The organism is Paenibacillus wenxiniae (assembly GCF_039822605.1).
Classification (GTDB): Bacteria; Bacillota; Bacilli; order Paenibacillales; family Paenibacillaceae; genus Saccharibacillus; species Saccharibacillus wenxiniae.
The window spans coordinates 1-51,638 of record NZ_JBCGUH010000024.1; the positions used below are offsets into that span (position 1 = coordinate 1).

The 51,638-nt window shown below is 46.0% G+C and carries 33 protein-coding genes, 1 tRNA gene, 1 other RNA gene, 1 pseudogene and 1 riboswitch; of the genes and pseudogenes, 7 read left to right on the forward strand and 29 right to left on the reverse strand.

Annotated elements, in window-relative coordinates; genetic code table 11:
• Positions 1–933 precede the first annotated feature (933 nt).
• The 13 genes from recR to speE form a co-directional block, all read right to left on the reverse strand.
• Positions 934–1,530, reverse strand: coding sequence for a recombination mediator RecR (gene recR, locus AAHF22_RS22700; protein WP_347327274.1), 597 nt, complete (start codon positions 1,528–1,530; stop codon positions 934–936).
• A 51-nt stretch (positions 1,531–1,581) separates the two neighbouring features.
• Positions 1,582–1,893 (reverse strand): YbaB/EbfC family nucleoid-associated protein, encoded by a 312-nt coding sequence (locus tag AAHF22_RS22705; RefSeq protein ID WP_347327275.1) that lies wholly within the window; start codon positions 1,891–1,893, stop codon positions 1,582–1,584.
• A gap of 34 nt (positions 1,894–1,927) precedes the next feature.
• Positions 1,928–3,664: a DNA polymerase III subunit gamma/tau gene (dnaX, locus tag AAHF22_RS22710; protein ID WP_347327276.1), complete on the reverse strand. Its 1,737-nt coding sequence runs from the start codon at positions 3,662–3,664 to the stop codon at positions 1,928–1,930.
• Positions 3,665–3,955: 291 nt separating this feature from the next.
• An RNA gene (ffs, locus tag AAHF22_RS22715) (signal recognition particle sRNA large type) lies at positions 3,956–4,222 on the reverse strand.
• 467 nt (positions 4,223–4,689) lie between these two features.
• Positions 4,690–6,060 carry a transcription termination factor Rho gene (rho, locus tag AAHF22_RS22720; RefSeq protein WP_347327277.1) on the reverse strand — a complete coding sequence of 457 codons (1,371 nt, stop codon included), beginning with the start codon at positions 6,058–6,060 and terminating at the stop codon, positions 4,690–4,692.
• 229 nt (positions 6,061–6,289) lie between these two features.
• Positions 6,290–7,549 carry a UDP-N-acetylglucosamine 1-carboxyvinyltransferase gene (gene murA / locus AAHF22_RS22725; RefSeq protein WP_347327278.1) on the reverse strand — a complete coding sequence of 420 codons (1,260 nt, stop codon included), beginning with the start codon at positions 7,547–7,549 and terminating at the stop codon, positions 6,290–6,292.
• Between the two features lie 220 nt (positions 7,550–7,769).
• On the reverse strand, positions 7,770–8,624 hold the full coding sequence (fba, locus tag AAHF22_RS22730; protein ID WP_347327279.1) for a class II fructose-1,6-bisphosphate aldolase: 855 nt from the start codon (positions 8,622–8,624) through the stop codon (positions 7,770–7,772).
• 274 nt (positions 8,625–8,898) lie between these two features.
• On the reverse strand, positions 8,899–9,279 hold the full coding sequence (locus AAHF22_RS22735; RefSeq protein ID WP_347327280.1) for a response regulator: 381 nt from the start codon (positions 9,277–9,279) through the stop codon (positions 8,899–8,901).
• Positions 9,280–9,628: 349 nt separating this feature from the next.
• A complete protein-coding gene (pyrG, locus tag AAHF22_RS22740; RefSeq protein ID WP_347327281.1) occupies positions 9,629–11,230 on the reverse strand; it encodes a CTP synthase in 1,602 nt (533 codons plus the stop codon).
• Positions 11,231–11,680: 450 nt separating this feature from the next.
• On the reverse strand, positions 11,681–12,235 hold the full coding sequence (rpoE, locus tag AAHF22_RS22745) for a DNA-directed RNA polymerase subunit delta (RefSeq protein WP_347327282.1): 555 nt from the start codon (positions 12,233–12,235) through the stop codon (positions 11,681–11,683).
• Positions 12,236–12,489: 254 nt separating this feature from the next.
• Entirely contained in the window at positions 12,490–14,169 is a 1,680-nt protein-coding gene (gene argS, locus AAHF22_RS22750) for an arginine--tRNA ligase (RefSeq protein ID WP_347327283.1), read from the reverse strand.
• 91 nt (positions 14,170–14,260) lie between these two features.
• Entirely contained in the window at positions 14,261–14,704 is a 444-nt protein-coding gene (locus tag AAHF22_RS22755; protein WP_347327284.1) for a YwiB family protein, read from the reverse strand.
• Positions 14,705–14,973: 269 nt separating this feature from the next.
• Positions 14,974–15,807: a polyamine aminopropyltransferase gene (gene speE / locus AAHF22_RS22760; RefSeq protein WP_347327285.1), complete on the reverse strand. Its 834-nt coding sequence runs from the start codon at positions 15,805–15,807 to the stop codon at positions 14,974–14,976.
• A 138-nt stretch (positions 15,808–15,945) separates the two neighbouring features.
• On the opposite strand from speE, the gene AAHF22_RS22765 reads away from it, so the two are divergent.
• Positions 15,946–16,590 (forward strand): DNA-3-methyladenine glycosylase, encoded by a 645-nt coding sequence (locus AAHF22_RS22765; RefSeq protein WP_347327286.1) that lies wholly within the window; start codon positions 15,946–15,948, stop codon positions 16,588–16,590.
• Between the two features lie 131 nt (positions 16,591–16,721).
• On the opposite strand, the gene AAHF22_RS22770 is transcribed toward AAHF22_RS22765, so the two are convergent.
• The 6 genes from AAHF22_RS22770 to AAHF22_RS22795 form a co-directional block, all read right to left on the reverse strand.
• Positions 16,722–18,773: a bifunctional diguanylate cyclase/phosphodiesterase gene (locus AAHF22_RS22770; protein ID WP_347327287.1), complete on the reverse strand. Its 2,052-nt coding sequence runs from the start codon at positions 18,771–18,773 to the stop codon at positions 16,722–16,724.
• Between the two features lie 321 nt (positions 18,774–19,094).
• Positions 19,095–28,823, reverse strand: a complete 9,729-nt coding sequence (locus AAHF22_RS22775; protein WP_347327288.1) for an S-layer homology domain-containing protein — start codon at positions 28,821–28,823, stop codon at positions 19,095–19,097.
• Positions 28,824–29,179: 356 nt separating this feature from the next.
• A complete protein-coding gene (locus AAHF22_RS22780; RefSeq protein WP_347327289.1) occupies positions 29,180–31,405 on the reverse strand; it encodes a LuxR C-terminal-related transcriptional regulator in 2,226 nt (741 codons plus the stop codon).
• Positions 31,392–31,643: a hypothetical protein gene (locus tag AAHF22_RS22785; protein ID WP_347327290.1), complete on the reverse strand. Its 252-nt coding sequence runs from the start codon at positions 31,641–31,643 to the stop codon at positions 31,392–31,394. Before AAHF22_RS22785 ends, AAHF22_RS22780 begins: the two co-directional genes overlap by 14 nt.
• 17 nt (positions 31,644–31,660) lie before the next feature.
• The gene (locus AAHF22_RS22790; protein ID WP_347327291.1) at positions 31,661–33,106 is read right to left on the reverse strand and encodes an ATPase domain-containing protein; all 1,446 of its coding nucleotides are present in this window, start codon (positions 33,104–33,106) and stop codon (positions 31,661–31,663) included.
• 435 nt (positions 33,107–33,541) lie between these two features.
• Positions 33,542–34,063 carry a YwhD family protein gene (locus AAHF22_RS22795; RefSeq protein ID WP_347327306.1) on the reverse strand — a complete coding sequence of 174 codons (522 nt, stop codon included), beginning with the start codon at positions 34,061–34,063 and terminating at the stop codon, positions 33,542–33,544.
• 761 nt (positions 34,064–34,824) lie between these two features.
• A riboswitch (cyclic di-AMP (ydaO/yuaA leader) is annotated at positions 34,825–34,963 on the forward strand.
• A gap of 9 nt (positions 34,964–34,972) precedes the next feature.
• Here AAHF22_RS22795 and AAHF22_RS22800 point away from each other — a divergent pair.
• Positions 34,973–35,446 (forward strand): C40 family peptidase, encoded by a 474-nt coding sequence (locus AAHF22_RS22800; RefSeq protein WP_347327292.1) that lies wholly within the window; start codon positions 34,973–34,975, stop codon positions 35,444–35,446.
• Between the two features lie 300 nt (positions 35,447–35,746).
• Positions 35,747–36,253, forward strand: coding sequence for a GNAT family N-acetyltransferase (locus tag AAHF22_RS22805; RefSeq protein ID WP_347327293.1), 507 nt, complete (start codon positions 35,747–35,749; stop codon positions 36,251–36,253).
• Positions 36,254–36,394: 141 nt separating this feature from the next.
• Here the strand turns inward: AAHF22_RS22805 and AAHF22_RS22810 are convergent, their stop codons facing one another.
• The gene (locus AAHF22_RS22810; protein ID WP_347327294.1) at positions 36,395–36,688 is read right to left on the reverse strand and encodes a hypothetical protein; all 294 of its coding nucleotides are present in this window, start codon (positions 36,686–36,688) and stop codon (positions 36,395–36,397) included.
• A 201-nt stretch (positions 36,689–36,889) separates the two neighbouring features.
• Between AAHF22_RS22810 and motA the strand changes: the two genes are divergently transcribed.
• The 4 genes from motA to AAHF22_RS22830 all read left to right on the forward strand — a co-directional run bounded on the left by motA (position 36,890) and on the right by AAHF22_RS22830 (position 40,068).
• The gene (gene motA / locus AAHF22_RS22815; RefSeq protein WP_347327295.1) at positions 36,890–37,699 is read left to right on the forward strand and encodes a flagellar motor stator protein MotA; all 810 of its coding nucleotides are present in this window, start codon (positions 36,890–36,892) and stop codon (positions 37,697–37,699) included.
• Positions 37,683–38,534, forward strand: coding sequence for a flagellar motor protein MotB (motB, locus tag AAHF22_RS22820; RefSeq protein ID WP_347327296.1), 852 nt, complete (start codon positions 37,683–37,685; stop codon positions 38,532–38,534). Before motA ends, motB begins: the two co-directional genes overlap by 17 nt.
• Before the next feature lie 420 nt (positions 38,535–38,954).
• The gene (tadA, locus tag AAHF22_RS22825; protein WP_347327297.1) at positions 38,955–39,494 is read left to right on the forward strand and encodes a tRNA adenosine(34) deaminase TadA; all 540 of its coding nucleotides are present in this window, start codon (positions 38,955–38,957) and stop codon (positions 39,492–39,494) included.
• 4 nt (positions 39,495–39,498) lie between these two features.
• Positions 39,499–40,068, forward strand: coding sequence for a GNAT family N-acetyltransferase (locus tag AAHF22_RS22830; protein WP_347327298.1), 570 nt, complete (start codon positions 39,499–39,501; stop codon positions 40,066–40,068).
• On the opposite strand, the pseudogene AAHF22_RS23935 reads toward AAHF22_RS22830, so the two are convergent.
• From AAHF22_RS23935 to guaB, 9 genes and pseudogenes are all read right to left on the reverse strand, one after another.
• Positions 39,998–40,153 (reverse strand): annotated as a pseudogene (locus AAHF22_RS23935) (hypothetical protein); the annotation flags it as partial. The gene AAHF22_RS22830 and the pseudogene AAHF22_RS23935 overlap by 71 nt on opposite strands.
• Before the next feature lie 492 nt (positions 40,154–40,645).
• Complete coding sequence (locus tag AAHF22_RS22840) at positions 40,646–41,719, reverse strand: hypothetical protein (RefSeq protein WP_347327300.1); 1,074 nt, start codon at positions 41,717–41,719, stop codon at positions 40,646–40,648.
• 290 nt (positions 41,720–42,009) lie between these two features.
• Positions 42,010–42,912 (reverse strand): YitT family protein, encoded by a 903-nt coding sequence (locus AAHF22_RS22845; protein WP_347327301.1) that lies wholly within the window; start codon positions 42,910–42,912, stop codon positions 42,010–42,012.
• Positions 42,913–43,100: 188 nt separating this feature from the next.
• A tRNA-Ser gene (locus tag AAHF22_RS22850) sits at positions 43,101–43,189 on the reverse strand.
• 89 nt (positions 43,190–43,278) lie between these two features.
• Positions 43,279–44,565, reverse strand: a complete 1,287-nt coding sequence (gene serS / locus AAHF22_RS22855) for a serine--tRNA ligase (protein WP_347327302.1) — start codon at positions 44,563–44,565, stop codon at positions 43,279–43,281.
• 372 nt (positions 44,566–44,937) lie between these two features.
• Entirely contained in the window at positions 44,938–45,522 is a 585-nt protein-coding gene (gene pdxT / locus AAHF22_RS22860) for a pyridoxal 5'-phosphate synthase glutaminase subunit PdxT (RefSeq protein WP_347327303.1), read from the reverse strand.
• A gap of 17 nt (positions 45,523–45,539) precedes the next feature.
• Positions 45,540–46,421 (reverse strand): pyridoxal 5'-phosphate synthase lyase subunit PdxS, encoded by an 882-nt coding sequence (gene pdxS / locus AAHF22_RS22865; protein WP_347327304.1) that lies wholly within the window; start codon positions 46,419–46,421, stop codon positions 45,540–45,542.
• A 511-nt stretch (positions 46,422–46,932) separates the two neighbouring features.
• Positions 46,933–48,345 carry a D-alanyl-D-alanine carboxypeptidase family protein gene (locus AAHF22_RS22870; RefSeq protein WP_371834103.1) on the reverse strand — a complete coding sequence of 471 codons (1,413 nt, stop codon included), beginning with the start codon at positions 48,343–48,345 and terminating at the stop codon, positions 46,933–46,935.
• A gap of 998 nt (positions 48,346–49,343) precedes the next feature.
• Entirely contained in the window at positions 49,344–50,801 is a 1,458-nt protein-coding gene (gene guaB, locus AAHF22_RS22875; protein WP_347327305.1) for an IMP dehydrogenase, read from the reverse strand.
• Positions 50,802–51,638 lie beyond the last annotated feature (837 nt).

Genomic DNA, 51,638 nt, shown 5'->3' on the forward strand with positions numbered 1-51,638 from the left:
CTACTAACTACTAACTACTAACTACTAACTACTAACTACTAACTACTAACTACTAACTACTAACTACTAACTACTAAACTATAGTGTTTGGTGTTTGATCTTTCATCAACTCTTTTGCCGCACAACTTTATTACTTCTATTGATCTTCTTTACTTCCACGCTCTCATTGGAATCAGTCAAAGCTAGTCACAGTTGTTTTATGCCTATCCATTTACACTATAAGAGCTATCCAGTCTTTCGATATTTTGCGTAGTACAATCATGGATCGTAGCACAAAACTCACATGATACATGTAGACACCGAGATAAAGATAGATATAGATATAGATATACAGACCAAGACTATGACCAAGACAAAAACAGAGACAGAGACAGAGACAGAGACAGAGACAGAGACAGAGACAGAGACAGAGACAGAGACAGAGACAGAGACAGAGACAGAGACAGAGACAGAGACAGAGCTATTTTGTCTATGCCCCAGCTATTTGTCTATATGTTTTCATAAGAACTCGTGATTTTTATGCTCTCGCTGTCCCCCTCATCTCCAATCCCTTACTTTTAAACATAAAAAAAAAGAGAATACGCATTAACGCATCCTCTTCAGTCTGGAAACCAGTAACATATTTTGCTTTGCAAAAATGCCTTTTTATTAAACCTCGTATTAGAAGTTCACTACCACTATATTCACCAACACTAGAAATGGATAGAACATCATACATTCCATCCCTATTTGGCACTACGGTTATCATATTCACTTTAGCGCTTCATCCTATATGCTTGATCACAGCTAAGTGTGTATACGCTAACGAATCCTCAATATCTACGCACACTATAGTATAGGAGCTACTTAGCCCTTCCATACATATGAATCGTTTGCACCTACGTATAACGTATGATCTATAATTGCAATTTATAGGTGCAATCTACAGCTCTATTACAACTCTCGTCTTCCTTCAAGCGCCTTGGACAATGTAACTTCATCAGCATACTCCAGATCGCCGCCGACCGGCAGACCATGTGCGATACGAGTTACTCGCAGGTTAAATGGCTTTACAAGTCTGGAAATGTACATCGCTGTGGCTTCTCCCTCAATATTCGGGTTGGTCGCCAAAATCAACTCCTGTACCCGCTCATCGCTAAGACGATTGAGCAGCTCCTTGAGTTTGATTTCCTCCGGTCCAATCCCTTCAATCGGCGAAATTGCACCATGCAGTACATGATAGTAGCCGTTGAATTCTCTTGTACGCTCCATTGCTACCAAATCTTTAGGTTCCTGCACTACGCAAATAATGGAAGCGTCGCGCGTTTTGTCCTGACAAATCTGGCAAGGGTCTGCATCGGTAATGTTGCCGCAGATCGAACAGTAATGAAGATTGCGCTTCACATTGACCAGAGCTTTGGCAAAATCAATCACGTCATCTTCTTGCATACGCAGTACATGAAACGCCAGTCGCCCTGCTGTTTTCGGTCCAACCCCTGGTAGGTGCGTAAAAGCATCGATCAACTTGGCAATCGGTTCGGGATAGTACAATACAGCGATCTCCTTTGAGACCGGTCATTGCATGAATGCCGATCTATAATTTTAGAACAAGCCTGGAATGTTCATTCCGCCTGTGAATTTGCCCATATCTTTGTTGGCTAGCTCTTCAGCTTTAGTCATTGCATCGTTAACAGCTGCCATTACTAAATCTTGCAGCATTTCAACATCGTCTGGATCTACAGCTTCCGGTTTGATGTTAATAGCGAGCACTTTTTTGTGTCCGTTTACTTCAACAGAAACGACGCCGCCACCGGATGTACCTTCAACCGTTTTGCCACCTAGTTCTTCCTGTGCTTTCAGCATTTGCTCCTGCATTTTCTTTACCTGTTTCATCATCTGGTTCATGTTACCCATTACGATCATCTCCTCTGGTCAAATGATTATACTATTATTCTTTAATGACAATGAGTTCTTCGCCAAACAGCTGAATCGCTTCATCCACTAACGCTTCGCCCTTGTCTTCTTGCTCATGTTCTAACTTTAATTCTTCGCCTGGCTGTTCGCTTGTACCTTCGATCGCTTCCAGCCAGTCCTTTTGCATCATCGTAATGAGTCGGTACGGACTCCCCAGCACTTCTTCCAGTACAGATTCCACAATCTGGCGGTTCGCTGCCTTCTCAATCGTTTCCCGGTGCATATCATGCTTGAACGCTACTAGAATAGCATCCTCATGGATCGATACCGGATCGCAGTTCACAAACCAGGCATGAATCGTCACTTTCACTTCCTTCACTCGCTGTAGCACTTTGCTCCAGGAGCTGGAGACGCGAGTAAAGTCTTCATGCGTTCGATTAGCCACATATTGATTCATTTGAGACGGGATTTTCGCAGTTGATGAAATGCGCGGTGCTGGAGCACGTCTGCCCGCCGGAGCGCTATTGCCAGCTCCATCGCCGCCGACCCCACCGGATTTGATCGCTTTTTCCAGCTTTTGTTCCAGCGCTGCCAGCTGTTGCTTAAGCTGACGAACTTCGTCGGCAGCAGCCGGTTGTGTCGTCGTACTCATACCAGCACTATCATTAGTTTCACCACTCTGACCACCTGACAAACCGCTCAATTTGAGCAGTGCAACTTCAAACAGCATCTGTGGTTGTGTCGCATACTTCATTTCGGTCTGGTAATGATTGAGCGTATCGATAATAGCGAATAGCTGCTCTCTACTGAATGCAGACGCCGTATCACGGAAGTTGTCCGGATTGAGCATCCGCTCTGTTAGATCACCTGCATTCGGAATCATCTTGATCATGAGCACATCACGGAAATAATAAAGCAGATTTTCCATACATTTCTCTGCGCTCTTACCTTCCTGCATAAATGACTCGACGATTTGCAACACCCGTCCCACATCGCTTTGCAGCAATGCGGTAGCCAGTTCAGCAAATTGCTCGGAAGCGATACCTCCGGTCATTTGTAGCACCTGCGGGTAGGTGATCTTGCCCTCTGTGAACGCAGACACCTGATCCAGAATGCTCAGTGCATCCCGCATTCCGCCATCAGACAGACGGGCGATATACTCCAGCGCATCTGGATCAGCGCTCATGCCTTCCTGCGAAGCGATCAACTCCAGACGCTGTGCCTGTTCCTGCAATGATACTCTGCGGAAATCAAAGCGCTGACAGCGCGAAATAATTGTCGCCGGCAAGCGGTGAGGTTCGGTTGTTGCCAGAATAAAGACCACATGCCCCGGCGGCTCTTCCAGCGTCTTCAGCAGCGCATTAAACGCCTCCGTCGTCAACATGTGAACCTCATCGATAATATATACTTTGCGCCGAACTTCGGTAGGCGCATATTTTACCTTTTCTCGCAGGTCCCGAATTTCTTCCACACCACGGTTGGATGCGGCGTCAATCTCCAGCACGTCCATAATATTGCCCGAAGTGATCCTTTTGCAAGTTTCACATTCGTTACATGGCTCGACGGAAGGGCCTTTTTCACAGTTAATTGCCTTTGCCAGTATTTTGGCTGCTGACGTTTTCCCTGTTCCTCTGGGACCATTAAACAGGTACGCATGTGAAATACGCTCTTCCCGAATGGCATTTTGCAGTGTCTGAATGATATGCTGCTGTCCTACCATGTCCTGAAACGACTGCGGCCGCCAAGCACGATAAAGTGCGATGTGTTCCACTTGCTTACCTTCCTTCTGCATATAGAGGTATGGTCTTTTGCTATGCAAAAACCTTTTTCATAATACCCCGTGTTTGAAAATCACAAACACTATAGATTGTTAGCTATGCCTTGCAATTAGCTCCTGAATTAAGCTAACGTGTGCCCCTTTATCAGGCGATGACAAAGCGCTATATCCTACTCTTTATTATACTATAAATCGACCTTTAACAAAACCAGAATAGCCCTTTTAACAAGCAAAAAAACACCTCTGCAAAGCGCAAAAGGTGTTTTGAATATGCTGTATTATATACCGTGCACCTGTCTTCGATAATTGCGATCCGAACGGTTCTTCTGAGCAACAGCTCAGGGTAGGCACTCCCTCGGCACAAGAACGAAACTGCTTATGGCTGCTTCCTTCCGGACCTGACCAGGTTCACAGGAGTTCCTTGCGAAGGACCCACCCGTCAACACTGTGCTCAGATACCTGCCTCACATCGACAATACCTAGGACAGGAATTCAATCTCGCTATAGCGGATTGCGAGTTACAGGGCACCGCTACCTCCCCATCTAGCACGGCATTACATAATTATACTGGGATTAGAACGCATTTGCAACCGTTATATATAATGGCGCCGTACAAGCCACCAAGCAGATGACAAATAGCTTCACTTCAACTGGAACATAGAGCATCTTGTACTATTCAGATACGTGCGTCCAGATGCTAAACTGCTTTGTTGTGCATTGTTCATCACGATCGATACGTTACACGTATGCGATAGGATCTGTTTTACTGCGCACTCCGATTATGCTGACTATCTCAACTACTCGTTTTCGTTTCCAAACTTGTTACTCCAGCGAGCAATAAAAAGCCACTTCAACCCTAAAATTCAACCTGATTCAAGCACCAGTACGTTGACTATATTTAAATTTTAATTTCCCTTGCGTGTTCACATGTCTATATCAAGCACTTAAAGTCAATCAAAAATTAAAATGAAGCTCGGTCAACATACTAGCTTGTTCACTTTACGTATAGCTATGCAGGCTTAGTTCGTCGTTGCCGAAGTAGCGGTGGAACGGGTCGTGCGTCGTCCAGTGCTGGATGTGCTGCCTGAAGAAGCTGGTTTTTTGGCATTGGAGCCATGCGCAGAACCCGAAGGTTTTTTGCCTTCTTCACTAATGTCAAACGATGCCAGGAATTCCTGATTCGTTTTGGAGTTACGCAGCTTTTTGAGGAAGCCTTCGACGAAGTCTGGCGTTTCGTTCATATTTTTGCGGATATGCCAGATCGTATCCAGTTCTTCCTTCGCTAGCAAATCTTCCTCGCGACGTGTGCCGGAGCGACGAATATCGATCGCCGGGAAAATACGGCGCTCGGACAGCTTACGATCCAGATGCAGCTCCATATTACCTGTACCTTTGAATTCCTCATAAATGATATCATCCATACGCGAGCCTGTATCGATCAATGCGGTTGCCAAAATCGTCAGGCTGCCGCCTTCCTCCACATTACGCGCCGCACCGAAAAAGCGCTTCGGACGATGGAATGCCGCAGGGTCAATACCACCACTCAATGTACGTCCCGATGGCGGAATGACGAGGTTATACGCACGCGCAAGGCGAGTGATGCTGTCCATCAAGATCACAACGTCCTTTTTGTGTTCAACGAGACGAAGGGCACGTTCTAATACAAGCTCAGCTACCTTGATGTGATTTTCCGGCAATTCGTCAAATGTAGAAGCAACCACTTCACCTTTAACGGAGCGCTGCATATCGGTTACTTCCTCCGGACGCTCATCGATCAGCAATACAAATAACTCAATCTCCGGGTTGTTTTCAGAAATGCTATTGGCAATTTCTTTAAGCAATAGCGTTTTACCTGCTTTAGGAGGTGCAACGATCAGACCACGCTGTCCAAGACCTACAGGAGCGAGAACATCCATAATGCGAGTGGATAATTTATTAGGAGCTGTTTCAAGCACGAGTTTCTTTTGTGGGTAGAGAGGGGTAAGCGCCGGGAAATGCAGACGTTCTGCCGCCTGTTCCGGGCTGGTGCCATTTACCGCATTGACTTGCAGCAGGCCGAAATACCGTTCATTTTCTTTAGGTGCCCGACATTTACCGGATACGAGATCACCTGTACGCAGATCGAATTTACGAATCTGAGAGGCAGAGATATAAATATCTTCAGCGCTTGGCAAGTAGTTGATCGGTCTTAAAAAGCCATAACCTTCAGGCAAAATCTCCAGTACGCCCTGCATAAACATCAAGCCGCTACGCTCTGCCTGCGCACGCAAAATAGCAAAAATCAATTCTTTTTTCTTAAGCTGTCCGTAATACGGAATCTGATACTGCTTGGCAAGCTTGTACAGATCGGTCAGCTTCATTTCTTCCAGATCGGAAATTTGTAAATCCATACCATAACCACCTATTCAATTTTAGTCGAGAGTGTGAAAACAAGGGATAGAAGATGTTGGGAATTAATCAGAAGGTTGAATCGTCAGGAGTGGATACGTTCTGAATCCATTCATAGGATAGCATTACCCATTGTTGAGAGGAGATATTCAAGAGGTATGTATTTTGCAAAATACAGATGAATTCTCCTCCCGGGTAAGAGGAACAATCATAAAGGAAAGATGCTGAATGTTACAGCATCTCTCTCCAAACATTAGCACCAAGATGGCGCAGGTTCGTAACCAGATGGTCATAACCCCGATCAATAAATTCAACACCAGATACTTCTGTCACGCCTTCCGGTACCGTCAAACCAGCAATAACGAGTGCAGCGCCTGCGCGCAGGTCAGTCGCTTTGACTTTGGCTGCATTAAGTGGGCCACCTTCAATAATCGCCGAACGTCCCTCTACTTTAATCTTGGCACCCATACGTGCTAACTCAGGCACATGCTTAAACCGGCTGCTGTACACAAAATCGCTCAGTACGCTAACCCCTTTTGCTTGTGTAAGTAAGCTCGTCATCGGTGATTGAAGATCTGTAGCAAAGCCCGGATACGTTAGTGCTTTTACATCGACATGCGTGTATTCCGATTTACCAATAACACGAATTCCTTCATCCAGTTCATCCACATGAACGCCCATCTCCAGCAGCTTGGCTGTTAAGGCCTCGAGATGCTTTGGAATCACATTGTCGATCAGAACATCGCCACGCGTTGCCGCTGCTGCGATCATATACGTACCTGCCTGAATACGGTCAGGAATAATGGAATGTTTACAGCCATGCATTTCAGAAACGCCTTCAATACGAATCGTCTCGGTTCCGGCACCTTTAATAACGGCACCCATGGCGTTCAGTAATGTTGCAACATCTATAATCTCAGGCTCTTTAGCCGCGTTTTCAATAATCGTATGGCCTTTGGCTCTTGCAGCCGCCAGCATAATGTTAATGGTCGCGCCTACACTGGCTACGTCCAGATAAATCTTCGCACCGCGAAGTTCTTTTGCATATAAATGAATCGAACCGTGCTCATTCGTTACCGTCGCGCCAAGCGCTTCAAAGCCTTTAATATGTTGATCGATAGGTCGAGGTTCAAAGTTACAGCCACCAGGCAAGCCAATGGTTGCTTCTCCAAAACGACCAAGCAGTGCTCCCATCATGTAATAGGATGCTCTGAGTTTTTTGACAGGCCCGTTAGGCATTGGAATAGAACGTACATCGCTTGGATCGATACGCATCTGGTTGTCCAGTTCATTCCAGCTCACGGTTGCACCGAGATTCTCCAATATTTCTGCGTAAACCGCTACATCGCTCAGAAGTGGCAAATTATCCAGCACAACTTCCGATTCGGCGAGCAATGCCGCAGGAATAAGCGCAATGGCGCTGTTTTTCGCACCACTGATGGTGATAGTTCCCTGCAACGGACTTCCGCCGCTGATCATCAATTTTTCCATAAAGCTTAGTATCCCCCTACGTATTTTGCAGCCGATAAAACGATATATTTGGCATTTTTGGCGGTTAAAATGGAAAGACACCGTCTGAGCGGTGTACTTCCCATGTTCAACCTATTTAATTCAACGCATCGAGTGCATAAAAGTTACGTTTATTGCGATAAATCGTCTTGTTTTAACTTCTGCATACTGTAATATACACCAAGCTAACTCAAAAAGCGAATTACGCTTTGTTGCTTGTACCGAACTCGCGGATTTTGCCGATTACGGTTTGTTTGATCGCATCGCGACCTGGAACAATGAAAGTACGTGGATCGTAAGCTTCCGGTTTGTCAGCCAGTACTTTGCGAACCGCTTTTGCGAATTCAATCTGGTTTTCGGTGTTTACGTTGATTTTGGACGTACCCAGAGAGATCGCTTTGTCGATATCGTGTTTAGGGATACCTGTACCACCGTGCAGTACGAGTGGCAGTTTAACCGCGTCACGAATCTCTTCCATTTCTTTGAAGCCCAGGTTAGGCTCGCCGTGGTAAGGACCGTGTACGGAACCCAGTGCAGGTGCCAGTGTATCGATACCTGTTTCTTTAACGAGGCGTGCGCACTCTTCCAAGTCAGCGTACATGATGCCGCCGATTACGTCGTCTTCCTGTCCGCCTACTGTACCTACTTCAGCTTCAACAGAAACGCCTTTGGAATGAGCATATTCAACAACTTTTTTCGTCATTTCGATGTTTTCTTCGATCGGGTGGTGGGAACCATCGATCATAACGGAAGTAAAGCCAGCATCGATTGCTTCTTTACATTTGTCAAAGCTAGAACCGTGGTCCAGGTGGATTGCAACTGGAACGGTAATTTTCATGTCATGCAGAAGACCTTCTACCATTTTTACAACAGTAGTGAAGCCGCCCATGTGACGAGCTGCGCCTTCAGATACACCAAGAATAACTGGGGATTTTTCTTCTTCCGCTGCGCCCAGGATCGCTTGTGTCCACTCCAGGTTGTTAATGTTGTATTGACCCACTGCGTATTTTCCTTCAAGTGCTTTGTTCAGCATGTCTGTCATGGATACTAATGGCATAATGACATCCTCCTCAAATATGTTGGGCACATCCTATCCAGTATGTCCCATATTGTGTAAGCCGCTACTGCATACGTGCCTATTATAACACAACCCGCTTTAAATACTAAACAAACAATTTAGGCATATTTACGCCATTTTATCGTGATTTATGTGACTTTTCGCCTTACGGAAGCCTTATTATTTATGCAAATGGCAACCACTTCATCGGGCGATCCTACATTGTGCATCACGTATATTAAAAATGGACGGTCTCATATGACCGTCCATCGGTTCAGTGATCGACACTGCTGCCGCGCAGACAGCGATCTACCGCTTCTCTCATTTCATCAATATCAAAAGGCTTCGTAAAATGACTCATGGCGCCCAGATCTTTTGCCTGTTGGATAATATCGAGTTCTCCGTAAGCTGTCATCATAATGACGTGGATACGTGGATGCGTCTGCTTAATATGGCGCAAAATTTCCAGTCCATCCATGCCGGGAATTTTCATATCCAGTAGGACGAGATCCGGTACATGTTGCTCCACAATCTGTAGTGCTTCCTTGCCATTCGCCGCTTGAAACATCTCATAGCCCTCATTGGAAAATAACTCAACAAGCAGTAGACGAATTCCATTTTGATCATCAACGATTAGTATTTTTTTCTGTTCCATCTGTCACCTTTCCCTTCTTCCATGCTGATCGATTTCATTTGTGTTGGTGTTGATACGCAGAAGTGATGACGGGCTGCTATTGTCACTTGGTCTAAAGCGTGTACAGACATGGTTGATTACATTCGCCATACAAGCCCCGAATCCTTCCTTAGTATGAAAAATTAGACATTGTATGTAGGGTGCTTTCCTTAATATATACGCGATCGATAGGATTTGGTTTGAATTTTGGCTTAAAGGAGTTGACATCGGTTCTATGGGCATAAATAAAAACCACCCGTATATGCGTTTCACATACGGGTGGTTGCGTAAAATGCAATTTAACCTTATAATCGTAAACCCGGCGCTTCTTTTAGCCCTGGTGTTCGATGGAAGCTTTCACGAACTCACGGAACAGCGGTTGTGGCCGGTTCGGGCGAGAAATAAATTCCGGATGGAATTGTACAGCCAGGAACCACGGATGATCTGGAACTTCCACAATCTCAACTAGACGACCATCTGGTGATGTACCGGAGATTTTCATGCCTACACTTTCAATCTGTTCACGGTACTGGTTGTTAAACTCATACCGATGACGATGACGCTCGTATACAAGCTCTTCGCCATAGCATTCCATAGCAAGTGAACCTGGTTGCAGCTTGCACGGATACAGTCCAAGACGCATCGTTCCACCCAGATCTTCGATATCTTTTTGCTCTGGCAGCAGATCGATAACTGGATAAGGTGTAGCTGGATTGATCTCGGAGCTGTTCGCACCGGCCATACCTGCAAATGCACGTGCATATTCGATAACGGATACTTGCATACCGAGACAAATACCAAAGTACGGTACTTTATGCTCGCGTGCATAACGAATCGCACTTATTTTACCTTCAATACCACGATCGCCGAATCCGCCTGGAACGAGAATACCACCGAGACCGCCCAGCTTTTCAGCGACGTTCTCATCGGTCAGTTCTTCGGCATCCACCCAGCGCAGCTTTACATCCGCATTCGCGTGATAACCGGCATGGGAAAGGGATTCGACTACACTTAAATAGGCGTCATGCAGCGCTACATATTTACCAACGATTGCGATCTCGACCGTTTTCTCAAGATGCTGAATACGGTTCAGCAATGCTTCCCACTCGCTCATATCCGGTGCAGGAGCATTCAGCTTGAGGTGATTCACCACGATATCATCCAGACCTTCGTTACGCAGGTTCAATGGAACTTCGTACAGGGAAGAGGCATCGCGGCATTCTACAACGGCATTCGCATCGATATCGCAGAACAATGCGATTTTGGCTTTCATATCTTCAGACAGCTCGTATTCGGTACGACAAACGATAACGTTTGGCTGAATACCGATACTACGCAGTTCTTTTACACTGTGCTGGGTTGGCTTTGTTTTTACTTCGCCAGCCGCTTTAATATAAGGAATCAAAGTAACGTGGATGTACATCACATTGTCACGGCCTACATCGCTCTTGATCTGACGGATCGCTTCCAGGAATGGCAGACTCTCGATATCACCGACCGTACCACCGATCTCGGTAATAACGACATCTGAGTTTGCTTCGCGACCTGCGCGGAATACGCGTTCTTTGATCTCATTCGTAATATGTGGGATAACTTGTACTGTACCGCCCAGATATTCACCGCGACGCTCTTTGCTAATAACGGAAGAATAGACTTTACCGGTCGTTACGTTATTGTTTTTGGACAGGTTAATATCGATAAAACGCTCATAGTGACCCAAATCCAGATCGGTCTCCGCACCATCGTCTGTTACGAATACTTCACCGTGTTGATACGGACTCATTGTCCCTGGATCGACGTTGATGTAAGGATCGAATTTCTGGATCGTTACTTTTAAGCCTCTGTTTTTGAGCAGTCGGCCCAGAGAAGCTGCTGTAATCCCTTTACCGAGTGACGATACAACGCCACCTGTTACGAAAATGTACTTTGTCACAATATGACCTCCTAATTGGGTTTTCCAGAAATTCAAAGCAGCATGATGTATAAAGGAAGCCGCTACTGCACGCACGAAAACACAGGACGAATCTGCTGATCCGACCACGGTCTCTACGCGGCTGCAAGCTTTTTTATACAACATGCATAGGGGGATATCGCTCTAAAAAAACAAAAAAAGTGACACCCGTAGTGACGGGGCACTTTTGTTATTTCAGCTCTTAAACGCTGGATATCTATATGTTTAAAGGTTTAATTCATAAGCCCATGCAATAGTTTACTCTGTCCGCTTATTATGTGTCAAGACATATCAGCAGAAAGATTCACGTATTATAAAATGATAGCGTTATCACAATAATAAGTACACGCAAGCGACTGTTTCATGTCGCCTTCACCACTTTGCTACATATAAAAAATCCCGCCTGCCTGCGCAAGCGGGAGCAGAAAGAGATTACTTCTCTTCCTCATGATCTTCTTCGGAGTACTCTGTATCTTCCTCTTCTTCTTCTTCCTCGTCCTCATCTTCAATGACGAGTTCTTCACTTTCTTCATCGTTGTAGATATCATCGTCGTCGTCATTGTTATCTACATCATCATAGTTATCTTCTTCGATCTCATCATCTTCATCCAAATCTTCCGGTGTATCATCATTGTTGAATTCATCATCTTCGATGTCATCGTCATCGTTGTCATCATTAATGATACGTGGACGTTTCGCATTCGCGATCGGATCTTCTGCGCGCTCCAGCGGATACCAGCGCTTCAAGCCCCACAGGTTGGTACCTACACAGGCAAAGCGTCCATCGATGTTCAATTCAGTATAGAGCTGAGCGATATAGTCATTAATCTGCTCTTCCGTATAGCCACGGATCTCAGCTACTTCTTTCATCAGGTCACGGTAGTACAGCGGGGTATTCATTTTTTTCAAAACGGCAAAGGCTAGATCGACCATAGGGATCTCATGCACCTTATCCGGATTAATCTTCAGTTCTTGCGGTGTGCTCACGTACAGACACTTCCTCTCAGATCCAGTTTCAAGCTGTTTATTTCATTCCGATCGATGCTAGCAAAGCATGGCCGGAGACGGGCATTGTCAAACTATACGATACATTATACAAAATGCTGAGATAAGTTAAACCTATTTGCTTGCAAAAATCAAGTTTTTTACAAAAAATAGACCACTTATCTGGCATCATCGCCGGCGAACGCCAATTTACGGCAACTTTCTGCAAAATCGGCGTACACTGACGAATGATGTTATTACATACGATCTGGTGCCGATACGCCAACGAGACGCAGCACGTTCGCAATAACCGTGCGCACGCTACCGAGCAGAGCCAGGCGAGCAACCGTCTTCGGACGATCTTCCGTAAGTGTACGTTCAGCCTTGTAATAGCTGTGCATCAAAGATGCCAGCTCATATACATAACGGATCAGGCGATGCGGAGCAAAATTGTCGGCAGCGACAGCGATTTCGTTAGGCAGCTCACCGATTTTTTGCAGCAGATCATATTCGTGTTCCGTCGTCAGCTGACTGAAGTCGATTTCCGACAGTGCAGGCAGTTCGATCCCCTGTTCTTCTGCCTGACGGAAAATGCTGCAAATACGCGCATGTGCATATTGTACGTAGAACACCGGGTTTTCATTGGACGTGGACACAGCAAGGTCCATATCAAAGTCCAGATGAGAATCGATACTGCGCATAGCGAAGAAGTAACGAACCGCATCGACGCCAACTTCGCTCATCAGATCTTCCATCGTCACGGCTTTACCAGTACGCTTGGACATTTTCACCTTTTCGCCGTCCTGGAATAGACTTACCATCTGCGCAATTAGCACAGTCAGTTTATCCGGGTCATTCCCCAGTGCCTGCATTGCCGCTTTCATACGTGGAATATAACCGTGGTGATCCGCACCCCAGATGTTGATCATGCGATCATAGCCGCGGCTGTATTTGTCTTTATGGTAGGCGATATCCGGCGTTAGGTACGTGTACGTACCGTCATTTTTGATCAGCACACGGTTTTTGTCATCACCGTAGTCGGTCGTGCGCAGCCATGTTGCGCCGTCTTCCTCGAAAATCTGACCGCGCTCGCGTAGCTCGTCCAGCGCATCCAGCACCTGACCGTTTTCGTACAATGAGGTTTCGCTGAACCAGATGTCAAAACTAACGCGGAATGCTTCCAGATCACGCTTGATCTTTTCCAGTTCTTTGCTCAGACCATAGTCACGGAAAAAGGTTGCGCGATCGCTGGAGGACATGGACAGCAGGCTGTCGCCTTTTTCCGCTACCAGTTCACGTGCAAAGCCTTTGATGTCTTCGCCATGATAGCCATCCTCTGGCATCGGTGCATCCTGACCCAGTTCTTGTAAATAACGAGCTTCGATGGATAGACTCAGGTTAGACACCTGATTCCCTGCATCGTTAATATAGTATTCACGTGTCATTTCATAGCCGGCAAAATCGAGCAGATTGCAAAGCGAGTCGCCAAAAGCAGCGCCGCGTGCATGTCCAAGATGCAGACTACCTGTCGGATTCGCACTGACAAATTCCACTTCGATGCGCTGACCTGCTCCTTTGTCGATGCGACCGTAGTTGTCGCCATGCTCGTATACGGATTCGATAACCGGATACAAATAGCTTTTGTTCAGCTTGAAATTGATAAAGCCTGGGCCAGCAATCTCGGCATGCTCGATACCGCTTTTGCCTGTATCCAGGTTCGCGATGATACTTTCTGCAATCTGGCGCGGATTTTTCTTCGCAATACGCGTCAGCTGCATAGCGATGTTGGTCGCCAGATCACCGTGGGTTTTATCTTTCGGTACTTCCAGCGCAACTTCCGGCAAGTCTTCTACGCTCACGATCTCTGCTGCAAGTACAGCAGCACGAACGGCTTCCTTTACGGAATTGCGGCTTTGTTCCAATGGATTAGCTGTCATTGTTTCACTTTCCTCCTGTATCGGCAGCTTCACTATAAAGTGTTCAGAGCTGCCTCCTGTCTGCCAAACGGCAGTTGGTACGTTGGTGCGTTTATGATGCAGAGTCATGATCCGGAGATTCGTCGTTCGCTTGAATATGCAGGCTAACCTTAAAGCGGCCGCTCAGCTGTTCATGCACATACAGATCATATTCCCATGCGATATGCCCGGTTATGCCATTCAGTCCATGATGAAGAGACCGTGTATGGGTTTCCATCTCGAAACGGGTAAATGGCGACTGGTAAAAGCCGAGCAATTGCTCCCCAGGGCGAAAGGTCTGTTCCGACTCAACACCGCCATGACGCATAATCTTGATCTCGTCACTGCTAATTTTCATTGTGGTACGAATCTCTTGCTGAGGTGGCTGTGGTGGTTCGGCATAACGGATATACAGGCTACTGCCTTTAGCAAATACCTGACCGACCATATGGGTCGTTCCAACCTCTCCATCCTGCTCACTTCTCAACGTTAGCCGCACCTCATTCGTTTCCGCCATACATCCAGCTCCATTTCGGATATTCCTTCGGCTTGGCTTGGCCAATACAGAACATTTTCACGATAAATTAAATAAGCGCACTCCTTCTTATTGTACCATCATATGAAGCGGAAAGCCGCAATTTCCGTGAAAAAGTTCATAGTTGCTGCAATCTACGATGTGGCTACCCGAGCGGTTGATTCAGCGCTTCGCTGACATCAAAAACCAGCAGCACTGCACAGAACGGCAGAACTGCTGGTCATTCATCCGTATAGCGGGCAAATACCAATTTAGGACTTGCACAGATCCTCAACAAATTTGGGCAGTACGAATGCAGCTTTGTGCAATCGCGGGGTATAATATTTATTACTATCCATTTCTGGAATGGACGCTTCATCCACTTCCAGCGGATCATGCACTTTGCTGCCCATCGTAAACGTCCACAGTCCGCTTGGATAGGTTGGAATATTCGCTGCATACACACGCACGATTGGGAATATTTCTTTGATATCACGATGAACCTGGCGAATTAGATCTGCTTTGAACCACGGATTGTCCGTCTGTGCGACAAAGATACCGTCTTCTTTGAGCGTCTCGTAAATGCCCTGATAAAAACCTTTTTCAAATAGCGGCGCTGCCGGACCTACCGGCTCGGTCGAATCGACCATGATCACATCATATGCATTTTTGTGCTCGATAATATGCATATAACCATCGGCCACCTGTACCTCGACACGTGGGTTATCCAGCTCGCCTGCGATTTCAGGCAAATACTTTTTGGAGTATTCAATCACCTTACCGTCAATTTCGACCAGTACGGCTTTCTCGACTTCGGGATGCTTGAGCACTTCGCGAATAACGCCACCATCGCCGCCGCCTACCACAAGTACATGCTTCGGATTTGGGTGCGTATTCAGCGCTGGATGAGCAACCATTTCGTGATAGACGAATTCATCTTTGACTGTCGTCATGACCATGCCATCGAGTACGAGCATGCGTCCAAATTCCTCGGTATCGATCATCGCCAGATCTTGAAATTCCGTTTGCTCGGTAACGAGTGTCTCGCGAATTTTGGCTGTAATTCCGAATACAGGGGTCTGCTTTTCCGTATACCACAATTCCATCTGCATGACCTTCTTTCTTAATAGATTGATAAAGATCCGAATCCCATTGATAGCCATCCTAACTCACTCGAATTATACGCGATATTACAGGGGACTGCAAAAGCAAACACCTTTAATTACGCAAAAGGAGAACCTGTTATGACTATTCAAGAAATCGTACAATTATCCGCATTGGAAGCAGCTCCACGCCTGCTTGGACAGATCATGAGCCGGATCACACCTGCGGGCGAAATTCGCTGTCGTATCGTCGAAACCGAAAGCTATGGCGGTGCCGAAGATAAAGGCAGCCATGCTTACGGTAATCGCCGTACTGCGCGCACGGAAATGATGTTCCGGCAAGGCGGTATCGCTTATGTATATCTGATCTATGGCATGTACCATTGTGTGAATGTGGTCACTGGCACCGAGAATGACCCGCAGGCGGTATTGATTCGTGCAGTAGAACCGCTCGGTAGGGTAGATGAGCAGCGTATGCTAGCATTGCGTCATGTTCCTCCAAACCGGCGACGTACGCTGTGCAATGGTCCAGGCAAGCTTTGCCTTGCACTGGATATCGACAAATCGCTAAATGGTGTGCAGCTATTAGCAAGTGGCGGAACGTTACGACTGGAAGAAGCAAAGGAGCCGCTCGACTTCGCTATTGAATGCGGTCCTCGAATCAATATCGACTATGCTGAAGAATATGCTGCCAAGCCGTGGCGATTTTACATTAAAGATCATCCCTATGTTTCGGCTAAAAATAGCAGTCCACTCGCTTATGTTCCACCATTGGATACGCTATAAAATAGATCGTATTCGGCACAACGCTAAACATGCCTGCTGTAATCGTATGCACCTCGCATAGGTCACAGATGCTCTAACGCCTGCTCTTGCCCATCATAGAGCAAAAGCCAAAAGCCGCAGACAAAGTAAGGTTACTTTGCCAGCGGCATGTGGAGCACTTTTTCTTTTAGCCATTCATTCATTTGCTCGACGGTCATCGGCTTACCGTAATAGTAGCCCTGCATAAGATAACAGCCTCTCGACTGTAAAAATGTTTCTTGCTCTGCCGTCTCTACACCTTCTGCTACAAGCTCCAGCTCCAGGTTACGGGCAATCGCAATGATCGTACTGACGATCGCTTGCTTGGATGGTTGATCGCTTTTACGGACGAAAATCTGATCCATTTTAATAATATCAACAGGCATTTCATCAAGTTGGCCGAGTGAGGAGTAGCCTGTCCCAAAATCGTCCAGTGAAACGCGCATACCCAGCGATTGAATATGCTTGAGTTGCTCTACCGTGCCTTCCATGCTGTTCATAGCGATCGATTCGGTAATTTCCAGTTCCAAATATTTTGCTGCCAAGCCGCTCTGCCGTACAATATGCTCTACACGTCCGGCAAATAGCGGATTTTCAAACATACGTGCTGACATATTAACAGATACGGGCACGGAAACATGTAATTCTTGCTGCCAGTTTAAATTTTGCTGGCATACTTCACCGATCATCCAGTAGGTGATCGGTATGATTAGCCCGGTTTCTTCGGCGATTGGAATGAACTCCCCTGGTGATACTAGACCAAGCTCTGGATGCCGCCAGCGTAGCAGTGCTTCCATCCCGACCAGACGATCATGCTGTGAGTCCCATTTAGGCTGATAGACGATAAATAGTTGATTCGCATCCATCGCTTGCCGCAAATCATTTTCCAAGCTCATACGTCTCAATTGACGAATGTTCATTTCTTCATTAAAAATGCTATAGCGATTTTTGCCAGCATTTTTCGATACATACATCGCCGTATCTGCGGCTCGCATCAGCGACATTCGATCATAGCCATGCTGTGGTGCTAATGCAATCCCGATACTGCCACCTGTCACAAATACCTGATTGCCGGATAAGTGATACGGCTGCTTGATCGATTGCAAAATGCGCTCAGCGAGCGAAATCGCATGATTCGGCTGAATATCACTCGCCGCGATCAGAAATTCATCACCGCCCAGACGAAACACCTGATTGTCGCCAGGTAGCTGCTCTGCCTGCATACATTCACGCAGTCGACGCGCCACTTCAATTAGCAGCTCATCTCCCATATCATGCCCTAACGTATCATTAATCGACTTGAAACGATCCAGATCAAGGAATAGCACCGCACCCTGCATCTTCTCATAAAACGCCTTCTCAAAATAACGCTGCAAGCCATAGCGATTCGGTAATGCGGTCAACGGATCGCTATACGCCATACGTTCCAATAAATGCCGCTCCATAAATACCGCTGCCCACGATATCGCCAAAATGCTCAAGCTGACAAGCGATACCGCTGTAATGAGCAGCACCTGACTAGCGGAAAAGGAAAATGTAGTTGTTTCCATTGAGCCGGGCATATGATGAAAATGAGTTGCTGCCATACCGGTATAATGCATCCCCGAAATGGCAAAGCCCATAATGATTGCACTACTCAGCTTCCACAGGCTAAAATCCGGCTGATTGCGGAAACGGTAGAACAGAAATAAAGCGCCATACGAAGCAACCAGCGCAATTACAATCGATAGCCATACATACTGCATGCTATACACAATCATCGCATCCATACGCATCGCCTGCATACCGGTATAGTGCATGACCGAAATGCCTAAGCCCATCATCAAACCGGCAATGACATTTTCCCATAGCTTCGGCTTCGGTTTAACGACAAACGCAAAAGCAATAAAAGAAGCGACAATGGCTGCTACCGCAGACAATAAAGTCAGCACAATATCATAATGAACATCCATTTGCAGATGGAAGGCAAGCATACCTACAAAATGCATCGACCATACGCCACTACCCATCACAAACGAACTCAGACACAACCAAATAATCTTACTTTTGCCCCGGCTATGCGATACTTTACTCGCCAGATTCAGGGCAATATAGGCAGCAACGATTGCAATGATAACGGATAAGCCAATAATCCATCCGTTATAATATAAAGTTAATTGCTCCATAGCATCCTCCTTGAACCAGCTTTGATCATTGCTCCTTCATCACTTGGACTATAAAAGAGCCATACTATTCGTATGCAGCGTCCTGTCACTTCGCGCTACTTTTCAGCAATATCGGGCATTCCGATGGATGGAATAGATGGAAAGTTTATCTTACCAGGCATTTTTGTCTGCTAAGCCACTAAATCATCTCTTATATTACAACGGTTAATGGTGGGCATTTCATAATAGATGAACAGGGATTAGAAAGAAAAAGCTGACCGAATCATAAGCATCCGGTCAGCAATGTTACTACATATCATTTAATCTACATTTTTTTCTGTATTAATCGATTTTAAAGTTTTCACTTAGTTGATCGATCAGACGGGAGAGCGTTACCGCTGCTTCCGCGCGAGTTGTGTTTGCTTTTGGAGCAAGTTGGCCAGTTGCTCTACCTTTGATCAGTTGTTCTGCAATAGCCGACGCCAGATCATCGCGTGCCCAGTTGCCGACTTGAGACCGATCTGTAAATGTGCTCAGCACTTGATTCGTATCGGTACCAAACGAACCGTCTGAGTCTACATAGCGCATCGTATTCAACAAAATATGCGTCATCTCTTCACGGCTGATTTTACGATTCGGCTTATACGTACCGTCAGTATAACCATTGCTTACACCGGCAGCCGTTACCGCTTGAATCGAATTGTTATACCATGCAGAGCTACGAATATCCGAGTACCCTGCTTTGCTTCCATCCGAGCTAAGCTGCAACAGATTGTTAATCATCTGGGCGAACTGTGCTCTGGTCAGCGTTGCATTCGGATCATATTTGTTGCCGCCCACACCATTCAGAATACCTAAACGATGCAAACGAGCAATATCCGCTTGTGCCCAGTGACCAACCGTATCGTCAAAGTCAGCAACATTTGTCGATTTCAACGTAATCAGTCGATCGGTATTTCCAGTTTCTCCGGCTGCGGTACCTTCGCCCGCAGCGGCGCCAACATTATTATCGGTTGGCTCAGCTGGTGTGGTTGGGCCTGGTGTGTCGGTCTCTCCAGCAGGCTCAGGTGTGCCGGTTCCTGCTGCTCCACCGTTTGTAAATTCTGGACCAAGACCAAGCTGACCTGGGACACGTCCGGCTGGTACATTGTCATCATCATTGCCAGTTCCACCGTTATCTTGCGTACTGTAATTAAGGGTTGCAACTGTACTCGATTCACCGTTACGGTTCAGGATAACGACAATCTGTCCTGACGTTTCTGGGAATTGTACAGGTACATCCACAAAACCATCCGCAGTTACGGTTACATTACCTAATTGAACGGTGCCTTGATTGTAAACATCACTTTGTACCGTTACCGTATCACCTGTCAGTACGCCATTCACTCGAACGGTTCCCTGATTTCCTTGCGTGTTCACCAGAGCGGCTTCAGGGCTATCCGGGTTGCCCGGAGTCGTTGGAGCGTCAGCGCCACTATATGGCAAGGTGGCAATTTCTGTCTCGGTTCCATTGCTTACTGTGCGCACTGAAAGTGTTCCACTTGCGGTTTGGAACGTAAACGTTAATTGCAGCGTACCATTCGCATCTGCTGTGCCTTCTTGTAAAAGTGTATTGTTCGCATCATATACACGTACAATCTCATTGGCAGCAACATTGCTAACGGCTACACTGCCTTGCGCACCATTGATCGTGCCCAATTGAGCTGTTGGTGTTGGTTCTGGAGTCGTTGGAATATCTACACCACTATAGGGCAGCGTAGTGATCGTTGTTTCCGTTCCTCCACGTGTATACGTTACAGTCAAGTCGCCATCAGCTGTAGTGAAGGTAAATGTTACGGTTGCTTCACCATTTGCGTTAGCGTTTTGAGTGCCCAGTAACTCATTGTTTGGTCCGTATACATTAATTACATCACCTGGCTGTGCATCGCTTACTGTTACTGTACCTTGTGCTCCATTAATGTCTGTCAGATCAGCGGCTGGCGTTGGTGTTGGAATCACGATGCCACTATACGGCAGAGTCGCAATTTCCGTTTCCGTTCCATTCGCTACCGTTCTAACCGACAGTTGACCATTCGCGTTCGGGAAGGTAAAGCTCAAGACCGCCGTTCCGTTTGCACCCGCTGTTTCTTCTGCAAGCTGTACATTTGTATCACTGTACACACGTACGATTTGTCCTGCGGCTACATTCGTCACCGTCACCGTTCCTTCATCACCATTAACATCGGTCACTTCTGCGGCTGGCGTTGGTGTTGGGATCACGATGCCACTATACGGCAGAGTCGCAATTTCTGTCTCTGTTCCATTCGCTACGGTTCTAACCGACAGTTCACCATTCGCATTCGGGAAGGTGAAGTTCAAGACCGCAGTTCCGTTTGCGCCCGCTGTTTCTTCCGCAAGCTGTACGTTCGCATCGCTGTACACACGTACCGTTTGTCCTGCGGCTACGTTCGTAACGGTTACTGTTCCGTCTGCGCCATCAATATTACTAATCGTTGCTGTTGGTTGTGGAGTCGTTGGAATATCTACACCGCTATACGGCAGGGTTACGATATTCGTTTCGGTTCCTCCACGAGTGTACGTTACGGTCAAATCGCCATCGGCCGTTGTAAATGTAAACACAACTGTGGCTTCACCGTTCGTACCTACGGACTGCGTGCCCAGCAATTCGTTATTAGGGCCGTAGACTTTGATCACATCGCCAGATTGCGCATTGCTCACTGTCACGGTTCCCTGTGCTCCATTGATATCAGTCAGATCAGCGGTTGGTGTTGGACTTGGGATCACAATGCCGCTATATGGCAATGTACCGATCTCCGTCTCGGTTCCATTCGCTACCGTTCTAACCGACAACTCACCATTGGCAGTTGGGAACGTAAAGCTCAGCACTGCTGTTCCACTTGCATTCGCTACCTCTTCTGCAAGCTGTACATTTGCATCGCTGTACACACGTACTGTTTGTCCTGCGGCTACATTCGTCACCGTTACGGTTCCGTCTGCGCCATCGATATCGCTAATGATCGCTGTTGGTTGTGGAGTTGTCGGAATATCCACACCGCTGTATGGCAGCGTGACAATATTCGTCTCGGTTCCTCCACGAGTGTACGTTACCGTTAGATCGCCATCGGCGGTCGTAAAGGTAAAGACGACTGTGGCTTCACCGTTCGCACCTACAGACTGCGTACCCAGCAATTCATTGTTTGGCCCGTAGACTTTGATCACATCGCCAGATTGCGCGTTGCTCACTGTCACCGTACCCTGTGCTCCATTAATATCTGTCAGGTCAGCGGTTGGCGTCGGTGTTGGGATCACAATGCCGCTATATGGCAATGTACCGATCTCCGTCTCGGTTCCATTCGCTACCGTTCTAACCGACAACTCACCATTGGCAGTTGGGAACGTAAAGCTCAGCACTGCTGTTCCACTTGCATTCGCTACCTCTTCTGCAAGCTGTACGTTCGCATCGCTGTACACACGTACCGTTTGTCCTGCGGCTACATTCGTCACCGTCACGGTTCCGTCTGCGCCATCGATATCGCTAATGATTGCTGCTGGTTGTGGCGTCGTTGGTATATCTACACCGCTATACGGCAGCGTTACGATATTGGTCTCCGTTCCTCCACGAGTGTACGTTACGGTTAAATCGCCATCGGCAGTCGTAAAGGTAAACACGACCGTTGCTTCACCGTTCGCACCTACAGACTGCGTACCCAGCAGTTCATTGTTTGGTCCATAGACTTTGATCACATCGCCAGATTGCGCGTTGCTCACTGTCACGGTTCCTTGCGCTCCGTTAATGTCAGTCAGATCAGCAGTTGGTGTCGGACTTGGAATCACAATGCCGCTATATGGCAGTGTGCCAATTTCCGTTTCAACTCCATTGGCTACCGTTCTGACAGACAGTTCACCGTTTGCATTCGGGAACGTAAAGCTCAGAAGTGCGACTCCACTTCCATTCGCTGTTTGTTCTGCAAGTTGTACATTTGTATCACTGTACACACGTACCGTTTGACCTACAATTACATTGCTCACGGTCACTGTACCTTGTGCTCCATTGATATCACTAATAATGGCTGTCGGTTGTGGAGTCGTCGGAATATCTACACCGCTGTACGGCAGTGTGACGATATTCGTTTCCGTTCCTCCACGAGTGTACGTTACGGTCAGATCGCCATCGGCAGTTGTAAACGTAAAGACGACTGTGGCTTCACCGCTACTACCTACCGATTGTGTTCCAAGCAGTTCATTGTTTGGTCCATAGACTTTAATCAAATCACCGGATTGTGCATTGCTTACTGTTACGGTTCCTTGTGCTCCGTTGATATCCGTCAGATCAGCGGTTGGCGTTGGACTTGGAATCACGATACCGCTATATGGCAGTGTACCGATCTCCGTCTCTGTTCCATTCGCTACCGTTCTAACCGACAACTCGCCATTGGCAGTTGGGAACGTAAAGCTCAGCACTGCTGTTCCACTTGCATTCGCTACCTCTTCTGCAAGCTGTACGTTCGCATCGCTGTACACACGTACCGTTTGTCCTGCGGCTACATTCGTCACCGTCACGGTTCCGTCTGCGCCATCGATATCGCTAATGATTGCTGCTGGTTGTGGCGTCGTTGGTATATCTACACCGCTATACGGCAGCGTTACGATATTGGTCTCCGTTCCTCCACGAGTGTACGTTACGGTTAAATCGCCATCGGCAGTCGTAAAGGTAAACACGACCGTTGCTTCACCGTTCGCACCTACAGACTGCGTACCCAGCAGTTCATTGTTTGGTCCATAGACTTTGATCACATCGCCAGATTGCGCGTTGCTCACTGTCACGGTTCCTTGTGCTCCATTAATATCAGTTAGATCAGCGGTTGGTGTTGGACTTGGAATCACGATACCGCTATATGGCAATGTACCGATCTCCGTCTCTGTTCCATTCGCTACTGTTCTGACGGACAGTTCACCTGTTGTATTCGGGAACGTGATATTCAGTATAGCTGCTCCGCTACCGTTTGCTGTAACTTCAGCAAGCTGTGCATTCGCATCACTATATACACGTACCGTTTGTCCTGGTGTTACACCCGTTACCGTTACTACACCTTCATCTCCATTTACACTACTAATAGAAGCTACCGGTGTAGGGGTCGTCGGAATAACGATGCCGCTATAAGGAAGCGCAGCAACTTCGGTTTCCACACCATTTACATTGGCTACAACTGTGAGCGTACCGTCAGCAGTCGGGAAGGTAAACGTAATAACCGCTTCTCCATTCGCTCCAGCTACTCCTGTACCTAATACGGCGTTATTGTCGTCATAGACCGTCACCGTCTCACCCGGATCAATGCCTGTAGCTGTGATCGTACCCTGATTGCTATTAATGTTCGTAATGACAGCTACTGGCTGTGGTGTAGCAGGAATATCTACACCGCTATAGGGTAGTGTCACAACCGCTGTCTCGGTTCCGTTACGAGTATACGTTACGTTCAGATCACCAGCTGCTGTCGTAAACGTAAACACGACCGTTGCCTGTCCACTGCTATTTGCTACCGCAGTACCCAGTACCGTATTGTTCGGACCGTAGACTTTGATCACATCTCCTTGCTGCGCATCATTCACTTCTACCGTTCCCTGTGCCCCGGTAATGTCTGTCAATGCCGCAGTTGGAGTAGCAACTGGAAGCGTAATATTGCTGTATGGCAGAACTGCAATTTCAGTTTCTGTTCCATTACTTACCGTTCTGACAGACAATTCACCATCTGTCGTTGGGAATGTAAATGGCAACACTGCTGCACCATTACCATCCGCTGTAATTTCAGCCAATTGTACATTCGCATCACTATAGACGCGCACCGTTTGACCTACAGCTACACCTGTCACAGTCACTACCCCTTGAGCGCCATTAATACCACTCAAAGCGGCAACTGGAGTCGGTGTCGTTGGAAGGGTAACGCCCGAATATGGAAGAACAACAATGCTACTCTCTGTTCCATTACGAGTAGAAGTAACCGTCAACACTCCATCTTCTGTAGGGAATGAGAACGTAATAACCGCCTGTCCATTACTTCCTACAGTCGATGTTCCCAGAACAACATTGTTCGGACCATAAACGGTCACCAGATCACCTTGCTGCAAACCTGTTGCCGTCACTGTACCTTGATCATTGTTAATATTGCTCAAAGCAGCACCTGGTACAGGGGTAGCTGGAATATCTATACCGCTGTATGGCAAGTTAATCAAATCGGTTTCTGTACCATTGGTCGTGGTAGTGACTCTCAGATCACCATCGCTGTTCGGGAAAGTGAATACGATCAGAGCTTGTCCGTTCGTATCTGCTGTTCCTGTGCCCAATACTACATTGTTAGGACCGTATACTTTTAAAATATCGCCAGCTTGTGCTCCAGTAACCGTCACTGTACCCTGACTACCACTAATGCTAGTCAGTGCAGCAGTTACTATACCTGGAGTTGCATCCACTTCAATATCCTGATAATCAAATGACAATACGGTAGTCTCTACCCCATTCGCCAGTGTACGCACAAACAACTTGCCCTGTGCTTTCAGGAATTTGAAGCTAATCGTTGCTTTGCCTGCGCCATCGGCAGGTGCGGTACCGAGCAGTGTAGTGTCATCATCGTATACATTGGCAACTGTACCTGGCTGTAGATTCGTCACCGTTACCGTTCCGATATCCGCATTAATGGAATCAACAACCGCCACTGGTGGATTTACCGGTGCAGCAGGCTCGGCGGTGTAGTTAACCTGAACTGGATCACTTTCCAGTTGAGCACGTGTCAGCACAAAAGTTAAATTTCCACCTTCAGGCAACAACGTAACCTGGAACATCACTGTACCGCTGGCATTCGCGATACCTGTACCAATGACGTTATCATTCGCATCCAGTACACGGATCGTATCACCAAGCTCAAGACCGGTTACCTGAATCATATCATTACTACCGGTCGCATTCGTTATGGCAATGCTGCCTGGATCAAGTACAGGACCTGGTTCCGAGTTGTACGGAATCGAGATTGCCGCACTTTCGATACCATTATGCTGTCTCGTTACAGAAATCGTGCCACCTTGCGGCGACAGTGTCGCATTAATAACGACTGCGCCCGCAGCAGAGACGGTACCTGTTCCTAGCACACTACCATCTTTGTAAACGGTAATTAGATCACCGGCAACCAGCGATACAAAGCTTACTGTATCCGAGCCACCCGCATTGTTAGCTACCGTTACTAGTGCTGCATCAATCGGCGGTACAACTTCCGGTCCATAATTTACAGCAACCGGATCGCTTTCAATACCGAGATATTTGGCTGTAGCATAAATGGTTCCGCCTGTTGGCGTCAGAGTCACGTCAATCGTAACTGTACCTGAAGCAGGAGCGGTTGCACTGCCAAGCACCTGATTATCTTCATAAATCGTTACCGTCAGTCCTTCGTTCACTCCGGTAACGGTTACGGTATCGCTATCACCGTAATTGTTTTGTGGAGTGACATTGGCAGCTGTAATATTCGGAATCAGAACGGCTCCATAATTCACCAGAACCGGTAAACTTAATACCCCATTACGCTCGACCACAAGGCTAACTGCGCCACCTGTCGGAGATAATGTAGCGTTGAGCTGCACAACGCCCTGTCCGTTCGCTGTTTCTGTACCTAAAAGGGTGCCGTCCGCATAAACATTCACTATATCATTTGGCTGAAGTGAAGTTACGTTAATTAGCGAGGAAACGTTAATTTCGTTTGTAATCGTCACATTGGCTGGGTTAATTGCCTGAACAACCTCTGCCACATAAGTTACGACCGTTGGCACGCTCTCTACACCGTTGCGTGTCAGTGTCACATTGACATTGCCACCAAGCGGAGTGAGCGTAACCGGAATATTCACGCTCGTATTGCCTGTAGCGACAGTGCCTGTGCCAAGCAAACTAACATTTCCATACACTTTAATGATGTCGCCAACCTGTAGACCACTCACGATGACTGTGTCTGCATTACCTGAATTATTGCCGACATTCACGCTTGCCGCAGCGACGGGTGGAACAACTTCGGCAACATAGGCAACAGGAAGAACAACGCTTTCCACGCCTTGATTCGTTACACTGATGCCAGCCGTACCGCCAAGTGGATTGAGCGTTACATTAATTGTCGCTTCTCCACTACTATTTACGGTACCGCTGCCCAGCAAACTACCATTGCCATACACCATGATCGTATTACCGGCAGTCTGTCCGGTGACGCGAACGATATCGTTATTACCCGAATTGTTCGTAATCGTGACATTCGCTGCATTGACAGCAGGAACGGTAATCGCCCCATAATTTGCAGACACGGTAGCACTTTCAATACCGTTTTGCGTAACACTCAGGCTCAGACTTCCGCCCTGTGCATTCGCAGCGACGGGTATGGTCACAATCCCGGTAGCCGTTGCCGTAGCTGTACCGAGTACCGTTCCATTCCCATATACTTTTACAATATTGCCAGAGGTCAGTCCGTTGACGGTTACATTCAACGAACCGTTTACGATACTGGATAATGACACCTGAGATAGATTCAGTGGTGGAATAATCTCAGCCACATAAGCAACGGCTGTTGCCGGGCTGACCACACCTTGATGCGTTACACTCACATTAACTGAACCGCCTAGAGGTGTTAACGTTACCGGAACGGTTACATTGCCCTGAGCACTTACGGTACCTGTACCCAGTACACCTGTACTATCGTATACAGTGACCGTATCGCCTTGCACTTGGCCGCTAACCGTTACGCTATCCGAGTCACCTGCATTATTCGTAGCGGTAATATTCGTTGCCAGAATAGCAGGAACAGTAATAGAAGGATAGTTTACTGTCGTTGTTGCACTCTGTAACAATCCTTCTTTTACACTCACGCTCAAGCTTCCGCCTGTCGGAGTTAAGACAACCGGCAGTGTTAACGAAGTCGTAAGCGCTGGGCCTGTAGCCAGAATAGTGCTACCCGAAGATATCGTTACGATCGAACCAACTTTCAAATTATTAACAGTGACGGTAGACGATCCGCCATACGCATTGTTGATGGAAACGTTAGCAGCAGCGATAGGAGGTACAACTTCTGCACTATACGTCACTGCATTAAATGCACTTTCCACTCCGCTGCGTGTACGGCTCACATTGATCGTACCGCCTTCGGCATTCAGTGTAGTGGAGACAACGGCTGTGCCACTCGCATTCGCTGTAGCTGTACCAATCGAGCTACTGCCAGAATATACAGTGACCAGATCGCCCGCACTAATATTGTTCACGGTTACAGTATCCTGTGAACCATAGTTATTGGCGACGGTAATACTGGAGGAAGGGATGGCGCTTAATACAGCAGCACCATAAGTGACATTTGTCCGGGAGCTTTCAGCAGTGCCGCGTTTGGCACTGACGCTAATTGTGCCCCCTGCCGGAACCAGCGTGGCCGTTACAGTGGCTGTGCCAGAGGCATTCACTGTACCTGTACCAAGCACCTGATTGCTGGAGTTGTACACAGTGATAATATCACCCGGATTTTGCCCGGTCACTGTGACAGTAGAGGAACCTGAGATTTGGTTGGATACACTCACCTGACCTGTTGTAGGCGCTGGAGTTGATGCCAGAATCGTGAAATTATTTTGCTGCGTGGACTCACCAATCGTAACGTTTAACACACTACGCGTATAAGCGGTAAACGTATAACTCCCTACAGCAGGAAGCACTTTATTGTTGAGTGTGAATGTATTGGAAGCACCTAGATTCAGCGTTAATAAACTGCTGAGCGTAACGGTTCTTCCGTCGGAGCTGATACTGTTGGAGGGAATATTCACTCCATTAAACTGATCCGCTGTCGTTGCCGTGAATCCTGCTGGCAGTGAAATGATCACACTACCAATCAGATTAATCGCGATTCCCGGCTCGTAAGTAAGAGTGACTGTGGCTGTTTGCCCTGCGACATTTTGACCATTAGCAGACGAAATACCTAATCCGCCTGCGGCATTCGCCTGCTTAGGTATACTAGGCCAAATTAGGCTAATAACCAGCAGCAGAATCAAAAACGAATACCCCTTTTTCCTCATCTCTTTCGCCCCTTTTGAAAGTTTGTAGTAGATGTCGACTAGGCTAGCAAATGAAGCTGGTAAGACTATTGTGCTGTAAACAAAGCAATTAGCAGTCTTATATTCCTAATTTAGGAATATATACAAATATACCCTCCTTTTCCTCTAATTTCGACTATTAATTAAAAAAAGATCACTATTTTTTAAAAAATAAGTATATTTTCTTATTTTTCCCTTAAATGTTTATAATATAAAAACGTAAAAACATCACTTTCTTGCCGATGATTACGAATCTACGATAAACAAAAAAGCCAGCGTATGGTACGCTGGCTTGACCGAATACGATTCGGTTACGATTTGCTTTTATGTCATCATCATTAGCCAATACTTTTATTGAATACAGCCGCAATCGCTTGCGCACGATCACTGACTCCCATTTTGTTAAAAATATTAGTTAAGTGATTTTTCACCGTATGCTCACTAATAAAGAGCGTAGCGGCAATTTCTTTATTGCTGGATGCCTTCACTACTAGCTCCAGCACTTCTTTTTCACGAGGCGATAGGCCAAACTGCTTTACGATCGCTTCCAGGCCGCGACCCTCTGCACCTTCCGACGAGACAGGGCGAGTAGCCACGGCAGGCTTTTCTTCAACCAGACTGATTTCCGTTTCCAGTGTATGACGGCTCAGTACAAACAAACGGAACTGGCTAATCAATCCTTGATCAATACCGCCAATCGGCAGATCATTAACGACACGCATATCATCATCAGCAGATGCCGCGATGGCGAAAGCAAGCGCCATAATCTGACCTCCACGGCAATACGACTTGCCTGCCGGCACTGACTGATTATCCTGTATAAGCCTATAATCCTCAATCATCTCGGCTTCCTGCTGGAACAGATGTGGGAAGCTACGCAGCATATTCGGATCGGAATAAGACATCAGACAGGCGCGACCGATCATATCAGCCTCATCCTTCGTAATACCGCCCCATGTCGCAAACTCCTGCACAATTCGCTGTGCATCGGCAGTCAATTGATACAGCGCTACATTCCACTCGCGGATCGATTCGTGCAAAATCTGCGCAAAGCGATTGCTATTGGACATGTACTGCTGGCGATCATATACCGATTTCATCACCACACTGCCCATCATAGCCAGTGCCGACAAAATCTCGCGACATTCTTCGCCTTCCTGCTCACTGCTCACTGCCACTGCCAGCACCGCACGTGTACGATTTGCATACACGATTGGATACTCCAGCATAATCGCAAATGGTGTACTGTGGTTAATATAGTAATTGGCTGCTGGCTGCTCACTATTTTCCAGATAGCGACGCGCAATATCTTTCGCATACGTCTCGCCATTTGGACTTTGCATGCCGCGTGCAACCATCTGAATTTTGCCATCTTCGGATGTACGGTGGACGACGATCGATGCAGACGGATTCCACACCAGATTAAGACTCATATCGACCAGCATAAACATCACGCGCTGTGCATCCTGTACCGACACGATCATCCGTGACAGCTCAATCAGCGGCTTAAATCGTTGCAGTTGTTTTTCCATCTTCTCATACGTGAGGTGGTTAGCGATATACCAGCCCATGAGCGAGATCATCGTCTCTTCAAATTGGAAATGTAGCCCTGGAATCGAACGCTCCTTATAGCTCACGCCAAACAGCAATCCGTACACTTCATCATCGTAACGAATCGGGAAGCACTGCACTTCATGAACTTGAGGCACCCCTTTTTGCAAAAAGAAATTGCTGCGTGGATCGCGTTCTACATTCGTCCAGCGCGATGGCTGCGCGCTCAGCACGGCCTGTCCAAGAAAGCCTTCTCCGTCATGGAACACCGCACCGTTCAGCTCTGGTGCAGCTGTACCCATGCTATTAATGACCGTATACTTGCCAGTTCCGGTGCGTAGCGCAAAGCCGAAAATATCCGCCAGATCACTGGATGACAGCACAATTCGCGTAATTTCTTCAATCGGGTTTACAGCCGACTGCTCCGTAACGAGTGTATCACTCAGAGCGACCAGTCGATCTGTTAAGCGCTTCTCCTTATAACTCGATTTCAAAATTAACGACATCGCTCGTGCCAGTCGCGTAATTTTCTCACGTTTAAACAGTTCTTGCTCAGGCGTTATCTCTCGGGTCTCATGCACCCAGCGCTGCATCGCCTCAAAAAAGCCAGTCGACACATCCGCATCTTGCTGTACAAAATTCGGATGAGACAATACCGATTCGCGCGTACCGGTCTGAATCAAAATTCCTGCCCAAATATAAAAGCTGGGCGAGAGCGGTTCCAGATTCACCGGTGCAATCAGCCAGCGAATACCCGGCACCCATTGATCCGATAGTAACGTTTGCTTGATCCCCTGTAACTTGCCAATCTCCTGCTGCATCAAGCGCTGCATTTCATCGGCATGCTGTTCAAATATAGCAGCATGGCTCAAATGTGAAGGTGCGGTCATCAAACGTCCTTCATGATCGGTCACTATAATGAATAGATCGGTTAACTGAGCATACGTATCCTGCAACTCCTGACAAACGTCTCTTATATCACTAACGATCCCTGTTGTATCAATCATAGGCATTCAGATCCACTTCTGTCTGCACATATGGCGCCCTGTAGCGGTAAATAGCGCGAACACCATCACCATTCTTTTCAAGGATCGACATATCTGCCAGACGATTTAGGGCGCGCTCGGTGATCTCTTGACTGCGGCCCAGCCTCTTCGATAGGCCACTACATGTTTCGATCGCATACGGATTATTTTCAAAAAATAAAGTGCATTCCATTTGTAACGTAATTACATCGCTTTCTGCTACCATAAGGTCCCCATCCCTCCTTAGATCAGTTGCACAAATGGTTCATTGGGTGCGTTCGCAATAATGTGCGGCGTAGACACACGACCGCTAGGGGATTTGGTAACCTGAAGATACTGGTAATTGCCATCTACCCACGTACGAATAACCCCATTACATGTACGCTCCAGGAATGAAGCTGTCTCTGTTCCAATCTCCGCAAAGTTGCAATGCACAACAATCGTAATACCAAGCGAACGCCAGGTAGACATTTCTTCGGCAAAATAACGCAACAGGAAGTCGCGGCCACGCTCGGAAATGATGGTGTTCAGGTCGTAATAGATAAACCAGCGTCGATCACACGTATCCTCGCATTCAAAAATGGGTCCCAGCTTATCATTTAATACCTGTGCGTAATCTTCATTCGCCACCTTATCTACGCGAATCATCGCTTTTTCAAGATCGGAATCGACGGCTCTGCGATAGTGCTCAATAAAAAATGCTTTTCCTTGACGTGCCGATTCCCGCAACGATACACCAAACAGCTCAATCGTATCGGCAAATGTATCCAGTGGAGTATTACCCGACATTAACGCCACCGTGCAATCATCATCTCGTAGGCGCTGGGCATAGATCGAAGACATCAGATAGCGATAGTTCGCTTTACTATTCGTATCGATCATGAATACGCTACCGCGAGGAATACCGCCGCCAAGCAATTCATCCAGTGTGTCGATACCTGTAGAAAATACTTCCTTTTCTCGCGTTAACGTTTTATCCTCAGCCATCGACAGAGATGGAACGATGTAGACACCTTCATTCATAAACTTGTAGGTGTGCTCGCCTTCCATAATGCGCGTGCCACGCATTTTCAGCACCTCAATGGTACGCTTACGGTATTTTTCCATCAGCGGCTTGAGGGAGAGCCTGACAATCCCATCGCATATATAATTTTCAAAAGGGATATTCATTTCGCTAAGCTCCGCATATTCGCGGATAAAGAAAGACGTTAGATTGTGCTTACGCATAATATTGCGAATCGTATATACATTATTGCGAACGTGTTCACTCGCGCTCACCATACGGAATAAGCTGATACTATCGATCACTACACGCTTACAGCCAATCTCGTTCACTACCGCTTCAAATATACCGTTAGGCTGTAGCATCTGATCCAGTAAAATATCTGGCTCCATGCAAATAACGCGCAGCTTATTTTCCCGTTCTAGCTGACGCAAATCCCATCCAAATCCGCTCATATCTTCGTAAATTTGCTCCGGTAATTCTTCAAATGTGATGTACATTCCTGGCTCGTTGAAGTTGATCGCACCTTCTACAAGGAACTGCATCCCGATCGTTGTTTTACCGGTTCCAGGCTCGCCCTCGAGAATAACTACAGCTCCCGGTGGGATACCGCCATGCAAAATCTCGTCGAGTCCAGGGATACCTGTACGAATAGCACGTGTCTTAATAGCGTTTGTGTTAGGCATATATTGCTCCCTCCATCTGTAGAATAATTTTAGTCACGCAAGGGTTAGCTTTCTTACGAAGACGACTGTACAGCAATTATAACAATGGATAGCACATTAACAAAAGCTATTTTCCAATTTAAAAACGAGACTAAAGGTTTAATAATTTATACCCTATTTTTCCAGAAGATGATAATATTTTCTGGTGTTTATCATAATATTTTAATGAAATTGCTAAATTATATCCCAAACCCGTGAATATAACATGCATAATCATGCATCGGCACTGGAAATTGCGCTGGAAAAGTCTCTCTCGGATAGATTACATACTCGATAAACTGAATCGTAACGATCCATTCGTATTTCTCCATAAAAATAGCCGACTGCTAGCTTCATGCATGAATGGCAAAAGCTATAGTCGGCCTATGATCTAATTCATAATTGTAACACGCCAGCTCAGTTGTCCAGAGCCTGCTTCAGCTCATCGGAAGAACGATCCCACCATTCTTCATTATGGCTAACGAGCAATGTTTTCAGGGCGGCCTTCTCGTCTGGACCAAGCTCACTCAGCATAATGCGACGCTTGATCGCATAATCCAGCTTATTCACATGGTCAGCGAGAATTTTCCAGCCTCGTTTATTCTCCTCATCGATGATCATCTCGCACGCCGTCGCTCCAGCGTAGCTTCCGCCTTCAGGCTGCTTGTCTACCGCAACCCAGACTAGCCATACCTGACGTCCGCCCTCCAGCTCATCACGATTTGTGAGGAACTTGATGCCACGCTCGACTTTACTTTTGGCATGCATCGCCCCGATATCGATTTTAGCCTCGCCATGATCGATAATAATAGGAGAAACGTTATTCAAGTTAATGGCACCTGCACCAAAACCTTTATGTTTACTGCTCTTTTTGCTACTGCTAATAATGTTCAAGGACATCGATTTTTTAGCCGGTTGAGCCGATTGATTTTGATCCATATTTTGATCCATGTTGAAAAATACTCCTTTTCTGTTCATAATTTATATTTGCTGCCGATATAAAAAAAGCAGCGTTTCATAGTTGTAACCCTTTGTACCGATAGCTGCTGCATGTCTGTCTACGGCTTCTATCCAGCGTGATGGATGGGCAAGCTTCAAATGCTCACTCTACGCTATATAAATGATTTCTATATAGAGAACATTCCTTATATAGAGGTAAGCAGCATCGATAGTAAGCTAGCTGTAGCTTTTAGCTGCGATATGAAGACAGATGTCATGCCTTGCAGCATCCATGCCATAAACAATGAATTTCAATATTAATTGTAACATTATTGTAGCGGATCAGGCGTGAAAAACCAATGAAACTCCTGGCTGTCCTAGTGTTATACTATAGTAGTCACGATTTGATATCGCTGACAGCCCTATCAAAGATGACAAAGTAAACGGATAGCCGAGTAACTTTTATAGGTCTAATTGCATGCTCCAATCGCAATATACGGGATTTTTCGACTAAAGATTAATTTTTTTAATAATTATAATCCCTTTAACGGCGCGGTTTTCACGATGTTGCTCACAAAGATGACAAGATTTTTCACGCAAAAAGTGCACAACAGACATTGCCAAAGTAAAAAACCTTTGTTAGAATAAACCCAGCAAGTTTTTAGTAACAACTTTGTAAACTTTAAAAGTAAGCTTGTAACTATTGTTAGAGAAGCCGAAAATTGTCGTAAAAGTTGGATATCGTCTTACGGTGCATTAATCAAAGTGTGAAGCCAAATTTCGTGGCACCGGAAAGCGGGGGAACCGTTTTGGGTGAATTGATCTTGCAAGAGAGGGATCATAGGGGAGACCTTCTACCGAATCCTTAAGCTAACCTCGTAGGCATTGGAAGGGGACAAACGATTTAACATGAAAAAGAAACTAACCGCCGCACTCATGGGATTCGCAATTGCATTTACTGTTATGGGGAACAGCAGTGCACATGCAGATTCCAGAATGGACCAGATCATTGAACCAGCAATGGGAACACCGTACCGCATCGGGGGAACAACGTTCAACGGTTTCGATTGCTCCGGATTCACTCAATATGTATTCAGTAAAATGAACATTGATCTGCCGCGTCAATCCACGTCGCAATATCAGGTAGGCGAAGCGGTAAGCAAAGACGATCTGCAAGCTGGTGACCTCGTATTCTTCAACACGACTGGAGCAGGAGTTTCACATGTAGGCGTTATGGTAAGCAGCACTCAATTCGCACACGCTTCTACATCGAAAGGTGTACGAATTGATAATCTTAGCATGGACTATTACGCTGACCGTTTTGTCGGTGCTAAACGTGTAATGAGCAACTATGCTTTTGACACTTTCGCTACAGATAACTAATTTGACTATTATGCAACTTTGACAACAACGTATCGACTACTATATCGACCGCGAAGGATTCCCGCCAGAATCTTTTGCGGTTTTTTATTTTGCGTGGCGCTTTGTATCTGTATACTATATAAACGAAACGAACTTGAGTTAAGTTACACGTTAGGCAAAAAAAGTTAAAATAAAAATAAGGTAACCCTATAATTATGTCTACTTATAATTACCCGCGTATAAATTATGGTAAACACATTTTCCAATATTTATTTTGTAATTTTATTGTATCTATTGGATAAAGCCGAAAGGAGATTTATGATGCAGCCTGCATGTGTACTGCCCTTTTCCGTCGTATCGATGAGTACCGAGCATGCTGCTCTTATTTGTAACTGGCATTACGATCCGCCCTATAATATTTATGGCTGGTTGCCGTGGGAGCAGATGCAGCAGCTAGGAATCGAATTTGGTGATCCGCAGCTTCGTGAGCAACAGTATGTTTCCATTCTCGATGCTACAGGTGAGCTATACGGCTTTGCTCAATTTTTCCCGCTGACCGGCACGATCCGACTTGGAGTGGGTATGCGACCTGATTTATGCGGATACGGTTATGGTGAATCGTTTATGCGTGCGATTACTGAAGCCGCTATCGCTCGCAATCCGGCGGCAGAGATTGATCTGGAAGTACTCACCTGGAATCAGCGTGCGATTCGCACCTATCAGAAAGCGGGCTTTCATATTACCGATACGTACAGTCGCCGTACACCCGACGGAATGAAGCCTTTCTACTGTATGGTGTACGATACAACCCTTACCGAGCAATCCTAATATCACTGCATCAATCCAACATCATCATATGAAATGAACAAAGATCATATGAAATCAACAAAGGCCTACCCGAGTGAGCGTATGTTCATACGTTCTTGCTCTGGCAGGCCTTATCTATACGAACAACCGCGGGTGCTCGCTTTAAATTAACGATACAAACGTCATTTCAGTCTCGCCGATCAAAATATCGATTCGATGCGTATCCGCAGCATAGATCACGATACCGCTTCCCACCTGAATCGTCGGCTCGGAGCCAAGTGCATAAAACAAATCTTCTGCCAGCGCCTCCTGTACTTCGCGCTGTTCGTCTGGATTTAGCGCTTGCCATTCTTCCGATGACATCTGAAAAAACAGATAACTATCCGGTATCATATTTAGTGCTGTCGTTAAATCGGTTAGAATCCCTTCATAATCACGTCCATGCTTAACACCCATACTCTGCCTCCCCTCAATCTGTCGATATTGTTACATTTACCAACTTCTTTCCATTATAACTCAAAAAAACTCTTAACATTGCATCATATTCTGTCGATAAAAAAGTATCAGCGATTTAAGCAATCCCATCATGCAACTCCATCATTCCATGGAAGAGAGTGGTGTACGCACTACAATATATACTCACGGACGAGGTGTATTATGCAAATTTCAACAATTATTGGCTTAATTGGAGGGATCTTATCCCTGGTAGTCGGGATGATCCTCAAAGGAGCCCCACTGGTCAGTCTGGTTAACAACCCGGCGGCTTATGTTATTATTTTGGTCGGTACGGCAGCTACAATCTTTATGGCATTTCCGATGAACGAAGTAAAACGTGTTCCCAAGTTGTTCGGTATCATTTTCAAAAACCAGACTTTGCTTGATAAAAAGGAACTGGTGCGGATGTTTATGGAATGGGCTTCGATCACACGCCGCGAAGGTTTGCTGGCGCTGGAGTCCAAAGTCGAAGAAATCGACAATTCTTTTCTCCGTAATGGGATGCGGATGATTATTGATGGTAATGATCAGGAGTTCGTTCAGGACGTACTGATGGAAGATATCAATGCTACAGAAGAGCGTCACCGTTCCGGCGCGCTTATCTTTTCTCAAGCAGGTATGTATGCGCCAACGCTCGGCGTACTTGGGGCGGTTGTTGGTCTGATCGCCGCGCTGGCTGACCTTAGTGATATGGAGAAGCTGTCTCACGCGATTGCAGGTGCATTTATCGCGACGGTTCTCGGTATCTTTACCGGTTATGTACTGTGGCATCCGATGGCAAACAAGCTGAAACGTATGTCCAAAGCAGAGGTAGAGATCAAGCTCATGATGGTTGAAGGTCTCCTATCTATTCAATCCGGCGTATCTACGATGGCGATTAGCCAGAAATTAGCTGTATTCCTGACGCCAGCCGAAAGCGCAGAACTTGATGCTGATCAAGGAGGAGGTGGCGCCGGTGAGCAAGAAGGGTAAACGACACGAGCCTCATGAGGAGCACGCGGACGAAAGCTGGCTGCTTCCTTATTCTGACCTGATGACCCTACTGCTGGCACTGTTTATTACTCTATTTTCCATGAGTTCACTGGACGCTTCCAAGTTTAAAGGAATGGCTGAAGCGCTTAATGCTGCTTTTACCGGCGGTACTGGCGTAATGGATCAAACTTCACTAGCACCGACCCAGGGCAAAGTGACAGGTAAAGGCGAACCGGATAATACAGCAGAAGCGGCTACACCGACCGATAGCAAATCCAAAACGTCGGCGCAAAAGCTACGCGAGCAATTGCAAAAACAAGAACAGCAAGATCTGGAAAGTCTCAAACGCAAGCTGGATCAATATATTAAAGAAAACGGGCTAAGTTCTCAATTGACGACAAAGCTGAATCAGTCCGAACTGAAAGTAACGATCAGTGATAACACACTGTTTGCTTCCGGTATGGCTACCGTTAAACCGGAATCACGCCAGCTCGCCAAGTCACTTTCTACCATTTTGCAAGAAATTCCGGGTTATGATGTGATCGTATCCGGTCATACGGACAATATCCCGATCTCCAATTCGCGGTATACGTCCAACTGGAACCTCAGCTCTGATCGCGCACTTAACTTTATGCAGATCATGCTGCTTAACAAAAACCTGGACCCACGCAAATTCAGTGCGATTGGATATGGCGAATATCGTCCTATCGCGGATAATAGCAATAATGTAGGTCGCGCTCAAAACCGTCGTGTCGAAGTTGCTATCGTACGTAAATACGCGGACAACGACAACGATACTTCACTACAATCGATCGTGAATAACAAAAATAATTGATTTTGCATATCCTCTTATCATAGGATGCTGGCTATTGTGCCAGACATAACAAGAACGGATACCAGGCGGTATCCGTTTTTTGTGTTTATTTTGCTTCTTTATTTTACTTTTTATAATGCACAAATTTTTATAATATCCAAAACCTCTTATACTGTGATTTGTGATTATAGATTGAAATGATAATCGCGATTGCCTACAATAAAATACAGATATGCTCTACCTATTATGCTTTACCTGTGGATAATTATTTTCGATTTGCAGATGAAAATTTAGACGTAGTCAAGCGAGACATTCAGCATACCGTGCGGCTTAAGCCCCATTTTTTATACTACTATGCTTCATTCCATTATTCATCTTTCACAAAAAATAAAAGTTATCCACAATTTTGTCCACAAGCTGTTAACAACGAATATTTGTTCGATGCACAAGTATAAAACGTATCCACAGCAGAAAGAAGGTTTTGTCATTTTGATCGTACAACATCAGCAGTGGATGAAGGAAGCTATTGCCGAAGCGCGCAAAGCTGAACAGCTTGGCGAGGTTCCCATTGGCGCCGTCATCGTTAAAAATAATGAGATTGTAGGACGCGGCTATAATTTGCGCGAAACGACCCATGATGCTACAGCACACGCCGAAATTCTAGCCATTCGCGAAGCAAGTGAGCGGCTTGGCTCATGGCGTTTACTGGACTGTACATTATATGTCACACTAGAACCGTGTCCAATGTGCGCTGGAGCCATTGTGCAAAGCCGTATCCCGACTGTCGTGTATGGTACGACCGATTTAAAAGCAGGCTGTGCAGGCACATTGATGAATTTGCTGCAAGAGCCTCGCTTCAATCATCGAACCGAAGTTGTAGATGGCATTATGCAGGAACAATGCGCAGCGCTACTGACTGACTTTTTCCGTGAACTGCGTGTTCGTCTCAAGCAAAACAAGCAGCAGCGCAAGGAGGAATAAGGGGATGCCTATTCATTTGCAAGATGTGAACAAGCAAATCTATGTGCGTTTATTGAAACCGGAAGATGCGGAGGCGCTATTACATATGCGTTTGCAAAGTCGACACGATAACCAGCGCTATGAGCCGCAGTATCCGGATGAATTTTTTACCAGAGCAAGCCAGCTCGATCTGCTATATCGTCGCCATCAGGAAGCAGCAGAAGACCGTGGTTATCTGTTCGGTATTTTCCTCCAACAGGATGACACATTGATCGGTACGATCTCGATTAGCCATATTGTGCGAGGTGTCGGACAATTCGCAGAGCTAGGCTATTCACTCAGCTCTGCCTATCAGGGACATGGCTATATGACAGCCGGTGTACGGCTTGTACTCGCGTATTGCTTTCGCTCGCTTGGTCTGCATCGCATTCAGGCAGGAATTATCCCGGATAATACCTCGTCCAGACGCGTATTAGAAAAATGCGGCTTCCAGCCAGAAGGCATCGCACGTAAACTTGTGAAAATTAATGGATGCTGGGAAGATCATCAGATCTATGCGCTACTGGCAGAGGATACGGATTACACATCGGTTTAGTAACACAACGATCGGCAACACAACGATCGGCAACACAACGATCGGCAACACAACGATCGGCAACACAACGATCGGCAACACAACGATCGGCAACACAACGATCGGCAACACAACGATCGGCAACACAACGATCGGCAACACAAAAACACCGCTACGCAGCTGGATGCTGCTAGCGGTGTTTTTTCTTTTAACCGTATACTGTTATTCTATCATTGAATGTATGGCTGCGTGTTAAAATGATATCCCTTATCTTATAAAAAGCTTCGCCTGACTCATGTACTTCTTTTTGTTCGTACTACTGTTCATGACATTGTTCTAACTAATCTTGATCATTCTGTTCCTACACTCATTCATTCGTTACACTACAATCTACCTGAGATAAAACGGCTATATTGTATTCGGAGTAGCAGATTCATCCGGCAGACGATCAGCCTTTACTGATCAACGGATACTTTGTTTTGCCCTACTTTGCTTTAATTATGATATGCACGCGCTTTTCCATTCGCTTCAGACATAACAGCCTGGCGGTCTAACCATTACGTTTATCATCTGAATGGCTTCTGGCTTAGTTTAGCGATTAATAGCCAAGTTCCTTTTGCAGTTCTTGCATCGTGATCACATCGCCATCGGCAGGGATACCGATCGCAAAGTTTTGTTTTTCATTGATTTTGGAATACTGCGCGCTACCGTCCAGTGCCAGTTTTACATTTTGTTTTGTGTCTGGATCAGAGAATACAGCATCCATAACCATTTGTTGATACACTGGGAAGTTTTTATCGTTGATTGCTGTGTTGATATGGAATTGGTTCAGTGTCAGGTATTTATCCAGATCTGCAACAGCTTTGGAGAATTCGCTCTGGGAATCTTGAGAGTTGATTTCTTTTTTCATATCATCGATTTCCTGTTGAGACAGGTTCAATGCGGAACGATATTCTTCTTTCGATACAACATCCAGTGCCGCTGGCAGTGCTTGTTTTACGAAAATTTCTACAGCTTGTTTGGCATTTTCGTTTGTTACCGCAAATTGTACAACTTGTTTGGCATCTACACCTTCTGGCAGACTTGCATCAGCAGGCTTGATATCTTTGAAGTACGTCGCTTGATCGTATTTGTCCAAAATTGCACTGGACAGCTCTTGTGCTAGCTTTTGGCTCGTTGCCGGGCTAAGTGGCTTGTATTCTTGTCCTTGTTGCTGAGCCAGTTCCTTCAGATCCAGCTTCAGGAATTTACCTACTGTTGTTTGCGGCAGTGGCAGCATTGGGATTTGTGGAATTTTCACATACATTGTATCCTGTGTCATCACGATCGGCACTTCAAAGTTCATTGTGCCTCCACCCAGTTTCAGGTTCAACGTCATTTCTGTTTGCATTGGGTCCGATTGGTACACACCGTTTGCAGTGATTTCTGCATTTTTCAATGCGTTAATGATCTGTGCATTGGTGGAATCTGTAGCTGCTGTACCGTCTGCCGAGCTAATCGCCAGGTCGGTAACTTTAAATTGGGTACTCATCGTATACGAAGTCATTTGTGCAGCAGCTGTTGTTGCTGCTTTTACCGCTTCTTTCGGCTCTTCTTTTTTCGTACAGCCAACCAGTGCGATAGTAAATACTAGCAGCAATGCTAGCAAACTACCTGTCATTTTCTTGTTCATTATGATGCCCCTCTCTGTGTCTGAACCTAAATCTCTACTTAAGTATCCTAAAGTGAAAAAAATAAACTCCGCATCCATGATAACCCATTTTGGTATGATTTTAAATGTCAAAGCCAAAATTAGTTATATTTTCTTAACATGACAGGTCAACTTACCGTCAAATCCGGGACTCGTTTATAGGCAAAATAGGCTTCATCTGTCGTATTTATGCGTATTTACGCAAATTGTTGTACAATATTTTCCAGTCAATACATACAGTGATTCGGTGTCTATCATGTACACGGGTCCGTTTAGTGAATATCCCGCTTTCGGAAGCGACCGCCTTTGACATCGTGAATATTACCGACTGCCATAAAGGCATTTTCGTCAAAATGATTAACGATTTCCTTTAGTTTGGCTTCCTCAAGGCGAGTAATGACGCAAAAGATCACCTTTTTGTCTTCACCAGAGAAGCCGCCTTCACCGGATAAATAAGTAACCGTTCGTCCTAACCGACTAATGATTGCATTTCCAATATCATAGGTACGATCGCTAATCACCCAGACCGACTTGGATTGATCCAGACCGTCGATGGTAATATCGATCACCTTGGTCGCGATATAGTACGCAATGATCGAATACATCGCTCGATCCCAGCCAAATACAAAACCCGCTCCGGTCAAAATGAACACGTTGATGATCATCACAATCTCGCCTACCGAAAAGATCGTCCGCCGCGATAGCAAAATCGCGATAATCTCCGTTCCATCCAGTGATCCGCCAGAGCGTAACACCAATCCCGTACCCAGTCCCAGAAACATACCGCCAAATACGACGGCCAGTACGGTTTCATTCACAAACGCAGCGACAGGATGCAGCAGCAATGTGCCTACCGACATCACTGAAATGCCCAGCAGTGTCGATAACGCAAACGTTTTGCCAATCTGTTTGTAGCCGATAACTAGAAACGGAATATTGATCAGAAAGAGAAATATCCCCAGCTTCCAGCCTGTTAAAAAGGACATAATAATCGATATGCCTGTAATGCCGCCATCGGTAACATTGTTTGGTACGAGAAACAATTCAAGTGAAACAGCAACCAGGACTGCTCCCAATACGATCAGCATCGTGCGTACCAGCGTGCTGCGCAGGGAACGTTTACCGTGTTCTACCGGTGTGAACGCGGCCAAATCTGGAGGTTGGTTCAATGCCATGGCCTAGCCTCCTGTTCTTATGTACGTATTGGCATCACGAAAGGTGACAACTTTTTGTCCAATTCATGATCTACTCTTCTTATTATTACATAAAATATCGGCTGCTCCTATAAAAAACCGGATAATCTAGCGGATAAACATAACAAAAAAGCCGTTCCCAGTAGGAACGACTCGTTATAATCGATGTATGGCGGAGAGGGTGGGATTCGAACCCACGTGGAGTTGCCCCCTAACGGTTTTCAAGACCGCCCCGTTATGACCGCTTCGGTACCTCTCCATCTTTAAATGATATACAATATTCCGTATTAGCGAACGAATATTGCACAACACAAATAGCATATCATACATCTTTGAAAATGACAACGTTTATTTCGTTGTTTTACCGATCACTTCAACACCACGCATATAGGGACGCAGTACCTCAGGTACGATGACACTGCCATCTTCCTGCTGATAGTTTTCCAAAATCGCAGCTACGGTACGACCTACAGCCAGACCGGAACCATTCAGTGTATGCACAAATTCAGGCTTGCTTTTCGTATCTTTGCGATAGCGAATGCTTGCACGGCGTGCCTGGAAATCCTCTACATTAGAGCAGGAAGAGATCTCACGGTACATATTGCTCTCTGGCAGCCATACTTCCAGATCATACGTCTTCGCTGCACTGAAGCCCATATCGCCTGTACACAGTCCAAGCACACGGTAAGGCAGATCGAGCAATTGCAAGATGCGCTCAGCGTTCGCTGTCATCTTTTCCAGCTCTTCATAGGAAGTTTCTGGCTCCACTACTTTGATCAGCTCCACTTTGTTAAACTGGTGCTGACGAATCAGTCCACGTGTATCACGTCCAGCTGCGCCGGCTTCCGAACGGAAACAAGAGCTATAAGCTACATAGTATTTTGGCAGCTCTTCTTTGGACAGAATCTCTTCACGGTGGTAGTTCGTTACTGGAACTTCCGCTGTTGGAATGAGATAGTAATCCGTATCCGTCAGCTTGAACAGATCTTCTTCAAACTTCGGCAACTGTCCTGTACCGACAAGGCTGTCGCGGTTCACGATATAAGGTGGCAAAATCTCTTCATAGCCATGATCGCCGCTATGCACATCCATCATAAAGTTGATCAGTGCACGCTCCAGACGAGCACCCAGCCCTTTATAAAACGTAAAGCGCGAACCCGTAACCTTCGCACCCGCTTCAAAATCAAGAATACCGAGTTCCTGGGCAATATCCCAGTGTGCTTTAGGCTCGAATGCAAACTGACGTGGTTCGCCGTTACGACGCAGCTCCACATTGTCTTCTTCGGATGCCCCTACCGGTACACTGCTATCGGGCAAATTAGGAATAGCCAGCGTCATGCTGTCAATTTCCGTTTCCAGATTACGAATTTCTTCGTCCAGTGCTTTAATGCGATCCGATACCTGACGCATTTCCACAATCAGTTCTTCTGCATCCTCTTTGTTCTTTTTACGCTGTGCCACTTCACCGGATACGGTGTTACGGCGATTTTTCAGCAATTCGGTCTCCTGCAATAGTTCACGGCGCTTCGTATCCAGCTCCGGGAAGCTAGAGATCAAATCGAGCGATTTGCCGCGATTTTGCAGTGCCTGCGCAACACGGTCGTACTCGTTACGCAAGATTTTAACGTCTAACATCAATAACCCCTCCTCATAAAAATAACCTTAACTCCCGTTCTCTTATTCGCCGACAGACCGAGGTGACAAACAAACCGCCATCAGACGATTCGCTTTTTCACACCAACGGCTGTACCGGGCAAGCGAGAACTTGCCGCACTCCGCCAATAGAGCATGCTCTGCTGGCGGAAGCTGCCAAGAGTTAAGGTCGATCCTACAATTGCGTATTATGACAAGCTCTCATCACAACATCCAGCCTGTCTGTATACTATACCAAATGACAGGACAGCAACGTAACAGGCTTACCTGTATGCTACTGCTCGTCTCTCCAATGAGTGAATACGTCTAACCGACATCATCCGCTTTATTGCAGACACGATCTGTATTACTACATTATGCCTTGCTTGCTAACGATTCCTGCACCATATCTACAAAATACTGATGCAGACGATAATCGTCCGTCAGTTCTGGATGGAAGGAACAAGCGAGCAGATGCTGCTGACGTGCGGCTACAATCTCGTCATTGTACACGGATAGCACATCCACACCTTCACCAACTGATTCGATCAATGGCGCACGGATAAATACCGCACGGACTGGTTCAGATACACCTTTAATATCCAGATCGGTCTCAAAACTTTCCTTCTGGCGCCCAAATGCATTCCGGCATACGGTCATATCCATCAATGCCAGATGCGGTTGGTCCTGACCTTCGATCCGCTCTGCCAGCACAATCAAGCCTGCACATGTACCAAATATCGGCTTACCCTGTGCGGAAAATTGCTGTAATGCATCCATAAAATCGTACTTACGCATCAGCTTGCCAATGGTTGTACTTTCTCCACCGGGAATGACGATGCCATCCAGTTCATCCAGCTCTTCAACACGCTTTACACTGACCGCTTCTGCTCCTGCCAGCTGTAAGCTGCGAATATGCTCTGCTACAGCACCTTGAAGTGCCAGTACACCGATCTTCATTTCGCTATCCTTCTTTCTTACCAGCCGCGATCCTGCATACGCTCAGCAGGAGACAATTTGGAGATTTCAATCCCCTTCATTGGTGTACCCAGATTTTTGGATACTTCCGCGATCAGCTTGTAATCCGTGTAATGCGTAGTTGCTTCAACGATCGCACGTGCGAATTTCTCAGGGCTGTCCGATTTGAAAATACCGGAGCCTACGAATACGCCGTCTGCACCCAGATGCATCATCAGAGCCGCATCCGCAGGAGTTGCTACACCACCAGCTGCAAAGTTAACGACCGGCAGCTTACCACTTTCGTGTACGTCCAGCAGCAGCTCATACGCAACGCCCAGGTTTTTCGCTTCAGCGTACAGCTCGTCTTTGGACATATTTTGTACTTTGCGAACCTGACCTTTGATCAGACGCATATGACGTACCGCTTCAACGATGTTACCTGTTCCTGGCTCGCCTTTTGTACGGATCATTGCTGCACCTTCGCCAATACGACGCAGTGCTTCGCCCAGATCTTTTGCACCACATACGAATGGTACGGTAAACTCACTTTTATCGATATGAAATACTTCATCAGCAGGTGTGAGCACTTCGCTTTCGTCCAAATAGTCGACACCCATCGATTCCAGTACTTTTGCTTCTACATAGTGACCAATACGTGCTTTCGCCATAACCGGGATCGTAACGACTTTCATAACTTCCTCGATAATCGTCGGGTCAGCCATACGAGCAACCCCGCCAGCTGCGCGAATATCAGAAGGCACGCGCTCGAGAGCCATAACCGCTGTTGCACCAGCAGCTTCGGCAATTTTTGCCTGCTCCGCGTTCATAACGTCCATAATGACGCCGCCTTTTTGCATTTCCGCCATACCTCTTTTTACTCTCGATGTACCAGTTTCCATGTCCATGCCTCCTGAATACTTTCTGTAAATATCCTGTGCGTGATCAGCAACAGGATTTCTGATCAAATGACGTTCTGCTTCGGCTGCAACAGCCGTCCTATGCCTGATTTCAGGCTGAAAAGAGGACAGAATCTAACTCATAATTTTACATGACACGTATACATTATACAATACATTTTCACCGTATATCGCAGAATGACCGCCAGGCTCAGCCTGGCGGATCAAAGGGGATTGGATGTCGATCGAATAGAGCATTTAGGATGTAGAATGAGATTACGTATGCCGCCATCGCTGCATACGCTGCTACTTATTTAGGATGTGAAATGTAGAATAAGATACCGTAGTCGTCCAAACGCTAGACGATATAGTAATCATCCAGGTAGGACGGCTTTAGATCTCTGTTTATATCTCTATTTGGATCTCTAATTGGGTCTCTATTTAGGTCTCTTTTGGGATCTCAGCTACATATTATAAAAACCTGCATCATCGCTCAAGTCGGATCTTCATCCATTTAGAACATGTTTTTTACGGAATTGAACAGATCGCCAAACAGATCCCCGATTGAACGGAAGAACAGGCGCAGCCAGCTTCCTTTTTCTACTGGTTCTGATGCGATCAGATTTACAGTTGTCACCTGATCCTGCGGCATGCTGTCGTTTTTGTACGTGTACGTGATCGTACCGAGTGCTTTGCCCGCTTCGATCGGTGCGGTACGTGCGGTTTCGTCAGCTTGAGATACGGTGTACGTTACGTTTTGCGGATTTGTGCCTTTGGGTACAACTACATTAACCGCTGCATCTGTAACGACAGGTACTTCGGTGGCTGCACCTTTTGCAACCGGCAGTGTAGCCAGACCGGATACCGCCGACTTTGCACCTACGATTTGTTTCACTTCAAAATGATCAAACCCGTAATCCAGCACCTTTTTCGTTTGGATAAAACGCTGTTTATCACTGGATGTTCCCATAACGACACTAATCAGACGCATACCGTTGCGCTCTGCTGTACCGGTGAAACATTGACCGGCTGCATTTGTATGACCTGTTTTCAAACCATCCAGACCTGGATATGCGTATGCCTTAAAGTTAGTAATAGAGGAGTTCGATTCCAGCATCCAGTTCCAGTTCACTACAGGTGCTTTATCCGTAGGACGGAATTTGAACGATTGAATTTTGGTCACTTCATTAAAGTCCGGATGATCTACAACGATATGACGAGCCAAAATAGCTGTATCTGAAGCAGACATCACGGTTTCTTTGCCATCTTCAGGTTGTGTCCCCTGCGGCATATCGGCAATACTCAAGCCTGTAGCATTAGCAAAATGGGCTGTTTTCATTCCAAACTCTTTAGCTTTTTCATTCATCAACTTCACAAACTCTTTTTCAGAACCGCCAGCAACGTATTCTGCCAGTGCTACGGTTGCATCATTTGCGGAGCCTACGGCCATCGCTTTGTACAGATCCAGAACGGTGTGCTTATCTCCTTCAGCAAGAAATACACGGGAGCCGACCTGTGCTGCTGCATTAGCAGACACAGTTACGACATCGTCCCATTTGATTTTGCCCTGTTTTACATAATCAGAAACAAGATACTCGGTCATCATTTTGGACATACTTGCTGGAGGTAATGCTTCATCACTATTAATAGACAGCAGAACTTTGCCTGTCGTCGCTTCAATCAAAATAGCAGACTTCACTTGAAGTCCAAGCGAGTCAGCAGAAGGTATAGATGTACTGCCGGAAGAAGTGGCCTCTGTAGATTTCTGATCAGTCGAAGTACCGGTTGTAGCCGATGCAGCCATTGCTGCTGTTGGAATAATTGTAGATATACACAGCATATTGACAAGCATCAACGATGCTACCGTTTTTTTAATCAATTGACGTTTCGACTTCTTTCCTGTTTTCTTTCCCCACTTGCGTTCCAATGTATAAATGCTCCCCTCAAAACTTAACTATAGTATTGCATGTAATGCGCGGTACTATGTAAACCATAAAACGCTTGGAACCCGCTATCACAATGACTTTCTCATTTTAGCACATGGCGACAGGCAAAAAAAGACAAGCTCTTAATAAATCATAGGCTTGTCTAAACGTCAACTGCATTTTTTGAACCGATCGACTGTAAAATGAACTGTGTAGCGCTACTTGCTACTTGCTACTTGCTACTTGCTACTTGCTACTTCTTCATTATGCGCTGTGATTCTATTCAATAGATACAATGATTTAATTTCAATAAATAGATATATTCGCGATTCTAGTTGCGCCTAGAAATAGCATTGCCCAAACAAAATGTCCAATATGGACGTAACCAAACCTCATTTTTGAAAATGGATTTTTATCTTAATCCGCTGGTTTGCCCTAACTTACATTTGCTATAGGCGTTTAGCTGGGTTTGAGGTGCAGATCGACCAAATTGTGCCTACGTATATCATTTAGAAAATAGGACTGATCTAAGATGAATTCGAACTAGCACCACAGATAGATACATATCTCGATATGAGCAGTAAGCTATACGATCGATGAGATATTGAATTGGCGAGATGTATAATTAATGAGCTATATTGTGGCTAAGGTATAATTGATAAGATAGCGAGCTTTATATATTTTCGACAACTACGTTTTTACCATAGCAGCACCGATTAGGATAGCAATGATGAAGATGCTACTTATGTCTACGCCGTTTCCGATGAGCACGCCGATAAAATAAAACGAACCCTCTCTGGTGGTTCACCAGAAAGGGTTCGTTTTATTTTAGTCTAACGTTATTTATTGCATATTTGCCCGTACAGATAGCCAATACACGAATACACGAATACACGAATACACGAATACACGAATACACGAATAATTTTGCCATTTTTCACATAGAAAGTGAGAAACTATCGTATGCTACGAAATAAGCTAATTATTTACACCCTGTCAATTACAGCGAGTAGTTAGGCGCTTCTTTCGTAATCTGAATATCATGCGGATGGCTTTCACGCAAACCTGCACCTGTAATGCGGATGAATTGCGTGTCGTTGCGCAGATCTTCCAGACTTCCTGTACCGCAATACCCCATACCAGAACGCAGACCGCCTATCAGCTGATGAACTGTTTCTGACAGAGGACCTTTGTACGCAACACGGCCTTCGATACCTTCTGGAACGAGCTTTTTGTCGTCATCCTGGAAGTAGCGATCTTTACTGCCTTGTTTCATCGCAGCCATCGAACCCATACCACGATAAACTTTAAAGCGACGACCTTGATAGATTTCCGATTCGCCCGGGCTTTCCTCTGTACCGGCAAACATACTACCGAGCATAACTGCGGATGCACCAGCAGCCAGTGCTTTTGTAATTTCACCAGAGTACTTGATACCACCGTCAGCGATAATTGGGATACCGTATTCACGAGCTACAGTAGCACAGTCATAAATAGCGGTAATCTGTGGTACACCGATACCGGCAATAACACGAGTCGTACAGATCGAGCCTGGACCGATACCGACTTTAACAACAGATGCACCAGCTTGGATCAGATCACGAGTTGCTTCGCCTGTAGCCACATTACCTGCAACGATAGTCAGTTCAGGGAACATGCTGCGCAGCTTGCGTACCGCATCCAAAATATTAATATGATGACCGTGTGCAGAGTCAACCACGATCAGATCCACACCTGCATTAACTAGTGCTTCTGCACGTGCAAACGCATCATTGGATACGCCAATCGCTGCGCCAACGAGCAAACGACCTTGCGCATCTTTCGCTGCATTCGGGAACTGGATCGCTTTTTCGATATCCTTAATCGTAATCAAACCTTTAAGGATATTGTTCTCGTCCACCAGTGGCAGTTTCTCGATTTTGTGCTTTTGCAGCAGCACTTCAGCTTCTTGCAGCGTCGTACCAACCGAAGCGGTTACCAGGTTTTCGCTAGTCATTACATCGCTAATCGGAATATTAAAGTCATGAATAAAACGGAGGTCACGGTTCGTAAGGATACCGACCAGCTTGTGATTTTCATCAACAATTGGTACACCGGAGATGCGATATTTCGCCATTACAGCTTCCGCATCGGAAACCATTTTATCAGGAGTCAGGGAAAACGGGTTGGTGATAACACCACTTTCGGAGCGTTTGACACGATCTACTTCTTCTGCTTGTTGTTCCATCGACATGTTTTTGTGAATGATGCCGATACCGCCTTCACGCGCCATTGCAATTGCCATTGCAGCTTCCGTAACAGTATCCATACCTGCACTGATCAGAGGCACATTCAGTTTAACAGACGAGCTAAGTACAGTAGAAACATTAACCTCTTTTGGCAATACTTCCGACTTGCGTGGAACCAACAATACGTCATCAAATGTTAGTCCCTCTTTACCAAACTTTGTTTCCCACACGAGGATATTCCTCCCTTTTCTGATTGTGATATAGGGCTTATAAATAAATCCGTTTTAATCCGCTGTCATAGCCGAAAAAAAATCAAAGAACAGGTTCTGATCATTTCCAGTGCTCAGGGCACCGTCTCAAAGCGACTATTCATAAGCTTTTAAGCGTGACTTAAAGCCGTTATGATCAAGAAATACATTCTTGAAAATAAGTTTCTGAAAATATATTATTGCAATCTTAGCAAAGGGGTTATAGGCTGTCAAGAACGTTACAGCATAATCACATAAATGAATTTTGAACAATCCAATTTGACTTTGCAGCACATACGAATGTCCTCTCATCACGGACAAAAATGCTATATTTTATAATACCTTCAAATTTATTACGTATAGCTGCTTTTGCTGAGTACCTATTTGTTAAATAGCTACTTTCATAACTTCGATCACGACTTCATTATCTAAGTATATAACGATCAAGATAAGCATATAGAAAGTTAAAATACAGAAGATAAAATAGAAAAGTTTAGGAATTACCTTATATTTCTACATAAACATCCATCATCAAACGTATACATAAGCACTCGTATAACCTTACCCTTCTATTCTTCTTCAACTACCCATATAACTCTAAAGACATCTTTAACAATATGAAGACTACTATATTAAAAACAGCCCTATCTGTCGTAGGCGTAGAAAAGTTGAGAGGAGCTGTCCTTACAACAAATTCCTGCCAAGACATCCCTACTCCCCCTTACAAGACATCCCTACCAACAAATCCATAACAAAAAAGACACGATCTATACAGATCGTGTCTCTCTTTCATTGGCTTGGCGACGTCCTACTCTCCCA

What these genes read in the sequence shown, in the direction of transcription:
- murA (WP_347327278.1), bottom strand. Translation starts at nt 7,549, where the DNA reads ATGGAAAAATTGATGATCAGCGGCGGAAGTCCGTTGCAGGGAACTATC.
- AAHF22_RS22755 (WP_347327284.1), bottom strand. Translation starts at nt 14,704, where the DNA reads ATGGCGGAAACGAATGAGGTGCGGCTAACGTTGAGAAGTGAGCAGGAT.
- AAHF22_RS22790 (WP_347327291.1), bottom strand. Translation starts at nt 33,106, where the DNA reads ATGCCTAACACAAACGCTATTAAGACACGTGCTATTCGTACAGGTATC.
- AAHF22_RS22780 (WP_347327289.1), bottom strand. Translation starts at nt 31,405, where the DNA reads ATGCCTATGATTGATACAACAGGGATCGTTAGTGATATAAGAGACGTT.
- AAHF22_RS22765 (WP_347327286.1), top strand. Translation starts at nt 15,946, where the DNA reads ATGACTATTCAAGAAATCGTACAATTATCCGCATTGGAAGCAGCTCCA.
- rho (WP_347327277.1), bottom strand. Translation starts at nt 6,060, where the DNA reads ATGGATTTACAAATTTCCGATCTGGAAGAAATGAAGCTGACCGATCTG.
- pdxT (WP_347327303.1), bottom strand. Translation starts at nt 45,522, where the DNA reads ATGAAGATCGGTGTACTGGCACTTCAAGGTGCTGTAGCAGAGCATATT.
- AAHF22_RS22775 (WP_347327288.1), bottom strand. Translation starts at nt 28,823, where the DNA reads ATGAGGAAAAAGGGGTATTCGTTTTTGATTCTGCTGCTGGTTATTAGC.
- AAHF22_RS22805 (WP_347327293.1), top strand. Translation starts at nt 35,747, where the DNA reads ATGCAGCCTGCATGTGTACTGCCCTTTTCCGTCGTATCGATGAGTACC.
- AAHF22_RS22800 (WP_347327292.1), top strand. Translation starts at nt 34,973, where the DNA reads ATGAAAAAGAAACTAACCGCCGCACTCATGGGATTCGCAATTGCATTT.
- AAHF22_RS22840 (WP_347327300.1), bottom strand. Translation starts at nt 41,719, where the DNA reads ATGAACAAGAAAATGACAGGTAGTTTGCTAGCATTGCTGCTAGTATTT.
- AAHF22_RS22810 (WP_347327294.1), bottom strand. Translation starts at nt 36,688, where the DNA reads ATGGGTGTTAAGCATGGACGTGATTATGAAGGGATTCTAACCGATTTA.
- AAHF22_RS22830 (WP_347327298.1), top strand. Translation starts at nt 39,499, where the DNA reads ATGCCTATTCATTTGCAAGATGTGAACAAGCAAATCTATGTGCGTTTA.
- AAHF22_RS22735 (WP_347327280.1), bottom strand. Translation starts at nt 9,279, where the DNA reads ATGGAACAGAAAAAAATACTAATCGTTGATGATCAAAATGGAATTCGT.
- AAHF22_RS22795 (WP_347327306.1), bottom strand. Translation starts at nt 34,063, where the DNA reads ATGGATCAAAATCAATCGGCTCAACCGGCTAAAAAATCGATGTCCTTG.
- AAHF22_RS22785 (WP_347327290.1), bottom strand. Translation starts at nt 31,643, where the DNA reads ATGGTAGCAGAAAGCGATGTAATTACGTTACAAATGGAATGCACTTTA.
- argS (WP_347327283.1), bottom strand. Translation starts at nt 14,169, where the DNA reads ATGACAGCTAATCCATTGGAACAAAGCCGCAATTCCGTAAAGGAAGCC.
- fba (WP_347327279.1), bottom strand. Translation starts at nt 8,624, where the DNA reads ATGCCATTAGTATCCATGACAGACATGCTGAACAAAGCACTTGAAGGA.
- serS (WP_347327302.1), bottom strand. Translation starts at nt 44,565, where the DNA reads ATGTTAGACGTTAAAATCTTGCGTAACGAGTACGACCGTGTTGCGCAG.
- AAHF22_RS22845 (WP_347327301.1), bottom strand. Translation starts at nt 42,912, where the DNA reads ATGGCATTGAACCAACCTCCAGATTTGGCCGCGTTCACACCGGTAGAA.
- pdxS (WP_347327304.1), bottom strand. Translation starts at nt 46,421, where the DNA reads ATGGAAACTGGTACATCGAGAGTAAAAAGAGGTATGGCGGAAATGCAA.
- speE (WP_347327285.1), bottom strand. Translation starts at nt 15,807, where the DNA reads ATGGAATTGTGGTATACGGAAAAGCAGACCCCTGTATTCGGAATTACA.
- tadA (WP_347327297.1), top strand. Translation starts at nt 38,955, where the DNA reads ATGCACAAGTATAAAACGTATCCACAGCAGAAAGAAGGTTTTGTCATT.
- AAHF22_RS22770 (WP_347327287.1), bottom strand. Translation starts at nt 18,773, where the DNA reads ATGGAGCAATTAACTTTATATTATAACGGATGGATTATTGGCTTATCC.
- motA (WP_347327295.1), top strand. Translation starts at nt 36,890, where the DNA reads ATGCAAATTTCAACAATTATTGGCTTAATTGGAGGGATCTTATCCCTG.
- AAHF22_RS22705 (WP_347327275.1), bottom strand. Translation starts at nt 1,893, where the DNA reads ATGGGTAACATGAACCAGATGATGAAACAGGTAAAGAAAATGCAGGAG.